This window comes from Kitasatospora sp. NPDC041917 (genome assembly GCF_055589745.1).
Genome location: NZ_JBVJBI010000010.1, coordinates 1 through 55828, shown reverse-complemented (window position 1 = coordinate 55828; position 55828 = coordinate 1). Strand labels below are relative to the sequence as shown.

The following is a 55828-nucleotide window of genomic DNA, read 5'->3' as shown; positions in this document are numbered from 1 at the left end:
ACCGGCAAGGTGACCGAGACGCTGGGCACCCTCGCCCCGAGCGTGGGCAAGGCCGTCCCGGCCGGGGAGACCCCGCTGGCCGGCGTCACCCAGCAGCGTGCCGCCCTCCCGACCGTCCCGGGCCTGGACAAGACCCCGATCGGCGCGCTGACCAGCACCCTGCCGGCCCTCCCCGGCCTGACCGGCTGAAGTCCGGGGCGCGCCCGACCGGCACGCCCCGGCCCACGGCACGGCGACGGGCCGCCCACCCCGGGATCCCCGGGGCGGGCGGCCCGTCGCCGTCCGCCGGGCCGCCGGGCTCACGGCTCCTGGGGGAGCAGCAGCCAGAGGGCCAGGTAGAGGAGGAACTGGGGGCCGGGCAGCAGGCAGGAGAGCAGGAAGATCAGCCGGACGGTCCACGGGGTCAGGCCGAAGCGTTCGGCGATCCCGGCGCAGACGCCGGCGATGACGCGGTTGTGGCGGGGACGGGCGAGGCGCGCGGTCATGGTGTTCTCCGTGTGGTGGCGGCCCGGTCCGGCCGGTCCGGCGGGCTGCTTCCATACTCCGTCGCCGGCGGCCCCCGGTCCTCCGTCCGGCAGGTGATTCTCCGCCCCGAAGGGTCACCGGGTAGGCGGAGCCGGACGTCGGGGTAGTCCTCAGGGTGACCCCGAGGGCCGAGGGCCGGAACGTGTGCCCGGGCCCGTCCGAAGGGGCCCGGCCGGCTCGGTAGGATGCTGCCGATCGCAGTCGGCCGGGGGGCGGACGAAGAGCCCGACTTCGTTGTGGAACAACCTCTCGCGCAAGCGATTTCACGTCCTGATGGGTTCTGTCCCGCATTCTCTCGTGAGGTTGAATTGCGCATTCGGCATCGCAGATTCCTGACCGCGACCGCCGCCGTCACGCTGGCCTCCGGCCTGGCCGCCGTCGAGGGCCCGGCCGTCCTCGCCGCGCCGCAGGCCGTCGCGGTGGTCCCGGGCACCCGGACCCGTCCCTCGCCGGTCACGATCACCTTCGGGGGCCTTCCCGGCACCGTCACGGCGGGTGGCGCGGCGGTGGAGTTCACCGCGACGCTCCGGAACACCGCCGACCACCGGCTGGACGTCCCGTCCTCGTTCTTCGGCCTCGTTGACACCGGCGCCGGCACCGGCGCCGGGCAGGGCCACTTCAGGCTGGAGTACCGGTCGCCCGGCGCCGCCCAGTGGCAGGACGCCAGGGTGAACGCCGGGGGCACCGGCGCCCGCTGGGTGCTCGACCAGCCCGCGGTGCTGTCGCTGGCGGCCGGCGCCGAGGCCGTCTACCGGCTGCGGCTCACCGTCACCGCCGACGCCCCTGCCGGGCGGGTGGCGCCGGGCTTCGACTCCGTGGTCTCGGACCCGGCCCTGCCGCCGGAGCAGCGCACCACCGGTGCGGAGAGCGGCCACCCGGACCTGGTCGTCGCCCCGGCGGCGGCGCCGACCACCGTGCCGACCACGGCGCCGGCCACCCCGGCGGCCACCGTGGAGGTCGGGTTCGAGGGCGTGCCCACCTCGTTCACGGTGGGCGGGGAGGCGAAGCCGTTCACGCTGGTCCTCACCAACCGGAGCGGCAAGGACCTGCGGGTCGTGCCCGCGGCCGTGTTCCAGGGGGCGGCCGAACTCCCTTCGAGCACCGTCAAGTTCGAGTTCCGTGCCGTCGACGGGCAGTGGCGGGAGGCCACCTTGGCCGACAGCCCGGGGCACCCGGCCTGGCTGTGCCTCGGGCTGCGGACCGGGGACCGGAACGCCGACGTCATCGCGCTGGCGAAGGGCGGGAGCCGCACCGTCGAGGTCCGGCTGGCCTTCACCAGGGACGCGCCGATCCTGTTCGAGTCCCTGGTCGCCGTCGCGGACACCCTGCCGGAGCCGGGCGAGAGCGCGGCCGAGGCGGTCGGCGCCGCGGCCGACTTCATCACCGTGTCCGCGACGGGTCCCACCGCCAGGGCCGCTCCGGCGTTCCAGGACCCCGCCCCGGGCCCGGAGGCGCCGGAGCCGTCCGCCGCCCCGGTCGTCCCGGCGGCGGCCCCTCCGATGGCGCCGAGTCCGGCGACGGGCGGCTCGCGGGCGGTGGCCGCCCCGGCCGCCGACACCCGGCTGGCCTCCACCGGTGGCGGCACGGCCGCGGAGCCGATGGCGATCACCGGGGTGACCGCGATCGCCATGGGCGTCGGCACCCTGGTGGTGGCGCGGCGCCGCAACCGGGTGCGGGGCGGTGCCGGTAACCGACCCTGACGTGCCGGAAGGCCCGTCCGCCCCCGCTGTCGTGCGGGGACGGACGGGCCTTCCGGTGTGTACGAGCCGGTGGTGCGGTCAGCCGACCGGGTTCTGCGGCGGCTGCGGCTGCGCGTACGGGTTGTCCGCGACCGGCTGCGGGGGGACGCCCGGCTGGTACGGCGCGCCGCCCTGCGGCGGGGCGGGCGGAGCGGCCTGCGGCGCGACCGGGGGAACCGGGGCGCCGGCCGGCGGCGGGACGGGCGCGCCCGGCTGCTGGGCGTACGGGGCCTGCGGGGCGTTCGGGTTGAACGGGGCCTGCGGGGCGTTGGGGTTGAACGGGGCCTGCGGGGCGTTGGGGTTGAACGGGGCCTGCGGGGCGTTCGGGTTGAACGGCGCGTTCGGGTTGAAGGCCCCCTGCGGCGCGTTGGGGGCGAACGCGGCGGCCGCCTGGGCGGACTGCTGCTGCTTGGCGTTGCCGCGTTCGACGAGCGCCTTCACCGAGGCGACGATCATGCCGACCGGCAGGATGAACACCTTGAAGAAGATGTAGTAGGTGCCGCCCTCGAAGACGAACGCCAGGTAGTAGGCGTACCCGAGGAAGCCGAGGCCGAGGACGACGTTGAGGACGCGCAGGCCGACCTTCAGCCCGCCGGCGGCGGCCCCGAGGGCCACCATGATGACGCCGCTGAGCGCCAGCAGTACGACGTACCAGGAGAAGAGCGGTTCGGCGCTGAAGTCCAGATTGTTCAAAGCGGTTTCCTGGGGAAGGGAAGAAGAAAAACGGCAGGCGCCGTTCGGGGACGAGAGCGCACAGTACTAAAGGCGGCCGACATTCGTCGCCGCCTTTGTGTCACGGTGTCATTGCGCTGTGCCGCAGCGGCAGTCGACGAGGTGGGAAATGACGGATTTTGAGGTGCTGCGGGTCTTTTGCGGGCCCGACGGCGGGCACGGCAACGCGCTCGGCATGGTGCGCGACGGCGCCGCCGTGCCGGGGCGCGCGGACCGGCAGCGGATCGCCCGCGAACTGGGCTTCAGCGAGACGGTGTTCGTCGACGACCCGGAACGCGGGGAGATCGACATCTACACCCCGTCGGTGCGCCTGCCGTTCGCCGGCCACCCGTGCGTGGGCGCGGCCTGGCTGCTCGGGGTGGACCGGCTGGTCACGGCCGCCGGCGAGGTGGCGGTGCGGCGCGCGGACGGGCTGACCCGGATCGCGGCCCGGCCGGAGTGGGCCCCGGGGCGCACGCTGCGGCAGTACGGTTCGGCGGCCGAGGTGGAGGCGCTGGAGGTGCCGCCGCCGGGGGAGTGGGTCTACGCCTGGGCCTGGCAGGACGCGGCGGCCGGCACCGTACGGGCCCGGGCCTTCCCCGGGCGGGGCGACGGGATCGACGAGGACGAGGCGACGGGAGCGGCCGCCCTGTTGCTGGCCGCGAGCCTGGGGCGGGCGCTGACCGTCACCCAGGGCCGGGGTTCGCAGCTGCTGGCCGGACCGTGCCCGGGCGGGCTGGTGGAGGTCGGTGGCCGGGTGGTCCGGGCCCCGGGGCCGGCTCAGCGGGCGGGCGGCGTCGGTTCGGCGTAGGCGCGCCGGCGGGCGGTGGGTGCGACGGCCGTGACCGGGGTGACGGCGGCCACCGGCGGCACGGAGAGCACCGGCATCCGGGGCGCCCGCGGCCGCCGGTCCCGCAGCAGGTGCCGCAGGCCGGGGACGAGCGCGAGGTGGGCGACGGCCACGCCGGCCACGGCGAGCAGGATGTGGTCCACGTTGAGGACGTGCCCGGGCGCCCAGGACGAGAGGAACTCCAGCGCGGTCGCCAGCAGTGCGGAGACGCCGGCGGTGCGCAGGAAGGAGGGCAGCCAGGGGGCCCGGAGCCGGCCGCCGGCCAGTGGCAGCAGGACCCCGAGCGGGGCCAGCAGCAGGAGTTCGCCGACCACCTGCCAGCCGCTGGAGGAGCGGAGCGAGGCGAGCGGCGTCAGGTTGGCGTCGTACACCCAGGCCACCGGCAGTGGTCTCAGCACCAGCCAGAGCGCCAGTGCCAGGTGGCCGGTGAGACCCGCCAGCCCGGCCAACCGGAGGGGACGGTGGACGGCCGCCGCCGGGCTGCTCTCGGTCCCCGCGCCGGAACGCTCCTCGCGTGTCCTGGTGCCATCTCGCTGCACGGGGGGAAGGACGTGGGCCGACGGCACGTCGGTTCCACACCCGGCGTGAACATTCCCAAGCGCGCCCCCCGAGTCCCGTCCGCGCCCTCCTTCCCGGCGGCCTACCGGCAGGGCGAGGTCGTCGGCACCGCGCCGAACACGTTGTCCGGCGGCGGGCTGACCTGCGTCACCGGGGTGGGCGACGGGCTCGGACTCACGGCCGCCTTGGTGCCACGGGTCGGGGTCACGGTCGGAGCCGGTCCCGGCGGGGTGGCCAGGGCCGCCGGTATGTGCGGCGTGGTCGGGCAGGCCGTCCGGCTGGCGGGCGCGCCGGCGTCGACCGGTACGGCGGTCGGCCGGATGCCGCAGCCGGAGACCAGCGCGAGCAGCAGCAGCACGCCGGCGCCGCGGCGCAGGACGGTACGGGGGACGGCGGTGTCGGTGGGGGCGGTCACGTGGTGTCCTTGTCCTCGGCGGCGTCGCCGGCGGGGCCGCCCTCGGCCCCGCCCGCTGACGGCGGAGGCGGCGGGGCCAGCGGCAGGATCAGGGTGAACACCGCGCCGACCTCCCCGTTCGCCGCCGTGATCGTCCCCCCGTGTATCTGCGCGTTGGCCATCGCGATCGACAGCCCGAGGCCGCTGCCCTCCGAGCGCGCCCGCCCGCGGTCCGCCTTGTAGAAGCGGTCGAAGACGTGCGGCAGCACGTCCTCCGGGATGCCCGGACCGCTGTCGGAGACCTCGACCACGACCGACTCCCCGTCCTGCCGGACCCCGACCCGCACCGGCGAGCCGCCGTGCTTCAGCGCGTTGCCGATGAGATTGGCGAAGACCACGTCGAGCCGGCGCGGGTCGACCACGGCCAGGATGCCGCGCGGGGCGTCCAGTTCGACCGCGTCGTACCAGGCCCGCCCGTCGATGCAGGACATGATCAGGTCGGCGATGTCCACCTCGTCGGCGACCAGCCTGGCGGTACCGGCGTCGAAGCGGGTCACCTCCATGAGGTTCTCCACCAGGTCGGACAGCCGCCGGGTCTCGCTGACCACGAGCCGGACGGCCGGCTCGATCATCGGGTCCAGCGACTCGGCCTCGTCCTCCAGGATGTCGGTCACGGCGGTCATCGCGGTCAGCGGGGTGCGCAGCTCGTGCGACATGTCGGCGACGAACCGCCGGCTCTGCGCCTCGCGCGCGCTCAGCTCCTCGACCTGCTCGTGCAGCGACTCCGCGGCCCGGTTGAAGGTCCGTGCCAGGTCGGCGAGTTCGTCCGAGCCCTCGACCTCCAGCCGGGTGTCCAGGTGCCCCTCGCCGAGCCTCCGGGCGGCGTCCCCGAGCCGCTTGACCGGCCGCAGCACGGTCGCCGAGGCGGCCTGGGCGAGCAGCGCCGAGCCGATCAGCGCGAGCAGTGTGGCGATGGCCAGCGACCAGCCCAGCGTGTTGAGGTCGGCCCGCTCGTTCTCCAGCGACTTGAACATGTACGCCGTCGGGCCGTTCGGCACCACCTTGGTGCCGCCGATCACGAACGGCCGGCCCTCCAGGTTCTGCCGCTGCCAGTACAGGTGGTACGGGTACGGGTTGTTCTCGGTGATCTCGCGCGGCTTGGCGACGGTGGACCGCAGCGCCGCCGGGACGTCCGCCAGCGTGAAGTTCGCGGGGTCGGAGGAGGCCGTGCACTCCGGGTGCGCCGCGTCGACCACCACCACGTCGTACGTCAGCCCGGAGCTGGCCACGTTGGACGCCAGCGCGGCCAGTTCCGGGCAGCTCGCGTTCAGCGGCAGCTCGGAGACGTTGCGGGTGAGCGAGACCCGGAAGTCGTTCAGCGCGGTGTCCTGGGCGCGCTTGAGCACCGCGTCGCGGTTCAGCCAGTACGCGATGCCGGAGGCCGAGACGGCGGCGAGCAGCGCGACGGCCGCGAACACCGCGATCAGCCGCACCCGCAGGGAGCGCAGCCGACGCCACCGGCCCGTCGGGAACCGCCGGGCAGTCGTCTGATGGTCAGTCACAAGAGCCTGTCGTGGTACGGGAGTTCAGGGGCGGGTGGGGCTGGTCGGAGGTGTTCGGGGTCAGGCCGGCGGGTCCAGCCGGTAGCCCACCCCGCGGACGGTGCGGATCAGCGTCGGCGCGGACGGCACGTCCTCGACCTTGGCCCGCAGCCGCTGCACGCACGCGTCCACCAGGCGGGAGTCGCCGAGGTAGTCGTGCTCCCAGACCAGCCGCAGCAACTGCTGGCGGGAGAGCGCCTGGCCGGGGCGGCGGCTGAGCTCCAGCAGCAGCCGCAGCTCGGTCGGGGTGAGTTGGAGGTCCTGTCCGTCCTTGGTGACGGTCATCGCCGCGCGGTCGATCACCACGCTGCCGTAGGCAGAGGAGTCCGAGCTCTCCCGCTCGCCGCGCCGCAGCACCGCCCGGATCCGGGCGTCCAGCACGCGTGGCTGCACCGGCTTCACGACGTAGTCGTCCGCGCCGGACTCCAGGCCCACCACCACGTCGATGTCGTCCGAGCGCGCGGTGAGCAGGATGATCGGCAGCTGGTCGGTGCGGCGGATCCGGCGGCACACCTCGAAGCCGTCGATGCCGGGCAGCATCACGTCCAGCACGATCAGGTCGGGCCGCTGCTCCTTGAAGAGCCTCAGGCCGTCCTCGCCGGAGGCGGCGGTGGCCACGCGGTGGCCCTGGCGGGTGAGAGCGAGTTCGAGGCCGGTCCGGATGGCGTCGTCGTCCTCGATCAGAAGGAGGAAAGGCACGGCCCCATTTTGGCCCACCGGCCGCGCCGAATCACCCCCCGGATCACCCACCGTCCCTCCGGGAACCGGAACGGACGCCACCGGCGTCCGGTACGGAGGGAGGCGGTCCGGGATGTTCGGCCCCCTCCTGTGACACCCCTGTGACAGTCGGCGGACAGCGCCATCACAACCGGCGGGCAGGATTTTCCATGTCGCCGCAGGACAGCGGGCCGCAAGGCCGGCTGAAGGGCGGCTACCGGAACCGCTCGTACCGACCCAGGGGGCGCACGATGAACGCCATGCTTCAGACCCGGACCAACCCGGCTGTCCGCACCGCGCGTTCGTCAGCCACGTCCCACCGGACCCGGTACGAGGTCAGGACCGACGAGAACTCCGGTGCCGTGACCGTGCGGGGGTGCGCGCACAGCACCGGTGGAAACCCTGGCGCCCGTCGGGTGAGCGGCGGCGGCAGGACGGGGGAGCTGTACGGGATCGGCCGTCTGGGGAGTTCGGCCGACTCCGCCAGCACCCTCACGCTGCGGGGGATCCTCCCCGTCCGCGTCGAGGGCAAGGACGCCCCGGGGGGTAACCGGGGGACCGGGGGGAACGGTCTGCGGACGGTCGGTTCGGGGGAGCCGACCGGTCGTGAGGCCGCCGGTGCGACGCTGCTGCGGCTGAACCCCGCCGCGGCCCGCACCACCGAGGCGGGACAGGGAGGCGCGCAGGGGGAGCACCCGGCCGTCGCGGAGGACCACATCACGGAGTTCACCGCGTACGTGCGCGAGCGCCGCGCCTCCCTGTACGCCACGGCCTACCACCTGACCGGTGACCGCTACGAGGCCGAGGACCTGCTGCAGAGCGCGCTCTTCAGCACCTACCGGGCCTGGGGCCGGATCACCGACAAGGCCGCGGTCGGCGGGTACCTCCGCCGCACCATGACCAACCTGCACATCTCCGCCTGGCGGCGCCGCAAGGTCAACGAGTACCCGACCGAGGAGCTGCCGGAGACGGCCGGCGACACCGACGCGATGGGCGGCACCGAGCTGCGCACCGTGCTCTGGCAGGCGCTGGCGAAGCTGCCGGAGAACCAGCGCACCATGCTGGTGCTGCGGTACTACGAGGGCAAGACCGACCCGGAGATCGCCGACGTGCTGGGGATCAGCGTCGGCACGGTCAAGAGCAGCATCTGGCGCGCCCTGCGCCGGCTGCGCGAGGACGAGCACCTGAACAAGTCGGGCGACACCGTCCGGGCGTTCGGCGAGCTGGTCGCGTAACGAGGACTCCCGTCGGGGGACGGGAAGCGGACGGTCACGGTCCGGGGGCAGCGGCTCGGGGGAGCACGCCCGTGGGGGAGCCGAGGACCGTTCGGGGAAGGCGAAGGGCCCGGTGCGGGGGAGACGCACCGGGCCTTCGTCATGTCCTGGGTGTCACGGCCCCGCGGCGCGGGGCCGGTCCGGGCCGCGGGATCCGGCCCCGGGGTTCAGGCCGCGGAGAGCTCGGTGGTCCGGGCCGCGGCGCGGATCCGCCGCTCGGCCTCCGGGCCGGCGCACGCGTACGAGCCGAGCGCGACCTGCCGCCCGACGATGGACCGCTCGGCCCGCATCAGCCGCAGGCCCCGGCGCAGCAGCACCGGCAGCGACTTGCGGCCCTCCCGGACGTCCCGGCGCAGCCGGCGCCAGGCCGTGGTGAGCGCGCCGTTGCGCAGGCACAGGGCGTCGCCCAGCAGGCCCTGGTCGGCGCACTCGGCGGTGATCTCGGCGGCGAATATGCCTTCCGCGATGAACGCGCCCGCCCCGCCCAGCTCCAGGCCGCGGGTGCCGATCCGGCCGTTGTCCGGGATCGAGTACACCGGGACGTCCGTGCGCCCGTGCTCGTGCAGGGCGCGGATCGCGGCGACGGCCTGGTCGCGGTGCCAGGCCAGCGGGGAGTCCCAGTCGACGGCGCCGTCCGGCAGCCGCGGCAGGGTCGGGTCGTCCCCGTCCTTGTAGAAGTCGTCGAGCTGGAGCACCGGCAGGCCGCTGCGCTCGGCCAGCGAGGACTTCCCCGACCCGGAGGGCCCGGAGAGCAGGATCACCCGGGCATGCCCGGTCGGTGCGGGGTTCATGGGGGAGTCACTCACGGGACATCAGTCTGACGCATCCCGGCCGGTTGCCGAAACCGGTCGGCTCAGACCTTCTGCCGCGGCTTCGGGCCGGCCAGGGCGGACCGGACCATCGGCAGGCAGCGGCTGTCCACCTGGAGGTACACCGGCTCCCCGCCGCCGGGCGGCCGGTACGCGGTGGCGGCCCAGTCCTGGTCGTGCCAGGTGTCGGGCTCGGGTTCGTGGAAGGTGCCCCCGACGGGCAGGTCGAGCGGGTCGGCGCCGCGCGCGCGGAAGCTCGCGGTGGCGGCTCCGGGGGTGATCCCCAGCGTCCCGTTGACGTAGCCGGGCCGTCGGCCGGGCCGGTCGGAGCGGGCCGAGCAGGGCAGCCGCACCGCCTTCCCGGCGGCCAGCCGGCGGCGGGCCCGGGCCACCCGCCACCGGCGCAGCACGCCGTCCGTGACGAGTGCCATCAGCTCGCCCAGTTCTTCCATCGCGCCCCCTCGGCCGGTTCCGTCCCGACGATCATGGTCCGGACGCGTACGGACGGGAAGCCCCGAAAGTCGGCCCGGGCGGCGACGAAAGTCGCGGGAACGCCGACGGACCCGCGCCAGGGGGGGAGAGGCGCGGGTCCGTCCAATGACCGTCCGGGCCCTGGGGGGGTGAGGGCACTGGGGACGGCCAGCTTGTGGAGTTGTTACGCGGAGCGGGGAGGTCAGATCCCCATCGGGTGCCAGACCGTCTTCGTCTCCAGGAACGAGAGTAGCCGGTCCGTACCGGGCGCATTGGTCCAGTCCTGGGCGAACGGGTCCAGCACCGGACGGACTACCCTCTTCAGGGTATCCGCGGCGGCCGCTTCCAGCGGCTGCGGCGCGCCGGGACCGTCGACGGCGATGGCCCCGGTGAGGTCCAGCGCGTTGACGTCCTGGTGCGAGGCCAGGGTGGGGGCGATGTCCGCCGTCCGGCCCGAGACGATGTTGACCACGCCGCCCGGGACGTCCGAGGTGGCCAGCACCTCGCCCAGCGACAGCGCGGGCAGCGGGGCGTCCGCGGCGGCCGCGACCACGACCGTGTTGCCGGTGGCGATCGCCGGGGCGATCACCGAGACCAGGCCGAGCAGCGAGTGCCCGTACCCGGCCTGCGGGGCGACGATCCCGACCACGCCGGTCGGCTCCGGGGTGGAGAGGTTGAAGAACGGCCCGGCGACCGGGTTGGCGCCGCCCGCGATCTGGGCGACCTTGTCGGTCCAGCCCGCGTACCAGACCCAGCGGTCGATCGCGGCGTCCACCAGTGCGGCGGCCTTCTTCGGGCCGATGCCTTCGGAGACGGCCACCTCGGCGGCGAACTGCTCGCGCCGGCCCTGGAGCATCTCGGCCACCCGGTACAGCACCTGGCCGCGGTTGTACGCGGTGGTGCCGGACCAGCCCTTGACCGCCTTGCGGGCGGCCACGACGGCGTCGCGGGCGTCCTTGCGGGTGCCCAGCGGGACGTTGGCGAGCCACTCGCCCTTTGCGTCGGTCACCTCGTACACCCGCCCGCTCTCGGAGCGCGGGAACTTCCCGCCGACGTACAGCTTGTAGGTCTTGAGGACGTCAAGACGCTGGAAGGTCGTGTCAGACATCTCAGGCCTCGACATTCAGGTAGGGCTCCAGACCGTGGCGGCCACCCTCGCGGCCGTAGCCCGACTCCTTGTATCCGCCGAACGGCGAGGTGGGGTCGAACTTGTTGAAGGTGTTGGCCCAGACCACGCCGGCCCGGAGCCGGTTGGCCATCCAGAGGATGCGCGAGCCCTTCTCCGTCCAGATGCCGGCGGAGAGGCCGAACGGGGTGTTGTTGGCCTTCTCGACCGCCTCGGCGGGGGTGCGGAAGGTCAGCACCGACAGGACCGGGCCGAAGATCTCCTCCTGGGCGATCCGGTGGGCCTGGCTCACGCCGGTGAACAGGGTCGGCTTGAACCAGAAGCCGGTGCCCGGGAGTTCGCACGCCGGAGACCAGCGCTCGGCGCCCTCGGCCTCGCCGGCCTCGGTCAGCGCGGTGATCCGGGCCAGCTGCTCGGCCGAGTTGATGGCGCCGATGTCGGTGTTCTTGTCCAGCGGGTCGCCGACCCGCAGGGTGGCCATCCGGCGCTTCAGGGCGTCCAGCAGCTCGTCCTGGATCGACTCCTGGACCAGCAGGCGCGAACCCGCGCAGCAGACGTGGCCCTGGTTGAAGAAGATGCCGTTGACGATGCCCTCGACCGCCTGGTCGATCGGCGCGTCGTCGAAGACGATGTTCGCGGCCTTGCCGCCCAGCTCCAGCGAGAGCTTCTTGCGGGTGCCGGCCAGCTGCTTGGCGATGGCGCGGCCGACCGGGGTGGAGCCGGTGAACGCGACCTTGTTGACGTCCGGGTGGGAGGTCAGCGCGGCGCCGGTGCGGCCGTCACCGGTGACGATGTTGACGACGCCCTTCGGCAGACCGGCCTGGCGGCAGATCTCGGCGAAGCGCAGCGCGGTCAGCGGGGTGGTCTCGGCCGGCTTCAGGACGACCGTGTTGCCGGTCGCCAGCGCGGGCGCGATCTTCCACGCCAGCATCAGCAGCGGGAAGTTCCACGGGATGACCTGGCCGGCCACGCCCAGCGGCTTCGGGTTCGGGCCGAAGCCGGCGAAGTCCAGCTTGTCCGCCCAGCCCGCGTAGTAGAAGAAGTGGGCGGCGACGAGCGGCAGGTCGACGTCGCGGGTCTCGCGGATCGGCTTGCCGTTGTCGATCGACTCCAGCACGGCCAGCTCGCGGCTGCGCTCCTGGATGATCCGGGCGATCCGGAACAGGTACTTGGCGCGCTCGCTGCCGGGCAGCGCCGACCAGCCGGCGAAGGCCTTGCGGGCGGCGGCGACCGCGCGGTCCACGTCCTCCTCGGTGCCCTGGGCGAACTCGGCGAGCACCTGCTCGGTGGCCGGGTTGACCGTCTTCAGGGCCTCGTTGCCGGAGGAGTCGACGAACTCGCCGCCGATGAAGTGGCCGTAGGAGGTGGCGATGTCGCCCGCGGCGGCGGGGGACTCCGGGGCCGGGGCGTAGGCGAAGAGGCCGCCGGCGGGCTTGGCCACGGGCTCCTCGGTGTTCTTCTTCTTGGCCATGGTGATCAGTCCACCGTCACGTAGTCGGGGCCGGAGTAGCGGCCGGTGGCCAGCTTCTGGCGCTGCATCAGCAGGTCGTTGAGCAGGCTGGAGGCGCCGAAGCGGAACCAGTGCGGGGTCAGCCAGTCGTCGCCGAGGGTCTCGTTGACCATCACCAGGTACTTCATGGCGTCCTTGGTGGTGCGGATGCCGCCGGCGGGCTTGACGCCGACCTGGACGCCGGTGGCCGCGCGGAAGTCGCGGACCGCCTCCAGCATCAGCAGGGTGACCGGCGGGGTCGCGTTGACGGCGACCTTGCCGGTGGAGGTCTTGATGAAGTCGGCGCCGGCCAGCATCGCCAGCCAGGAGACCCGGCGGACGTTGTCGTAGGTCTGGAGCTCGCCGGTCTCGAAGATCACCTTGAGGTGGGCGGAGCTGCCGTCGGGGCGCTCGCACGCCTCCTTGACGGCCGTGATCTCGTGGAAGACGTCGAGGTAGCGGCCGGAGAGGAAGGCGCCGCGGTCGATCACCATGTCGATCTCGTCGGCGCCCGCGGCCACCGCGTCGGCGGTGTCGGCGAGCTTGACCGGGAGGGCGGCGCGGCCGGCCGGGAAGGCGGTGGCCACCGAGGCGACCTGGATGTCGGTGCCCTTCAGGGCGGCCTTCGCGGTGGCGACCATGTCCGGATAGACACAGATGGCGGCGACGCGGGGGGTGTTCGGGTCGGTCGGGTCGGGAGTCCTGCCCTTGGCGCACAGCGCGCGCACCTTGCCGACCGTGTCCGCGCCCTCCAGCGTGGTCAGGTCGATCATCGAGATCGCCAGGTCGATGGCGTACGCCTTCGCCGTGGTCTTGATCGAGCGGGTACCGAGAGCGGCGGCACGCGCCTCCAGGCCGACCTGGTCGACGCCGGGCAGGCCGTGCAGGAATCGGCGGAGCGAGGCCTCGGACGCCGCAACGTCCTGAAGGCCGCTGCCCGCAACGCCGGGGGCATTGGCTGCAACAGTGGACATAGTCACCAGGGCAGCATATCTACGCGCGTAGCAAACCGCTAGGGCGCTCGCCATTCGTGGCCGGACCGAGACCTCGGGGTGAGGGGCATGGGGCAGAATCGACGTCATGACCGATTCCGACGGCAAGCCCCACCAGGGCCCCGCCGCCCCCGACGGGGAGCCCGAGTACGCCGACCGCGTGTACCGCTCTGTCCCCGGTGTGATCTCCGGAGTGCTGCTGCTGGTCGTGGCGGCCTGGCTGATCGGCGACGCGGTGGTGAGCGGGACCGGGAAGACCCCGTACGTCTCGCTCGCGGCGGTGCCGGTGTTCGCCTTCCCGGTGATCGCGTACACGCTGCGCCCGGCCGTGACGGCCGGCCGCGACCGGCTGGTGGTGCGCAACCCGTGGCGGACCGTCGTCGCGCCGTGGGCCTCGGTGGACGCGCTGCGCGCCGGGTACTCGGTCGAGCTGCTCGCCGGCGGGAAGAAGTTCCAGCTCTGGGCCGTGCCGGTGTCGCTGCGGCAGCGCAAGCGGGCCACCCGGGCGCAGAGCCCCAGCGCCGCCGAGCACGCCTCCAGGACTGGCCTGGGGCTGGGCATGGCCAAGCGGACCAACCCGGTCGTCCAGGGCTCGCCCGACCCCACCCGCGCCTGGTCCGACCAGGTCACCGCCGTCCTCCAGGAGACGGCCGAGCGCAACGCCGCCCGACCCTCCGCCACCGGCCCGGTCGAGGTCCGCTGGTGCTGGTGGGTCATCGCCCCCACCCTGGCCGGCCTGATCGCGCTGATCACCGTCATCGCGGTCTGACCCCGCCGACCGCACGAAGGGGCCCGCCGGTCACGACCGGCGGGCCCCTTCACGTGTGCGCGGACGTCAGGCGGTGATGCCGGCGGCCTCGGCGAGGTCGTGCTTGACGGTGGCGAGGAGGGCGGCGGCACGCTCGCGGGCGGGACCGAGGTCGGCCGCGGAGGCGACCGGGAGGACGACCTCCAGGTAGCACTTGAGCTTGGGCTCGGTGCCCGAGGGGCGGACCACGATGCGGGCGGAGCGGACGCCCTCGCCGGCCAGGTAGTAGCGCAGCCCGTCGGTGGGCGGCAGGTCCGCGGAGCCGGCCGACAGGTCGTCGGCGCGGGTGACCCGCAGACCGGCCAGGACGGTCGGCGGCTGCTCGCGCAGCCGGCGCATGGCGTCGGCGATCAGCGTGAGGTCCTTGACCCGGACGGAGAGCTGGTCGGTGGCGTGCAGGCCGTGCTCCAGCGCCAGGTCGTCCAGCAGGTCGGCGAGGGTGCGGCCGGACTTCTTGAGCGTGGCGGCCAGCTCGGCGACCAGCAGGGCGGCGGTGATGCCGTCCTTGTCCCGGACGCCCTGCGGGTCGACGCAGTAGCCGAGCGCCTCCTCGTAGCCGTAGCGCAGGCCCTCGGCGCGGGAGAGCCACTTGAAGCCGGTCAGGGTCTCGGCGTAGCCCAGCCCCGCCGCCTCGGCGATCCGGCCGAGCAGGGTGGCGGAGACGATGGTGGTGGCGAAGGTGCCCTCGGCCTTCTTCGCGACCAGGGCCGAGCCGAGCAGCGCGCCGACCTCGTCGCCGCGCAGCATCCGCCAGCCGGCCGCGCCGGCGCCGCCGCCGGCCGCGTTGCCGTTGGCGGGGACGGCCACCGCGCAGCGGTCGGCGTCCGGGTCGTTGGCGATCACGATGTCCGGGCCGACGGTGGCGGCGGTGCGGAAGGCGAGGTCCATCGCCCCCGGCTCCTCCGGGTTGGGGAAGGCCACGGTCGGGAAGTCCGGGTCGGGCTCGGCCTGCTCGGCGACCACGGTGGGCGCGGGGAAGCCCGCCCGGCGGAACGCGGCGACCAGGGTGTCACGGCCGACGCCGTGCATCGGGGTGTAGACCACCTCCAGGTCGCGCGGGCCGTGCTCGTCGACGATGGAGACGGCCCGGGTCAGGTAGGCCTCGACGACCTCCTCGCCGAGCACCTCCCAGCCCTCCTCGGCGCGCGGGACCTCGTCCAGCGAGCCGATCGCGTCGATCTCGGCGGCGATCCCGGCGTCGGCCGGCGGGACGATCTGCGAGCCGTCGCCCAGGTAGACCTTGTAGCCGTTGTCCTGCGGCGGGTTGTGGCTGGCGGTGACGGTGACGCCGGCGGCCGCGCCCAGGTGGCGGACGGCGAAGGCGAGCACCGGGGTCGGCAGCGGGCGCGGCAGCAGCGCGGCGCGCAGGCCGGCGCCGACCACCACGGCGGCGGTGTCGCGGGCGAAGTCGTAGGACTTGTGGCGGGCGTCGTAGCCGATGACGACCAGGTCGCCCAGGCCCTGCTGCTTGACGTAGGCGACCAGGCCGGCGGCGGCCCGGATCACCACGGCGCGGTTCATCCGCATCGGGCCGGCGCCGAGTTCGCCGCGCAGGCCGGCGGTGCCGAACTGGAGCCGGTCGGAGAACCGCTCGGAGAGGTCCGACCAGGCGAGCTTGGCGTCGGTCTCGGCCTCCGGGCCCTCGGCCAGGGCCAGCAGCGCGGCGAGCTCCTCGCGGGTCTGCGGGTCGGGGTCCTCGGCCAGCCAGGTCCGGGCCCGGGCGAGGAGATCGGGGTTGAGTGCCTGCGTCATGCCAGCTCCATCGGGAAGTGCGTCGGTGTGTCGGCCGGAGGTTCCGCGGTTGATCGGGAGGAGGGTTTCCGCTGTGACCGGAGGGTTCCGCAAGGAAAGGGGTCGCGCATGCGGACGGGGCCCACGGGAGGGCGTGATCAGCGGATCACGCCGCCCGTGGGCCCCGTCGGTCATGATTCTGCGCCTGGTGGGCGTCAGATCCGCTCAAGGACCTTCGCCAGCAGTTCGCCCATGCGCTCGGCGGAGGCCTTGCCGGCCTCCAGCACCTCGGCGTGGTTGAGCGGCTCGCCGGTCATGCCGGCGGCCAGGTTGGTGACCAGGGAGATGCCGAGCACCTCGGCGCCGGCCTCGCGGGCGGCGATGGCCTCCAGGGTGGTGGACATGCCGACCAGCTCGCCGCCGATCACCCGGGCCATGTTGACCTCGGCCGGGGTCTCGTAGTGCGGGCCGCGGAACTGGACGTAGACGGCCTCGTCCAGGGACGGGTCGACCTCGCGGCAGAGCGCGCGCAGGCGCTTGGAGTACAGGTCGGTGAGGTCGACGAAGTTGGCGCCGACGATCGGGGAGTCCGCGGTCAGGTTGATGTGGTCGCTGATCAGGACCGGCTGGCCCGGGGTCCAGCCCTGGCGCAGACCGCCGCAGCCGTTGGTCAGCACGATGATGCCGCAGCCGGCCGCGGCGGCGGTGCGCACGCCGTGGACGACGGTGGCGACGCCGTGGCCCTCGTAGTAGTGGTTGCGGCCGAGGAAGATCAGGGCGCGCTTGTCGCCGATCTTCACCGAGCGGATCGTGCCGGCGTGGCCGGCGACGGCGGGGGCGGGGAAGCCAGGGAGCTCGGTGACCGGGAACTCGGCCACGGTCTCGCCCAGGGCGTCGGCGGCCGGCACCCAGCCGGAGCCCATCACCAGGGCGACGTCGTGCCGCTCGGCACCGGTCAGCTCGCGCAGGCGCTCGGCGGCGGCCTGGGCGGCGGCGTAGGGGTCGGCGGAGACGACCGACTGAGGAGAAGCGTTCACGGGTCCGAGGATAGACGGGAATCGGCTACGCGCGTAGAAATTCCGCCGCGGCATGCCGGATCGTTACCCGGATGACCCGAAAACACAGCTCGGCGGTGGTTCCGGGCCGCCCGGTTCGTCGGTTCCCCCACAGACGGCGCTCCGCACCCTCCGTACCCGCACGCCCGGCGTGCGGCCCGCAGGCGCACGGAGCCCCGGGAATCCCTCAGCAGGGGCGGCGGCGCAGGTCCATCACGTAGTCGTGCGGGGCGCCGGCGCTCTCCGCGGCGTCGGCGATCAGGCCGAGGTAGCGGGCCGCGGGCAGGCCGCCCTCGTAGTCGTTGAGCACGTACGTCCAGACCGGGATGTCCCCGTCCAGGGTCTGCGCGCGCAGCTTGATCTTGCGGTAGATGCCGAGCTGGACGCCCTCCCAGCGGTCCAGGCCCTCCTCGTCCATGGGCGCGACGTCGTACAGCGAGACGAAGACCTGGTCCTTCTCGTCCTCGACCACGGTGGCCAGCGAGCCTTCCCAGCCGAGCTGCTCGCCGCCGAAGGTGAGCCGCCAACCGGCTAGCCACCCCGTGCCGCGCAGCGGGGAGTGCGGGGCTCGGCGGGTCATCTGCCGGGCATCGAGGTTGGTGGCATACGCGGCGTAAAGGGGCATGGGGGCCAGCGTAGCCCGGGCGGCGGGCGGGCCGGGGCTACTGGACGAACGTACGGGAGCCCGGACCCCGGCGTGGCGGCCGTCCCGGCGTGCGGGACAATGGGGAGCGTGACTCGGATCGTGATCATCGGTGGCGGACCCGGCGGCTACGAGGCGGCGCTGGTGGCCGCTCAGCTCGGCGCGGAGGTGACCGTCGTCGACCGCGACGGTCTGGGCGGATCGGCGGTGCTCACGGACTGCGTTCCGTCGAAGACCCTGATCGCGACCGCGGAGGTGATGACCACCTTCGACAGCTCGTACGAGGAGCTGGGCATCCTGGTCGCGGACGACACTCCGCCGGTCGAGCAGGCGGCCCGGGTCATCGGCGTGGACCTGGGCAAGGTCAACCGCCGTGTGAAGCGCCTGGCCATCGCGCAGTCCCACGACATCACCCAGTCCGTCACCCGGGCCGGCGTCACCGTGCTGCGCGGCCGCGGCCGGCTCGGCGCCGGTGGGCAGGCCGCGGACGGCTCCCGCGAGGTGCTGGTGGACGCGCCCGACGGCACCGTGCAGTCGCTGCGCGCCGACGCCGTGCTGATCGCCACCGGCGCCCACCCGCGCGAGCTGCCGGACGCCCAGCCGGACGGCGAGCGGATCCTCACCTGGACCCAGGTGTACGACCTGGAGGAGCTGCCCCGCGAGCTGATCGTGGTCGGCTCCGGCGTGACCGGCGCCGAGTTCGCCGGCGCCTACCAGGCGCTCGGCTCCAAGGTGACCCTGGTCTCCAGCCGCGACCGGGTGCTGCCGGGCGAGGACCCGGACGCCGCCGAGGTGCTGGAGGACGTCTTCCGCCGCCGCGGCATGAACGTGATGGGTCGCTCGCGCGCCGAGAGCGTCAAGCGGATCGGCGACCGGGTCGAGGTCATGCTGGCCGACGGCAAGGTGATCGAGGGCACCCACTGCCTGATGGCGGTCGGCTCGATCCCCAACACCTCCGAGATGGGGCTGGAGGAGGCCGGGGTCAAGCTCAACGACTGGGGCCAGATCCAGGTCGACCGGGTCTCCCGCACCAGCGCCCCCGGCGTGTACGCGGCCGGTGACTGCACCGGCGTCTTCATGCTCGCCTCGGTGGCGGCCATGCAGGGCCGGATCGCGATGTACCACGCGCTCGGCGACGCGGTGCAGCCGCTGAACCTCAAGACCGTGGCCTCCAACGTCTTCACCGACCCGGAGATCGCCACCGTCGGCTACACGGCGGCCGACGTGGAGTGCGGCAAGATGGACGCCGTCGTGGTCAAGCTCCCGCTGCGCGGCAACCCGCGGGCGAAGATGCAGGGCATCCGGGACGGCTTCGTGAAGCTGTTCTGCCGCCCGGGCACCGGCATCGTGGTCGGCGGCGTGGTCGTCGCCCCGCGGGCCAGCGAGCTGATCCACTCGATCTCGCTCGCGGTGGACGCCAATCTGACGGTCGAACAGGTGGCCAGCGCCTTCACCGTCTACCCGTCCGTCTCCGGTTCGACCGCCGAGGCCGCCCGGCAGCTGCACATCCGCAAGCGGGCCGACGGCGAATCCTGAGCGTCCGGCGCACAGTTGAGGGCGGCCGCCGATCGGCGGCCGCCCTTCGCGCGGGCATGGCCGTCACCCGGACGGCGGGCGCGGTTCCGGGGGCATGGGCGGCGCGTATTCTACGGTCACGCGCCGCTCGTGCGTGAGCAATTCCCGCTACTAGCTGCAAACGCCTGAAAGCAGACGGTCACGCAGGTTACCGTCGGTTCTGTGTTTGCAGCAGAACGTCGCCAGTTGATCCTCGAAATGGTGCGCGCCAACGGAGCCGTCTCGCTCCGGGAATTGGCCCGCGTCGTCCAGACCTCCGAAGTGACCGTGCGCCGTGACGTGCGGGCGCTGGAGGCAGAAGGGCTCCTCGACCGCCGGCACGGCGGCGCGGTGCTCCCCGGCGGCTTCAGCCGCGAACCCGGATACCCGCAGAAGACCCACCTGTCCGCGGCGGAGAAGAGCGCCATCGCGGACCTCGCCGCCGGCCTGGTGGAGGAGGGCGACGCGGTGGTGGTCGGCGCCGGCACCACCACCCAGGAGCTGGCCCGCAGACTGGCCCGGGTGCCCGGGCTGACGGTGGTCACCAACTCGCTGCTGGTCGCCCAGGCGCTGGCGCACGCCAACCGGGTCGAAGTGGTGATGACCGGCGGCACCCTGCGCGGCTCCAACTACGCGCTGGTGGGCAGCGGCGCGGAGCAGTCCCTGCAGGGGCTGAGGGTCACCAAGGCCTTCATCTCCGGCAGCGGGCTGACGGCCGAGCGCGGGCTGTCGACGGCGAACATGCTGTCCGCGAGCGTGGACCGGGCCATGGTGCTGGCGGCCGCCGAGGTGATCGTCCTCGCCGACCACACCAAGCTCGGCGCGGCCGGCATGTTCCAGACCGTCGCCACCGACACCATCACCCGGCTGGTCACCGACGAGCAGGCCACCGCGGACGACGCCACCGTCCGCGAACTGGACGCGCTCGCCGACTGCGGGGTGCAGGTCGACCTGGCCCCGCTGGGCGCGGGCCCGAGCGGCGACGCCCCGGTGCACGGCACCGGCAGCGGCCCGGTGCACCAGACCCAGCCCGGCCCGATGGCCCGCCGCGGCGGCCCGCCCCCCGGCGGCGCCCCGCTGCCCGGCCAGCGCCGCCCCGGCGCGCACGGCGGACCGGTCGGCCCGGGCGGCATGCCGACCCGGCTGGCCGAGCTGGGGCTGCCGCGCGGGCGCTGAGCCCGCGGGGAGTCCGCGGGACGCGACCGGCGGACCCCGGAAACGCGACCGGTCCGCACGCCCCCGATGGGCGTACGGACCGGTCCGGGGGACGGTGCCTCCCGCGGCGGCGTCAGTCCTTGATCTCGCAGAGCGCGGCGCCGCTGCTGACGCTCGCGCCCACCTCGGCCTTGAGACCGGAGACGGTGCCCGCCTTGTGGGCGTTCAGCGGCTGCTCCATCTTCATCGCCTCCAGGACCACGATCAGCTCGCCCTCGGCGACGACCTGGCCCTCCTCCACGGCGACCTTGACGATGGTGCCCTGCATCGGCGAGGCCAGGGTGTCGCCGCTGACGGCCGAACCGGCCTTCTTGGCGCCCACCCGGCGCTTGGCCTTGGCGGCACCCGCCGCACCGGCCGCCGGGGCCGTCGCGACGCCCAGCGAGGACGGCAGCGAGACCTCGATCCGCTTGCCGCCGACCTCGACCACCACGGTCTCCCGGGTCTCGGCCTCCTCGCCGTCACCGGCCGCGCCGGCGAACGGCGGGATGGTGTTGTCGAACTCGGTCTCGATCCACCGGGTGAAGACCTTGAACGGCTCGTCGCTGCCGTGCACCTCCGGCGCGAACGCCGGGTCGACGACGGCCGCCCGGTGGAACGGGATGGCGGTGGCCATGCCCTCCACCTTGAACTCGGCCAGCGCGCGGCGGGCCCGCTCCAGGGCCTGCTTGCGGTCGCGGCCGGTGACGACCAGCTTGGCCAGCAGCGAGTCCCAGGCCGGGCCGATGACCGAGCCGGTCTCCACGCCGGAGTCCAGGCGCACGCCCGGGCCGGACGGCGGGGCGAACAGCGTCACGGTGCCGGGCGCGGGCAGGAAGTTGCGGCCCGGGTCCTCGCCGTTGATGCGGAACTCGAAGGAGTGGCCGCGCACCTCGGGGTCGCCGTAGCCGAGCTCCTCGCCGTCGGCGATCCGGAACATCTCGCGGACCAGGTCGAGGCCGGTGACCTCCTCGGTGACCGGGTGCTCCACCTGGAGACGGGTGTTGACCTCCAGGAAGGAGATCGTGCCGTCCAGGGCGACCAGGAACTCGCAGGTCCCGGCGCCCTCGTAGCCGGCCTCCTTCAGGATGGCCTTGGACGCCCGGTACAGCTCGGCGTTCTGCTCGGCGGTCAGGAACGGCGCGGGCGCCTCCTCGACGAGCTTCTGGTGGCGGCGCTGCAGCGAGCAGTCACGGGTGGAGACGACCACCACGTTGCCGTGCTTGTCGGCCAGGCACTGGGTCTCCACGTGCCGCGGGTTGTCCAGGTAGCGCTCGACGAAGCACTCGCCGCGGCCGAAGGCGGCGACGGCCTCGCGCACCGCGGACTCGTACAGCTCGGGGATCTCCTCCAGCGTGCGGGCGACCTTGAGGCCGCGGCCGCCACCGCCGAAGGCCGCCTTGATGGCGACCGGCAGGCCGTGCTCCCGGGCGAAGACGACGACCTCGTCGGCGCCCGAGACCGGGTCCGGCGTGCCGGCCACCAGCGGGGCACCGGCCCGCTGGGCGACGTGCCGGGCGGTCACCTTGTCGCCGAGGTCGCGGATGGCCTGCGGCGGCGGGCCGATCCAGATCAGACCCGCGTCGAGGACGGCCTGGGCGAAGTCGGCGTTCTCCGACAGGAACCCGTAGCCGGGGTGGACGGCGTCGGCGCCGGAGTCGGCGGCCGCCCTGAGGACCTTGGCGATGTCCAGGTAGCTGGTAGCGGGGGTGTCACCGCCCAGCGCGTAAGCCTCGTCGGCCGCGCGGACGTGCAGCGCATCCCGGTCCGGCTCGGCGTAGACGGCGACGCTGGCGATACCGGCGTCCGAGCAGGCCCTGGCGACGCGGACGGCGATTTCCCCGCGGTTGGCGATGAGCACCTTGCGCACTGTGGCTCCCTTCTTGAACCTCGTTGAGTTTATGGATTCCTGGGCAGTACCGGCGAGTAGCCCCGGGTTGTGAACTATCCCACACGCTCGGTGATGGCTTTTCCGGCCCCTTCCGCGGCCCTGCGGACGACGCCGCAGGTCGGCGCCGGTCCCCCCGGATCGGGCGGGGCCACGGCGGGTGACCGGCCGGCGGCGTGGCGGGGAGGTGGCATCGGCCACAGTCTCGCGCGGACCGCTCAAGCGGCGCCTGAGCGGGCGCCTGGCCGTTGCAGCGCCTCGGCCGTCACGTCGGCCGCCACCTCGACCATGTCCGGCCCGTACGCCTCCGGATTGACCACCCGCAGGACGAGCGCGAAGGTGCCGTCCTGCCCGTACCTCCGGGCGAGTTCGCGGTGGTGCGCGACCAGGTGGCGCACCCCGGCCTGGTTGGCGACGCCGGTCTGGCCGGCGACCAGGAACACCGGGCGGCCGCCGTCCGGGGTGGAGATCCGGGCGAGCAGGGCGTGCGCCTGGTCGCGGTCGGCGGTGTAGTCGCGCTCGCCCACCACGATCACGTTGCTGCCGGGACCCGGCCCGGAGGTGACGAGCACGCCGGGCAGGGCCCAGGCCAGGTGCGCGGCCATCCGCTCGTTGCTGACCGGACCGCCCAGGCACAGCTCGGTCTTGGCGCCCAGGCCGCGGTGCGCGGCGTCGTGGGCGACCAGTTCGGGACGCGCCCCGCACTCCTCGACCAGCCCGGCCAGCCACATCAGCGCGTAGGCGTCGCGCCGGGTCACGGTGTGCGCGTGCGAGCCCGTCCCGATGCTGCGCGGCACCACGATCAGGCACTCGCTGCCGCTCGGCAGCCCGAAGAACGCCCGCACCCGTTCGACCTTGCGGCGCCGCCGCAGCACCTGGGCCAGCCAGCCGAGGACAGCGCTGATCGCACTGGCCACCAGGCCGAGCACCACGTTGAGCACGCTGTCGGTCATCTTCCGCGCCCCTCCCCGTTCGGACGCCGGTCAGCTTAGGGCGACAGGGGCGCGGTGCGGCAGGTCAGTCGGCCCACAGATCGGTGATGCGCACGCCCAGGTCGGCGAGCAGCCGGCGCAGCAGCGGCAGGGAGAGGCCGATGACGTTGCCCGGATCGCCGTCGATGCCGTCGATGAACGGCGCCGAGCGGCCGTCCAGGGTGAACGCCCCGGCCACGTGCAGCGGTTCGCCCGAGGCCACGTACGCGGCGACCTCGGCGTCGTCCGGGGTGCCGAAGCGGACGGTGGTGGAGGCGGTGGCCGAGGACTGCCGGCCGGTCGTGGTGTCGATCACGCAGTGGCCGGTGCGCAGCACGCCGGCGCGCCCGCGCATCGACTGCCAGCGGGCCAGCGCCTCGGCGGCGTCGGCGGGCTTGCCGAGGGCCCGGCCGTCCAGTTCCAGGACGGAGTCGCAGCCGATCACCAGCTCGCCGTCGGCGAGTTCGGCGGCGACGGCCTTCGCCTTGGCCTCGGCCAGCACGAGCGCGAGTTCGGCGGGGGTGGCGGCGGTGATCGCGTCCTCGTCGACGCCGCTGACCACCACGCGCGGGTCGAGGCCCGCCTGGCGCAGCAGCCCGAGGCGGGCGGGGGAGGCGGAGGCGAGGACGAGGGCGCGCTGGTCGGTCATGCCCACCAGGGTAGGGGGTGCTCCTATCCGCCGTTCGGGTGAACGGTTCAGGTGAAGGGCTGGGAGAGCATCATCAGCACGGCGCCGACCAGCACCAGGACGGCGATCACCTTGCCGGCCCGCTGCATCCGCTCCTGCATCCGACGGGCCTCGGGCGAGGGCTCGTCACGGGGATCTGACCAGAGCACCCGTCCAGAGTGCGCCGCGCGGGGCGCGGGCGCCTGAGTATCCGTACTCAGGTTCCGGGCGGAGCGGGCGCCCGGGAACACGCGGAGCGGGCGGCCGGCGGGGCCGGTCGCCCGCTCCGCACGGCGGGTGTCAGTGCGCCCAGCCCGAGGTCCGCCAGGCGTTCACGGCGGGGCGGACGGCGGGGCGGTGCAGGCGGGCGCGGTCGTTCCAGGGGGACGCCGGGCCGGCACCGGCCAGGCGCGCCGCCTCGGCGGCGGCCTGCGCGGCGGCGGCCCGGGCCTGGACCACCGCCAGGACGGTGGCCAGCTCCTCGGGGGTCGGCTGCCCGTGCAGTACGTGGATCGGGGACATGGCTGCTTCTCTCCCGACAGGGACGGGGCCTACAGGGGGATGTTGCCGTGCTTCTTCGGCGGCAGCACCTCGCGCTTGCCGCGCAGCGCCCGCAGACCGCGGACGATGTGCCGGCGGGTCTCGCTCGGCGCGATCACCGCGTCCACGTAGCCGCGCTCGGCCGCCAGGTACGGGTTCAGCAGGGTGTCCTCGTACGAGGCGATCAGCTCGGCCCGCTTCTCCTCGACGGTGCCGGCCGCCTCGGCCTCGGCGATCTCCCGGCGGTGCAGGATGTTGACCGCGCCCTGCGCGCCCATCACGGCGATCTGCGCGGTCGGCCAGGCCAGGTTGAGGTCGGCGCCCAGGTGCTTGGAGCCCATGACGTCGTACGCGCCGCCGAAGGCCTTGCGGGTGATCACGGTGATCAGCGGGACGGTGGCCTCGGCGTAGGCGTAGATCAGCTTGGCGCCGCGCCGGATGATGCCGTCCCACTCCTGCTCGGTGCCGGGCAGGAAGCCGGGCACGTCGACGAAGGTCAGCACCGGGACGTTGAACGAGTCGCAGGTGCGGATGAAGCGGGCGGCCTTCTCGCTGGCGTTGATGTCCAGGCACCCGGCCAGGTCCATCGGCTGGCTGCCGACGATGCCGACGGACTGGCCCTCGACCCGGCCGAAGCCGGTGATGATGTTGCCCGCGTACAGCGGCTGGGTCTCCAGGAACTCGCCGTCGTCGACGATGTGCTCGATCACCGTGCGCATGTCGTACGGCTGGTTCGCCGAGTCCGGCACGATGGTGTCGAGTTCGAGGTCCTCCTCGGTGACCGTGAGGTCGGCCTGCTCGGGGTAGGACGGCGGGTCGCTCAGGTTGTTGGAGGGCAGGTACGAGAGCAGGCTCTTGACGTACTCGATCGCCTCCTTCTCGTCGGCGGCCAGGTAGTGCGCGTTGCCCGACTTGGCGTTGTGGGTGCGCGCGCCGCCCAGCTCCTCCATCGCGACGTCCTCGCCGGTGACGGTCTTGATCACGTCCGGGCCGGTGATGAACATGTGCGAGGTCCGGTCGGCCATCACCACGAAGTCGGTGATCGCGGGGGAGTACACCGCGCCGCCCGCGCAGGGGCCCATGATCAGCGAGATCTGCGGGACGACGCCGGAGGCGTGCACGTTGCGCCGGAAGATCTCGCCGTACAGGCCGAGCGAGACCACGCCCTCCTGGATCCGGGCGCCGCCGGAGTCGTTGATGCCGATGACCGGGCAGCCGGTCTTCAGCGCGAAGTCCATCACCTTGACGATCTTCTCGCCGAACACCTCGCCGAGCGAGCCGCCGAAGACGGTGAAGTCCTGGGCGAACACGGCGACCTGGCGGCCGTCCACGGTGCCGTAGCCGGTCACCACGCCGTCGCCGTACGGCCGGTTCTTCTCCTGGCCGAAGTTGGTCGAGCGGTGCCGGGCGAACTCGTCGAACTCCACGAAGGAGTCCTCGTCCAACAGTTCCGCGACCCGCTCGCGGGCGGTCAGCTTGCCCTTGGCGTGCTGCTTCTCCACGGCCTTCGCGGAGCCGGAGTGCACCGCCTCGTCCAGCCTTCGCCGCAGGTCGGCGAGCTTGCCGGCGGTGGTGTGGGGGTCGTACGACGCCTCGGTCATCCGGTGGCTCTCCCTGATCCATGGCCGCGACCTGTTCGAGTGCGCGCGGGGCCGGGTGGTGGGCCCGCGCATGAGGGCAGGGCGGCGCTACGAACTACCGCTGGGTAGCGTAGCCAGCGCGGAGGGCGATGCGGCACGTCCTGGCGTCATGACCATCGACACAGTTCTGTTGACGGGTGTTCTGCGGGACGATGGGGCGGCCTGCGTCCCGGATCGGTCCTAGGGTTTTCCCATGACCGCACCCGAGACCCCCCGCCGCAGCGGACTGCGCGGCTTCGGCCACGCCGGACCGTCGCCCTGGACCGACCTGGACCGTCCGCCGCTGGACGAGGAGGCGCTGCGCCACGACCTGCTCGTCCCGGGCGGCCTGTGGACCTCGCTGGACGTCGTCGCCGAGACCGGCTCCACCAACAGCGACCTCGCCGCCCGGGCCGCGGCGGGCGCCGCCCAGGGCGCGGTGCTGGTGGCCGAGGCACAGAGTGCCGCCCGCGGCCGGCTGGGCCGGCAGTGGACCGCCTCGCCCCGCTCCGGGCTGTTCCTGTCCGTGCTGCTGCGCCCCGAGGGGGTGCCGGTCGAGCGGTACGGCTGGCTGCCGATCCTGGCCGGGGTGGCCGCGGCCAGCACGCTCGGCCGGGTCGCCGGGGTCGAGGTCGGCCTGAAGTGGCCCAACGACCTCCAGACGGAGATCGACGGCGCGGAGCGCAAGCTCGGCGGCATCCTCACCGAGCTGTCGGGCGGCGCGGTGGTGGTCGGCATGGGCCTCAACGTCTCGCTGCGCACGGAGGAACTGCCCGTCCCCGCCGCCGCCTCGCTCGCACTGGCCGGCGCCTCCACCACCGACCGGGGCACCCTGCTGCGCGCCCTGCTGCGCGAGCTGGCCGAGCTGTACCGGGAGTGGACGGCCGCCGCGGGCGACCCGCACGCCAGCGACCTGCTGCGCGCCTACGCGGACCGCTGCACCACGCTCGGCCGCCGGGTGAAGGTGCACCTGCCGGGCGACCGCGAGCTGGTCGGCGAGGCGGTGGCGGTGGACGGCGACGGGCGGCTGGTGGTCCGCACGCCCGACGGCGTACGCCGGGCGGTCGGTGCCGGGGACGTCGTCCACGTGCGCCCCGAGGCCCGCTGAACGGCAGTCTTCACCACCCCTTGACCCGGGCTGATGCCCCGGATCCGACGATTCCGTGCGAACATTCCACCTGGCAGCGGTGTGAGGCGCGCCACTGTCCGCCCGGGTGGCGGACGGCGCGCCCGGACCGGTAGGACACGAGGCGAGTGCGGCGATCGCACGGGGACGGACCGGTGGCAGAGGACGGCAGCAGCGGCGCGACGGCGGGCAGCAACGACCCCACGGTCGCGCTCGAACTGGAACGCCTGATCCTGGACGCGCCGCGCCGCTACACCCCGTACCAGGCCGCGCGCGCCGCCGACGTCCCGATGGAGCTGGCCACCCGGTTCTGGCGCGCCATGGGCTTCCCCGACATCGGCCAGTCCCGCGCGCTCACCGACGGCGACGTGATCGCGCTGCGGCGCCTGGCCGGCCTGGTGGAGTCCGGGCTGCTCAGCGAGTCGATGGCGATCCAGGTGGCCCGTTCCACCGGCCAGACCACGGCCCGGCTGGCCGGCTGGCAGATGGACACCTTCCTGGAGAACCTCACCCAGTCCGTCGAGCCCGGGCTGACCCGGGCCGACGTCGCGTACCCGCTGGTCGAGCTGCTGCTGCCGGAGCTGGAGCAGTTCCTGGTGTACGTCTGGCGGCGCCAGCTGGCGGCCGTCACCGGCCGGGTGGTGCAGGCCGCCGAGGACAACGAGATCACCAGCGGACGGCTCGCCGTCGGCTTCGCCGACCTGGTCGGCTTCACCCGGCTGTCCCGGCGGCTGGAGGAGGAGGAGCTCGGCGAGCTGGTCGAGACCTTCGAGAACACCTGTTCGGACCTGATCGCCGGCCAGGGCGGCCGGGTGATCAAGACGCTCGGCGACGAGATCCTCTACGTCTCCGAGGACCCGGCGACCGCCGCCGAGATCGCGCTGAGCCTGATCGAGGCGCTGGCCGGGGACGACACCATCCCGCCGCTGCGGGTCGGCATGGCCTTCGGCACGGTCACCTCGCGGATGGGCGACGTCTTCGGCACCACCGTCAACCTGGCCAGCCGGCTGACCTCGATCGCCCCCAAGGACGCGGTGCTGATCGACGGCGAGTTCGCCGCCGCGCTGGAGCAGAACGGCAGCGTCGCCCCGGCCGACTCGGAGGGGCCGGGCCTGGCCGAGGCGCTGTCGGCCGCGGTCGGGATGCCCGCCTCCGGGCTGCCGATGCCGGGCCCGGAGGCCGGGGCCCGGTTCCACCTGCAGCCGATGTGGCGGCGGCCGGTGCGGGGGCTCGGACTGGTCGAGCCGTGGCTGCTCACCCGGCGGCTGAAGGCCGAGTAGCGCTCCGCCCGCGGGGAAGGCGAACAGTGGCCCGCCCGCGGGGAAGGCGAACAGTGGCCCGCCCGCGGGGAAGGCGAACAGTGGCCCGCCCGCGGGGAAGGCGAATAGCGCTCCGCCTGCGGGGAAGGCGTGGGGGCGGAGAAGCCGTCCGCGGTGCGGAGGTCCGTGGGCGCGCTCTCCGGCGATGGGTGCGGCTCTCCCGCGGCGGGTACGGCTTTCCGGGTGCCGAACGGTTGAAACCCGTACGGTCGGCTGCGGGTCCGTCCGGGCAAACGGGGCATAAGCGAAGGAAACCGCCATAGTCTTGGTGCAAGCGGCCGGTCGGCGGGGGTCTGGCAGGACCGAGCACAGGGAGCGAGGCGAGCCGGTGAGCAGCGAGGCGATCATGACGGACCGCGACTGCGACTGCGGCCGTCCGCGGAACCCCGACCCGCTGCCCGACCTGAGGCTGCAGTCCGTGGTCGAGCTCGCCCAGGACATGGCCGCCGCGCTCACCCCGCTGGAGGCCGTCCGGGCCGCCGCCACCCGGGCCACCGAGGCGCTCGGCGCCACCATGGCCGCCGTCTCGGTCTGGGACCGGGAGTCCGGCCGGCTGCGGGTCCTGGTCAACCACGGAGAACTCGCCCCGGGCGAGGAGGAACTGCCCGAGGACGAGTCGTACCCGGTCGCCGACTTCCCCGAGATCGTCACGTACCTGGAGGAACGCTGGACCACCGGGCGGCTGCCGCGCGCCTGGCTGCAGACCGCCGAGAACAGCGAGCCGCACGCCGGGCACGCCCACCCGACCGCCGGCGCGTACTGCCAGGAGCGCGCCGCGGCGCTGCGCCGGCGCGGGCGGGCCTGCTGCGTGGTCGCGCCGATCGTGCTGCACGGCCAGGCCTGGGGCGAGCTCTACCTCGCCCGGTCGGCCGGGATGCCCGGGTTCACCGAGGGCGACGCCGACTACGCGACGCTGCTCGCCGCCCAGGTCTCGGCCGGGCTGGCGCAGACCGAGCGCCTCGCCGACCTGCGCAGGCTCGCCTTCTCCGACCCGCTCACCGGCCTGGCCAACCGGCGGGCCGTCGACGCCCGGCTGGAGAGCGCGCTGGAGGCGCACAACCGGGACAACACCGTGGTCTCCCTGGTGGTCTGCGACGTCAACGGACTGAAACGGGTCAACGACCAGCTCGGCCACGAGATGGGCGACCGGCTGCTGGAGCGGTTCGCCCACCAGCTCTCGCTGGCCGCCGCCAAGCTCCCCGGCAGCCTCGCCGCCCGGCTCGGCGGCGACGAGTTCTGCCTGCTGGTGGAGGGGCAGAAGGCCGACGAGGTGGTCGCCGTCGCCGAGGAGCTGTGCGCCCGGGCGCTCGCGCTCTCCGAGGGCGAGGGCGTGGCCTGCGGCGTCGCCTCCACCGGGGACTCGATCGGGCCCGTCACCACCCCCGACCGGCTGTTCCGGCTCGCCGACGCCGCCCAGTACCGGGCCAAGGCGGCCCGGGCCGCCCACCCGGTGGTCGCCGGGCGCAGTCACGGCCCCGGATTCTCGCCCGACCCCACCGTGCTGCTCGCCGACGCCGCCGACCCGCACCACCGGGCGGACGGGCGGCGCGGGCCGAACGGCCGGGCCGGGGCGGGCGACCGGCGGCGGTTCCGCGGCGCCGCCCACAGCGCCGACCCGGGGCAGCTGCTCACCGCCGTGCTCGCCTCCCTCGACCGGGCCGCCGCGGCCCGGGCCGTCCACCCGGCGGACACCCTCGGCAAGCTGGTCGTGGTCGCCGAGGCCGCCGCCCGGTTGCTGGACGCCGTCGGCTGGTGGGTCTCGTACGTTCCGCCGGGCTCCCAGTTCATGCGCACCGCCCAGCACGCCGTCTACCGGATGACCAGCGGCCCCGCCAACGCCCGCGCCGAGACCCAGCGGGCCCGGATCGAGGCCCCCGACGCGGTCTTCGACCTCCGGCACTACCCGATGACCCGCCGCGCCGTGCGCGGCGGCGCCTTCGCCCTGCGGTCGGGTGCGGCCGGCAACGACCCGGCGGAGGAGGCGATGCTCGTCGTCTCCGGCTACCGGGGCATGGTCGCGGCGGGCGGCCAGAACCCGGCCGGCGGCTGGCTGGTGGAGCTCTTCGCCGACGACGCCACCCTGCCGCTGGGCCAGGCCGCCTGCGCCATGCGGGCCCTGGTCTCGGTCGCCCTGGCGGGCCCGGCCTCGCCGCCGGCGGTCTGAGGCGGCACCCCCGGTCGGGGCCCGTCGGCGGACCCGGTGACGGCGCCCCGGGCACCTCGCCGTCGGCACGGCTCCCGCGGTGGGTCCGGCGGGCCGTGCACCCGGCCCGCCCTCGTGCCGCTGCTCCGCGTGCCGGTCGCGGTGGTGGCCGTGTGCTGGTTCAGGCGCCGCGGCCGCCGTCGGCGGCGGGCGGGTTGAGCGCCCGGAGGGCGGCGTCGACCAGGAGGTCGGCGTGCTCGTGGGTGAGCGGGCCGAGCCGGAACTGCCAGCGGTAGTTGAGCGGACCGTAGAAGAGTTCGACGGCCAGGTCGAGGTCGGCGTCGGGGGCGATCTGGCCCGCCTCGCGGGCACGGCGGAGGCGGTCGCGGGTGACCTCCAGCAGCGGGTCCAGCAGGCGGGTGCGGTACTCGGCGTGCAGCGCGGGGTCGTTGAGGATCTCGGCGAGGAGCGCGCGGAAGGTGCGGTCGGCGCCCGGGTCGGCGAGCTCGTCGCTGGTGGGGCGCAGGACGGCGCGGAGGTCGGCGGCGAGGTCGCCGGTGTCGGGGAGGGCGAGGCTGCCCTCGTGCTCGCCGGCGGCGAGGAAGGCGTCGAAGACCACCGCCCCCTTCGAGGGCCACCACCGGTAGATGGTCTGCTTGCCGACGCCGGCGCGGGCGGCGATCGCTTCGATGGTCAGCTTGCCGTAGCCGACCTCGGCGACGAGTTCGGTGGCCGCGGTGAGGACGGCGGCGCGGGCGCGCTCGCTGCGGCGGGCGGGGTCGGGGGCGGTTCTGGAAGCCATGGGAAAAATTCTATGCGCAACAGCGAGACGAACCGTATTGTCTTCTCAAGCAACCGCGAGACGGTCCGTCTCGTCTTCATCGCTGCCCCGGAGGTGCCCGTGAACCGCCCCGCACACATCCTGATGGTCTCCATTCCGGCCCATGGCCACGTCAACCCCAGCCTCGCCGTGATCACCGAGCTGGTCGCCCGCGGCCACCGGGTCAGCTACGTCAACGACCCGTCCTTCCGGGAAACCGTCGAGTCCACCGGCGCCGCCTTCGTCCCGTACCCGACGAAGCTGCCGCTCGCCGACGACCCGGACGGCTGGATGGAGGATCCGGTGGCGATCCAGGAACTGTTCCTGGACGACGCGCTCTCCATGTGGCCCGTCCTCCTGGAGGCCTTCGCCGACGACCGGCCCGACCTGGTGCTCTGCGACATCGCGGGCTTCGCGGCCCGGGCGCTCGGCGAGCGGCTGGGGGTGCCGGTCGTGCAGCTGTCGCCCACCTTCGTCGGCTGGGAGGGCTTCGAGCAGGACCTCGCGGAGGTGTTCGAGGCGATCCGCACCGGTCCGGGCGGCGCCGAGCACTACCGCCGGTTCGCCGACTGGCTGGCCGAGGCCGGTGCGGCGCAGCGCGACGTGGACGCCTTCAAGAACCGCCCGGAGCGGGCGATCGCCCTGGTCCCGCGCGCCCTGCAGCCCAACGCCGACCGGGTCGACGAGCGGCGGATCAGTTTCGTCGGGCCCTGCTTCGGCGACCGCGCCCACCAGGGGCGGTGGGAGCGGCCGGCCGGCGCCGAGAAGGTGCTGCTGGTCTCGCTGGGCTCGGCCTTCACCCACCAGCCCGCCTTCTACCGGGCCTGCGTCCGGGCCTTCGGCGAGCTGCCGGGCTGGCACACCGTGCTCCAGATCGGCAGCCACACCGACCCGGCCGAGCTCGGCGAGGTGCCGGACACCGTCGAGGTGCACCGGTGGGTGCCGCAGCTGTCGGTGCTCTCCCAGGCGGACGCCTTCGTCACCCACGCGGGCATGGGCGGCTCCAGCGAGGGGCTGTTCCACGCCGTGCCGATGATCGCGGTGCCGCAGGCCACCGACCAGTTCGCCAACGCGGACGCCCTGGTGGGGCTCGGCGTCGCCCGTCGGCTGGACACCGAGCAGGCCACCGCGGAGGCGCTGCGCGCAGCCCTGCTGGAGCTGGTCGGCGACCCGGCGGTGGCCGAGCGGCTGCGCGAGCTGTCCGCCGCCGGGCGGGCCGAGGGCGGCACCGCCCGGGCGGTGGACCTGATCGAGGCCGAGCTCGTGAGGTGAACTCGTGAGGTGAAGCGGAGGCGGCCCGGGGGCCGCGGTGTGCGGCGCCGGTCCGGAGGGCGGAGAATCCGGATGGCGAGCACCTGTTGTCATATCTTCATTCACCTGATGTGATGGTGTATATGGATATGCACAGTGCTGTGGCCCCCGACGCTCCGCTGGTCCTGGTCGGCAAGGCCGACGTCAGCGCGGAGGACGTCCTCGCCGTCGCCCGGGGCAACGCCCGGGTCGAGATCGGCCCCGACGCGCTGGCCGAGATGGCGGTCGCCCGCGCGCGGATCGACGCCCTCGCGGCCGAGCCGCGCCCCGTCTACGGCGTGTCGACCGGCTTCGGCGCGCTCGCCGTGCGCCACATCAGCCCCGAGCTGCGCGCCCAGCTGCAGCGGTCGCTGGTGCGCTCGCACGCCGCCGGCATGGGGCCGGCGGTCGAGCGCGAGGTGGTCCGCGCGCTGGTGTTCCTGCGGATGAAGACGCTGGCCTCCGGCCGAACCGGCGTCCGGCCGCTGGTCGCCCGGACCATGGCCGCCCTGCTCAACGCGGGCATCACCCCGGTGGTGCGGGAGTTCGGCTCGCTCGGCTGCTCCGGCGACCTCGCGCCGCTGTCGCACTGCGCACTGGTCCTGATGGGCGAGGGCACCGCCACCGGCCCGGACGGCGTGGAGAAGCCCGCCGCCGAACTGCTCGCCGCCGCCGGGATCGAGCCCGTCGAGCTGCTGGAGAAGGAGGGCCTCGCCCTCATCAACGGCACCGACGGCATGCTCGGCATGCTGGTGATGGCCATCGCCGACCTCCAGCGGCTGTTCACCACCGCCGACATCACCGCCGCGATGAGCCTGGAGGCGCTGCTCGGCACCGAGAAGGTGCTCGCCCCCGAGCTGCACGCCCCGATCCGTCCGCACCCGGGCCAGGCGCTGAGCGCCGCCAACATGCTCGCCGTCCTCAAGGACTCCGGCCTCACCGGCCACCACCAGGACGACGCGCCGCGGGTCCAGGACGCCTACTCGATCCGCTGCGCCCCGCAGGTCGCCGGCGCCGGCCGGGACACCCTGGAGCATGCCCGGCTGGTCGCCTCGCGCGAACTGGCCGCCTCGGTCGACAACCCGGTGGTGCTGCCGGACGGCCGGGTGGAGTCCAACGGCAACTTCCACGGCGCCCCGGTCGCCTACGTGCTGGACTTCCTCGCCATCGCCGCCGCCGACCTCGGCTCGATCTCCGAGCGCCGCACCGACCGGCTGCTCGACAAGGCCCGCTCGCACGGCCTGCCGGCCTTCCTGGCCGACGACCCGGGCGTGGACTCCGGCCTGATGATCGCCCAGTACACCCAGGCGGCGCTGGTCAGCGAGAACAAGCGGCTCGCCGTCCCGGCCTCGGTCGACTCGATCCCCTCCTCCGCGATGCAGGAGGACCACGTGTCGATGGGCTGGTCGGCCGCGCGCAAGCTGCGCCAGGCCGTGGCCAACCTCGGCCGGATCCTCGCCGTCGAACTCACCGCGTCCGCCCGGGCGCTGGAGATCCGTCAGCAGGCCGACGCGTCGGGCCGCGTCGCCCCGGCCACCGCGGCCGCCATGGCCGCCGCCCGGGAGGCGGGCGTCGGCGGCGCCGGCCGCGACCGCTTCCTCTCGCCCGACCTGGAGGCCGCCGCCGAGCTGGTCGCCTCCGGCGAGCTGGTGCGGGCGGTCGAGCGGGTCACCGGCCCGCTGGCCTGAGCCCCGGCCGGCCGGGGTCGTGGCGTCGCCGCGGAGTGACGGGGGCTCAGTCCCAGTCGCTCCGCGGCGAGCGCTCCGCGCGGTCCCGGCGGTTGCGCAGCTCGCCCAGGGCGGCCGCCAGGTTGACCCCGACGATGCCCGCCCAGCAGACCACCAGACCGGCGAAGCCGCCGCTCTCCGGGCTGCCCGCGATCGCCGTCAGCGGGATGCCGAGGACCAGCGAGGTCACCGCGAGCCCGGTGTTGGAGCGCTTGCCCCAGCCCGAACGGCGGGGCTGCCCCCGGTGGGGGGACCGCGGCTCGTAGTCGTCCAACCGCTGGGCCACCGAGCGCTCGACCCGGGCGTCCAGCCGGGCGTCGAGCCGCTTCATGAAGGAGTCGACGAGTGCGTCCTCGTACTCCTTGCCGAGCTCCTTGCGGGCCTGGAGGGTGGCGTCGAGGTCGCGCCGCAGTTCGTCCTGACGAGTGTCCATGGAACCAGGGTGGGGCCGCCGGGGCCCCCGGTCCATCCGTTCGGAGGAGGAATCCGGGCGGGCTCAGGGACAAATCAGGGTTACCCCGACCCGGTTCGGCCGACCGCCCGACCGGTCCGACCGGTCCGACCGGTCCGACCGGTCCGACCGGTCCGACCCGCGGGGCGTCCCACCGGACGTCCCGCCGTACGAGACGTCTTTGCCAGGTGCGGCCCGCTCCTGCACAGTCGTCGTCCGACCCCCTCGCACCCGGAGGTACCGCTGATGACCGCCACCGACGAGACCGGCAGCGTCGGCCCCTCCGCCCGGCTGCTCCAACTGTTCGAGGGGCACCGGCTGACGCCGACCCAGCGCCGGATCGCCCACTCGCTGGTGCGGCACGCCACCGAGGCGCCGTTCCTGTCCAGCGTCGAGGTCGCCGAACTCGCGGGCGTCAGCCAGCCCTCCGTCACCCGCTTCGCGGTCGCGCTCGGGTACGACGGCTACCCGGCGCTGCGCAAGCAGCTGCGCGAACTCGGCGGCGGCGAACAGGCCGCGCCGGAGACCCCGGACGACGCGGTGCGCAACGAGCACCAGCAGGCCGTGCTCGCCGAGATCGCCCACCTGCGCCACCTCGCCGAACTCCTCGCCGACCCGGAGCCGATCACCCGGGCCGCCCGGCTGCTCGCCGCCTCCCGCCCGCTGCCGGTGCTCGGCCTGCGGGCCGCCTCGGCGCAGGCGCGCGGCTTCGCCTACTTCGCGGCCAAGGTGCACCCGGACATCCGGCTGCTGGACGAGGGCGGCAGCATGCTCGCCGACCGGCTGGAACAGGCCCGGGCGGCCGGGGCCAGCGCACTGCTCTGCTTCGCGCTGCCGCGCTACCCGCGGGAGCTGATGGACGCGCTGACGGTGGCCCGCGAGTGCGGGCTGACGGTGCTCACCGTGGCCGACAGCGCCTTCGCGCCGGTCGCCAAGCTGTCCGACCTGATGCTGCCGGCCGCCGTCGGTACCGGGCTGGTCTTCGACACCGCGTGCGCCCCGATGATGCTCGGCCGGGTGCTGCTGCAATCCATGTGCGACGAACTGCCGGGCGCGGAAGCCCGGTTGGAGGCGATCGAGCAGTCGGCGGCGGCGCGTGGCCTCTTCCTGGAATGAGCGTGGAACAAGCACGGCCCGGAACGGCGGCGGGGGAGTAGCCGTCACAAACCCGGGCATCCCCTCCTGCAGGGGGTGCCACCCATGCACGTGATCCACGAGATGAAGTTCGTCGCCCGCCTCTCCTCGGGCGCCGACGAATGGTCCTGCCCCGCCTGCGGACGCCGCGTCACCCTGCGGCGCCTGCCCGAACCCGAACTGACCGTCCTCGACCCGGGCGACGAGTCGGCCGTCCACGTCGGCGTCATCGAACCCGACGCCCGCGCCGTCGCGGCCGCCGAGAAGTACGGCCTCGGCCCCGTCCAGAACATCCCCCGCCCGCCGTCCCCGCCCGCCCCGGACGCCGACGACCGCCGCTGGCTCGCCGAGATCGGCATCGACTGGGACGGCGGCGCGGCGGCCTGACCCGGCCGCGCGGCGCGTACAGCGGAAGGCCGGAGGTGTCCAGCTCGGCGGGCGGCGGCGCGGGCAGCGGGACGGCCTCGCCGTACGTGCCGTGCAGGACGCCGCCGATGATCTCGACCCGCAGGCCGGTGCGCCGCTCGACCTCTTCGGCGGTGCGACGCAGCCTGCCGGAGCGTGCCGGAACAGCTGCCATGGCGTCCTCCGCTGGGCCGATCGGCTGACGCTTCCGGTCGCAGGCTACTGGCGACAGGCGTTCCGGTTCGGGCGTTGATCGGATGGTTTCGGGGTCTGGTCGAAAGCCGACTGTTTAGTTATATTCAATCGAACATAGCTTGAATGAATCCATCCGCAGGGAGGCCGAACTATGGTGCAGCAGGCGAGCGGGCCGCGTGAGGTGCGCGCGGCGCGTGGGACGGGGCTGACGGCGCAGGGATGGCAGCAGGAGGCGGCCCTGCGGATGCTGATGAACAACCTCGACCCCGAGGTGGCCGAGCACCCGTCCAAGCTGGTGGTCTACGGCGGCACGGGCAAGGCCGCGCGGGACTGGCGCTCCTTCGACGCCATGGTGAGGACGCTGGAGGGCCTGAAGCAGGACGAGACCATGCTGGTCCAGTCCGGGCGGCCGGTCGGCGTGATGCAGACCCACGAGTGGGCGCCGCGCGTGCTCATCGCCAACTCCAACCTGGTCGGCGACTGGGCCAACTGGGAGGAGTTCCGCCGGCTGGAGAGCCTCGGGCTCACCATGTACGGGCAGATGACCGCCGGCTCGTGGATCTACATCGGCACCCAGGGCATCCTCCAGGGCACCTACGAGACCTTCGCCGCCGTCGCCAACAAGCGGTACAACGGTTCGCTGGAGGGCACCATCACCCTCACCGCCGGCCTCGGCGGGATGGGCGGCGCCCAGCCGCTGGCCGTCACCATGAACGGCGGCGTGGCGATCTGCATCGACTGCGACCCGTCCCGGATCTCCCGCCGGATCGAGCACCGCTACCTGGACGTCGAGGCCAAGAACCTCGCGCACGCGCTGGAGCTGGCCACCGCGGCCCGCGACAAGAAGCAGCCGCTCTCCATTGGCCTGCTGGGCAACGCCGCCGAGCTCTTCCCGCAGCTGCTCGCGATGGACGCGCCGATCGACATCGTCACCGACCAGACCAGCGCCCACGACCCGCTGAGCTACCTGCCGATCGGCGTCGCCTTCGACGACATGGCCACCTACGCGGCCGAGAAGCCCGCGGAGTTCACCACCCGCTCGCGCGAGTCGATGGCCAAGCACGTCGAGGCCATGGTCGGCTTCCTGGACCGCGGCGCCGAGGTCTTCGACTACGGCAACTCGATCCGCGGCGAGGCCCAGCTGGCCGGCTACGACCGCGCCTTCGCCTTCCCCGGCTTCGTCCCCGCGTACATCCGCCCGCTGTTCTGCGAGGGCAAGGGCCCGTTCCGCTGGGCGGCCCTGTCCGGCGACCCGCAGGACATCGCCAAGACCGACAAGGCCGTGCTCGACCTCTTCCCGGAGAACGAGTCGCTGCACCGCTGGATCAAGATGGCCCAGGAGAAGGTGCACTTCCAGGGCCTGCCCGCGCGCATCTGCTGGCTCGGCTACGGCGAGCGCGACAAGGCCGGCGAGCGTTTCAACGACATGGTCGCCTCCGGCGAGCTGTCCGCGCCGATCGTCATCGGCCGCGACCACCTGGACTGCGGCTCGGTCGCCTCCCCGTACCGGGAGACCGAGGCGATGCTGGACGGCTCGGACGCGATCGCCGACTGGCCGCTGCTCAACGCCATGGTCAACGTGGCCTCCGGCGCCTCCTGGGTCTCCATCCACCACGGCGGCGGCGTCGGCATCGGCCGCTCGATCCACGCCGGTCAGGTCACCGTGGCCGACGGCACGCCGCTGGCCGGCGAGAAGATCCGCCGGGTGCTCACCAACGACCCGGGCATGGGCGTCATCCGGCACGTCGACGCCGGCTACGACCGGGCGGTCGAGGTCGCCGACGAGCGCGGCGTGCGCGTCCCCATGGGTGAGCTGTGACGGTTCCGTCGTTCGAAGAGATGTGGGCGGAGCTGCTCCCCGTGGGCCGCTCCGCCTCCTCCGGCGGCTACCGCCGCTTCGCCTGGAACTCCGCCGACGCCGAGTGCCGCGCCTGGTTCGAGCAGCAGGCCCGCAGCCGCGGCCTGACGTACGAGCTGGACCGCAACGGCAACCAGTGGGCCTGGCTGGGCGACCCGAACGGGCAGGGGGCGGTCGTCACCGGCTCCCACCTGGACTCCGTCCCGGACGGTGGGGCCTTCGACGGCCCGCTCGGGGTGGTCTCCTCCTTCGCCGCGCTGGACGAACTGCGCGTCAGGGGAACGGAGTTCACCAGGCCCCTGGCGATCGTCAACTTCGGCGACGAGGAGGGCGCCCGCTTCGGGGTGGCCTGCATCGGCTCCCGGCTGACCGCCGGGGTGCTGTCCCGCGAGGCCGCGTACGAGCTGCGCGACGCCGACGGCCTGCGGCTGCCCGACGCGATGGAGAAGGCCGGCTACGACCCGACCGCGATCGGCGCGGACGACGACCGGCTGGCCCGGATCGGCGCCTTCGTCGAGCTCCACGTCGAGCAGGGCCGCTGCCTCGCCGAGGGGCAGCCGGTCGGCGTGGCGGGCGCGATCTGGCCGCACGGCCGCTGGCGGTTCGACTTCCACGGCGAGGCCAACCACGCCGGCACCACCCGGATCGAGGACCGCCGCGACCCGATGCTGACCTACGCCAACACCGTGCTCGCCGCCCGCAAGAAGGCCAAGCTGGCGGGCGCGCTGGCCACCTTCGGGAAGGTCGCGGTGGAGCCCAACGGCACCAACGCGATCGCCTCACTGGTGCGCGGCTGGCTGGACTCCCGGGCCGCCGACGAGCGCACCCTGACCGAGCTGGTCGCCGAGATCGAGCGGGCCGCCGCCGAGCGCGGCGAGCGCGACGGCGTCCGGGTCGAGCTGACCCGCGAGTCCTACACCCCGGTGGTGGACTTCGACGGGCCGCTGCGCGACCGGCTGGCCAAGCTGCTGGACGCCCCGGTGCTGCCCACCGGCGCGGGACACGACGCCGGCATCCTGGCCTCCGCGATCCCGACCGCCATGCTGTTCGTGCGCAACCCCACCGGCGTCTCGCACTCCCCGGCCGAGCACGCCGAGCAGGCCGACTGCCTGGCCGGGGTCGCCGCCCTCGCCGACGTACTGGAGGACCTGGCGTGCCAGTGAACGAGCACGTGCGCTACTGGGCGCAGTACGCCTGGCTGCCGCACGACAACGGGCCGGTGGTCGAGCCGGACGTGCTGATCACCACCGGCCCCGGCGGCACGATCGCCGCCGTCACCCCGGACAGCGGCCCCTGCCCGCCCGACGCCGTCCGGCTCGACGGGCTGCTGCTGCCCGGTCAGGCGAACGCCCACTCGCACGCCTTCCACCGGGCGCTGCGCGGGCACGTCCAGGTCGGCTCCGGCACCTTCTGGACCTGGCGCGACACCATGTACCGGTTCGCCGGCGCGCTGGACCCGGACCGCTACCTGGAGCTCGCGACCGCCGTCTACGCCGAGATGGCGCTGGCCGGCATCACGGCCGTCGGCGAGTTCCACTACCTGCACCACGCGCCCGGCGGCGCCCGCTACACCGACCCGAACGCGATGGGCGAGGCGCTGATCGAGGCCGCCGCCCGGGCCAGCATCCGGATCACCCTGCTGGACACCTGCTACCTCTCCTCCGGCTTCGGCGCCGAGCCGACCAAGCCGCAGCTGCGGTTCAGCGACGGCGACGCGGAGGCCTGGGCGGTCCGGGCGGACGCGCTCAAGCCGCGCGAGCACGCCCGGATCGGCGCCGCCGTCCACTCGGTGCGGGCCGTCCCGGCCGAGCAGCTGGGCACCGTCGCGCACTGGGCGTCGGTGCACGGGGCGCCGCTGCACGTCCACCTCTCCGAGCAGACCGCCGAGAACGACGCCTGCCTGGCCGCGCACGGCGTCACCCCGACGAGGCTGCTCGCCGACCACGGCGCGCTCGGCCCGCGCACCTCGGCCGTGCACGCCACCCACCTGACCGACGAGGACGTCCGGCTGCTCACCGACTCCTCCACCACGGTCTGCATGTGCCCCACCACCGAGCGGGACCTCGCGGACGGCATCGGCCCGGCCCGCCGGCTGGCCTCGGCGGGCTCCCCGATCACCCTGGGCAGCGACAGCCACGCGGTGATCGACCCGTTCGAGGAGGCCCGCGCGCTGGAGCTGGACGAGCGGCTGCGCACCCGCACCCGCGGCCACTGGACGGCGAACGCGCTGCTGCGGGCCGGGACCGAGGACGGCCACGCCTCGCTCGGCTGGCCGGAGGCCGGACGGATCGAGGCCGGGGCGCTCGCCGACTTCACGGTGATCGCGCTGGACACCGTCCGCACGGCGGGACCGCCGCCCCGGCTCGGCGCCGAGATCGCGGTCTTCGCGGCCTCGGCGGCGGACGTGCGGCACGTCGTGGTCGGCGGCCGGCACGTCGTCCGGGACGGCGTGCACCGGCTGGTGGCCGACGTGCCGGGCGCGCTGCGCTCCGCGATCGGCGCGCTGGACTGCTGACCCGTTCCCTGAACCCCCTTCGGAAGGCCTTGTCGTGACCACCAGGAACCCCAGGACCACCTTGATCACGGGCATCGGCAGCCTGGTCACCAACGACCCCGGGCAGGGCACCGGGCCGCTCGGCCTGCTGACCGACGCGGCCGTGGTGGTCGACGGCGGCGCCGTCGCCTGGGTCGGCCCGGCGGCCGACGCCCCGGCGGCGGACGAGCGCTTCGACGCCGGGGGCCGGGCCCTGCTGCCCGGCTTCGTCGACTCGCACGCCCACCTGGTGTTCGCGGGCGACCGCACCGCCGAGTTCAACGCCCGGATGTCCGGGCAGCCGTACACGGCGGGCGGCATCCGGACCACGGTGGCGGCCACCCGGGCGGCGAGCGACGCCGAACTGGACGCCAACCTGGCCCGGTTCGTCCGGGAGGCGGTGCGCCAGGGCACCACCACCATCGAGTGCAAGTCCGGCTACGGGCTGACGGTCGAGGACGAGGCGCGCGCCCTGCGGATCGCCGCCGCGCACACTCCGGAGACCACCTACCTGGGCGCCCACGTGGTCGCCCCCGAGTACGCCGGGGACCCGGCCGGGTACGTCGACCTGGTCACCGGCGAGATGCTGGACGCCTGCGCCCCGCACGCCCGTTGGGTGGACGTGTTCTGCGAGAAGGGCGCCTTCGACGGGGAGCAGGCCCGGGCGATCCTGACGGCCGGCATCGAGCGCGGCCTCACCCCCCGGGTGCACGCCAACCAGCTCTCGTACGGGCCCGGCGTGCAACTGGCCGTCGAACTGGGGGCCGCCTCGGCGGACCACTGCACCCATCTGACGGACGAGGACGTGGCGGCGCTGGCGGGCTCGGCGACGGTGGCGACCCTGCTGCCGGGGGCGGAGTTCTCCACCCGGGCCGAGTACCCGAGCGGGCGCCGGCTGCTGGACGCGGGCGCGGTGGTGGCGCTGTCCACCGACTGCAACCCGGGCTCCAGCTTCACCAGTTCGATGGCGTTCTGCATCGCGGTCGCGGTGCGGGAGATGGGGATGACCCCGGCCGAGGCGGTCTGGGCGGCCACCGCGGGCGGCGCCCGGGCGCTGCGGCGCACGGACGTCGGCGTGGTCGCGCCCGGGGCCCGGGCGGACCTGCTGCTGCTGGACGCGCCCTCGCACGTCCACCTGGCCTACCGGCCGGGAGTGCCGCTGACGGCGGCGGTCTGGCGGGCGGGTGTCCGCGAGCTCTGAGGACACGTCCGTGGAAGGCCCGCCCCCGGTCCTGCGACCGGGGGCGGGCCTTCGCTCATGCCAGGCCCAACGAGCGTCGCAGGAAGTGCAGTTCGTGGGTCAGCAGGTGCTCGACCACCGCCTCGTCGGTGGGCCGGTGGCCGGTGGCGCGCAGCGGGAGGACCTCGTGCGGGCGGCCGGCGGCGAGCAGGGCGGCGGACAGCCGCAGGGTGTGGGCCGGGTACACGTTGTCGTCGGCGAGGCCCTGGATCAGCAGCAGCGGGCGGTCGAGCTTCGGTGCCTCGGCGATCAGCGAGCCGCGGTCGTAGTGCTCGGGGTGCTCGTCGGGGTGGCCGAGGAAGCGCTCCTGCCAGTGGGTGTCGTAGAACCGCCAGTCGGTGGGCGCGGCTCCGGCGGAGGCGGCGTGGAAGACGTCCGGGCGGCGCAGTACGGCGAGCGCGGCGAGGTAGCCGCCGTAGGACCAGCCGCGGATGGCGACCCGGTCGAGGTCGAGCAGCCCGGGCCGCAGCCGGTCGGCCGCCCGCAGGCCCTCGACCTGGTCGTCGAGGGCGGGTCCCGCCTTGTCGCCGTGGATCGCCTTGTCCCAGCGCGGCCCGCGCCCGGGGGTGCCGCGGCCGTCCACCACGAGGACCGCGAAGCCCTGGTCGGCGAACCACTGGGAGACCTGGTCCCACCAGAGGCCGCCGGTGGTGGCCTTCTGCACGGCGGGTCCGCCGTACGGGTCGAGCAGGACGGGCAGCGGGCCGTCCCCGGGGCGGTGGCCGGCGGGCAGGAAGAGCGTGGCGCGCAGCTCGCGCGGGCCGAGCCGGAGCGGTTCGGGTGCGGCGGCGCGGACCGGCGGATCGGCGCGGGAGGCGAGCGGCAGCGCCGGGCGGCCCTCGCGCAGGACGGTGGAGCGGCCACCGGGGTGGCCGGGGGAACGGGTGGTGAGGACCAGCGTGCCGCCGCGCCGCACCCCGGTGTGCAGGCCGGGGCCGCTGCTGAGCCGTCGTGGTCCGGTGTCCGGTCCGTACGTCCAGAGGTGGGTCTCGGTGGGTTCGTCGGAGGCGGTGAACAGGATCTGCTCGCCGTCCGTCCCGAGCACCGCGCGCAGCTGGAGCCCGGGCGGGGTGACCGGCTTGCCGTCGACGGTCAGGTGCCGGGTGTCGTCCAGGTCGGCGGTGTCCACCAGGGCGCCGCCCCCGGTGCGGGCCGGCAGGCCGGGGAGCAGCTCGATCCAGTGCGCGTCCTGCCGCTCGGCGAGCACCCGGGTGGCGCCGTCCGGCCCGATCGCCAGGGTGCGGACGGTGCGCTGGTCGCGGCTCTGCACGGCGGCGTACGGGCCGTGGCCGTCCCAGCCGGCGGCGGTGAGGTACTCGAAGGCGGCGCGGTCCCAGCGGACCCCGGTGTCCGTGCCGTCGAGGCCGAGCAGCCGCAGCGAGACCTCGGCGTTGGCGGTGCCGGCCAGCGGGTAGCGGACGGTGCGCGGCGGGCGGTGCGGGTCGGCGGGGTCGGCCAGGAAGAGGCGGGCGAGCGGGCGGTTGTCGACCCGGGCGACCAGCAGTGCGGTGCCGTCGGGGGACCACCAGTGGCCGCGGTCGCGAAACATCTCCTCGGCGGCGACGTACTCGGCGAGCCCGTAGGAGACGTCCTCGGCCTCGGGTTCGGCGAGCGGACGGTCGTCCGTGCCGTCGACGCCGACCACCCGCAGGGCGCCAGCGGCGACGTAGGCGATGCGGCGGCCGGTCGGGTCGAGCCGGGGGTCCTGCGGCGGGCCGGGGACGGGGACGGCGCGGACGGTGCCGCGGGCGGTGTCGGCCAGCCACAGGGCGCCGTCCAGCGCGAAGGCGGCGAGCGCGCCGGCGGCGTCGGTGCTGTACCCGGCGATGCCCTCGGCGGCGCCCAGCACGGCCGGGTCCGCGATCAGCCGTTCCTCGCCGGTGGCGGTGTCCAGTGCCCAGAGGCAGGCGAGCGGGTCGGTGCCGGACCGGCCGCGCAGGAAGAGCACGGTGGTGCCGTCCGGCGAGGGCTCCGGCTGGACGGGGGCGCCCAGGGTGAACCGCCGGGTGCGGGCCAGCTGACGGGGTAAGGAGGGGGTCGTCATGCGGGGCACCATAGGCACGGCCGCCGGGCCCGTGTCGAGCGCGAAACGCCCGGCGGCGGCCTCGGCGGCCTCGGCGGCCTCGGCGGCCTAGGAGACCCGGGGCGGCCCGGGTGGCCCGGGTGGCCGGGGCGGAGGACGGGCGGGCCGGGAAAAGACGGCCGGGGCCGCCGCGGATCTCAGGAATCCACGGCGGCCCCGGAGTCGTGAGCCGTAGGCCGGTCCGTCAGCGCACGTCGCCCATGAGGGCCTGGACGCGCTTGCGGTAGCCGAAGACGGCGAGCCCGGCGAGGACGGCGAGCGACGCCTGCATCGCGATGATCCCGTTGCCGTCGAGGTTGACGCCGGCCAGCGAGAGCAGGCTGGTGGTGCAGTCACCGGCGGTGACGGCGAGGAACCAGACGCCCATCATCTGGGAGGCGTACTTCTGCGGCGCCATCTTGGTGGTGACCGAGAGGCCGACCGGGGAGAGGCAGAGCTCACCGATGGTCTGGATCAGGTAGATCGAGACGAGCCACATCGGGGAGACCATGGTGCCGCCGTCCGCCATGTTCATCGGGATGATGAAGATGAAGAACGAGGCGCCGACCAGGACCAGGCCCATCGAGAACTTCACGATGGTGTTCGGCTCCTTGTTGCGGCGGGAGAGCCACAGCCACAGCCAGGCGAACACCGGCGCGAGCGCCATCACGAACAGCGGGTTGAGCGACTGGTACCAGGTGGCCGAGAAACCGAGGCCGAACAGGCTGTCGGCGGTCTTCTTGTCGGCGAACAGGGAGAGGGTCGACCCGCCCTGGTCGTAGATCATCCAGAAGATGGCGGCCGCGGCGAAGAACCAGATGTAGGCGGACATCTTGGACTGCTCGCCGGCGCTGAGGTCCTTGTCGCGCTTGATCCGGACCAGCACGGCGATCGGGATGAGCAGACCGGCGAGGGTGAGCGGGACGAGGGCCCAGTTCAGGGTGTAGACGCCCAGCCCGACGATCACGGCGTAGAAGACGGCGGTGGCGGCGACGGCGATGCCGGCCTTCACCAGCAGGCTGTTGCGCTCCGCGGGCTTGAGCGGGTTGGGGACCTTGCTGCTCTTGGGGCTCAGGTGGCGGCTGCCCAGCAGGAACTGCACCAGGCCGAAGGCCATGCCGACCGCGGCGATACCGAAGCCCAGGTGCCAGCTGTACTCCTTGCCGATCGTTCCGATGATGAACGGGGCGACGAAGGCACCGAGGTTGATGCTCATGTAGAAGACGGTGAAGCCACCGTCGCGGCGCGGGTCCTCGGGGCCGTTGTAGAGCTGGCCGACCATCGTGGAGATGTTGGCCTTCAGCAGCCCGGAGCCGAGCGCGACGAGGAGCAGGCCGAGGAAGAACGCCGCCTGGCCCGGGACGGCCAGCGCGATGTGGCCGAACATGATCACGAAACCGGCGATGGCGACGGTCTTGCGGGCGCCCCAGACCCGGTCACCGAACCAGCCGCCGGGGTAGGCCATGAGGTAGACCATCGAGACGTAGACGGAGTAGATCGCCGTCGCCGTCGTCGCCGTCATGGCGAGGCCGCCGCCCTGGCTGCCCACGGCGGCGTCGGCGCCACCGGAGACCAGGTAGTAGATGAGCAGGGCGCGCATGCCGTAGTAGGAGAAGCGCTCCCACATCTCGGTCATGAACAGGGTGGCAAGACCTCGGGGGTGCCCGAGGAAGGTCTTGCCGCCGGGAGAGGCCGACGTCATGTCGGCGTCCAGGGTCTTCGACGCCATGAGTAGTGGTTCCTTGCCTGACAGCGTCCGCCTCTAGGGGGGTGGCGGCGGACGTGGACGAAACCACTCTACGTGGCGACATTTGGCTTTATCAGATGACAAAAGCCTTGAATCAGGTATGGGAATGGCAAAGTCGGCGCCAGATCTTCCCGATCTATCGATGGTAGATGGGCGCGTCTTCCTTCGGTTTCAAGATCCAAACGGAGATTCTTCACCGAACGGCCGGTCCGCTGCGGCCCGTTGGGTGCGATCAGGGTCTTGTATAACGATCACACTCTGTGAACTACCTCACAGGGCGTCCGGCGTTACCCCGGCGGACTACCATCACCACATGACCTGTGTGCTGCTCGCCGAGGACGATCCGGCGATCTCCGAACCGCTCGCCCGGGCCCTGCGACGCGAGGGCTATGAGGTGCTCGTCCGCGAGGACGGTCCGACCGCACTGGCCGCGGGCCTCACCGAGGAGGTCGACCTCGTCGTCCTGGACCTCGGCCTGCCCGAGATGGACGGCCTGGAGGTCTGCCGCCGCCTGCGTGCCGACGGCAAGAGCTGCCCCGTCCTGGTGCTCACCGCCCGCGCGGACGAGGTGGACACCGTGGTCGGCCTGGACGCCGGCGCCGACGACTACGTCACCAAGCCCTTCCGCCTGGCCGAACTGCTCGCCCGCGTGCGGGCCCTGCTCCGGCGCGGCAACGTCGACCAGCTCACCACCGGCGCGCACGGCGTGAAGATCGACATCGAGTCCCACCGCGCCTGGCTCGGCGACGAGGAACTCACCCTCTCTGCCAAGGAGTTCGAGCTGCTGCGGGTCCTGGTCCGGGACGCCGGCCGGGTGGTCACCCGCGAGGAGATCATGCGGCAGGTCTGGGACACCACCTGGTGGACCTCCACCAAGACCCTGGACATGCACATCTCCTGGCTCCGCAAGAAGCTCGGCGACGACGCGGCCAACCCCCGCTACATCGCCACCGTGCGCGGAGTCGGGTTCCGGTTCGAGAAGAATTAGTCCCTGACGGAGAACGGGCCCTCGGCCCGCGGCAGTGGAACACCCCGGGGAGCGGCAGCGTGAAACGCAGGATGATCAACTCGCTGCTGGGCGTCGTCCTGGTGGTCGTCGTGGTGTTCTGCGTACCGCTCGCCCTGGTCGAGAAGCGGACCATCGTCAACTCGGCCCAGGACCGGGTGGACGCGGCCGCCGTCCGGGTGCTCGCCCTGGTCGAGAGCCGGCTCGCCGCGGGGGAGCCGGTCACCGGGCGGGCCTTCGAGAGCCAGATCACCGAGGGCAGCTACGTCGAGGTGCAGGTGCCCGGCCAGCCGGTGGTCTCCGCGGGCGAGCGCCCCGCCGGGAACCACCTGCTGAAGGCCGTCGAGCGCGGCAACAGCGGCGAGACCGTCACCGTCGAACAGTCCCGCGAGGACGTCGACCACGAGATCGCCAACAACCTGCTGCTGCTCGGCGTGGTCGCCCTGCTCGCCGTCCAGGCCGCGGTGGCCCTCGCCGTCTGGCAGGCCAAGCGGCTCGCCCGGCCGCTCACCGACCTCGCCGAGACCGCCGAGCGGCTCGGCTCCGGCGACCCGCGCCCGCGCGACCGCCGCTACGGGGTGCCCGAGCTCGACCGGGTCGCCGAGGTGCTGGACACCAGCGCCGAGCGGATCGCCCGGATGCTCACCGCCGAGCGCCGGCTCGCCGCCGACGCCTCGCACCAGCTGCGCACCCCGCTCACCGCGCTCTCCATGCGGCTGGAGGAGATCACCGCCCTCGCCGAGGAGCCGGAGACGGTCAAGGAGGAGGCGACCATCGCCCTCCAGCAGGTCGAGCGGCTCACCGACGTGGTCCAGCGGCTGCTCACCACCCAGCGCGACCCGCGCAGCCCCACCGCCGTCGCCTTCGACCTGGACGAGGTGATCAAGCAGCAGGTGGAGGAGTGGGGCCCGACGCTGCGGGAGCAGGGCCGGGTGCTCTCCCTGGAGGGGCTGCACGGGGTCACCGCGGTCGGCACCCCGGGGACGGTCGCCCAGGTGCTGGCCACCCTGATCGAGAACTCGCTGATGCACGGCGCCGGGACGATCACCCTGCGGGTCCGGCCGTCCGGCACCTCGGCGGTGGTCGAGGTCCAGGACGAGGGCGCGGGCGTGCCGGCGGACCTCGGCAACCGGGTGTTCGAACGCGCGGTCAGCGGGCGCAACTCCACCGGCATCGGTCTGGCCGTCGCCCGCGACCTCGCGGAGGCGGACGGCGGGCGGCTCGAACTGCTCTCGCTGAAGCCGGCGGTGTTCGCGCTCTTCCTCGGACGCAGCCACCAGGACTGAACGGGCCCGGGGCCCGTCTAGTCGAACTGCGCGTCGCGGACCACGTCGAGGTCGGTGAAGGTGGGCGGCGCGTCGCAGAGCGCCACCATCTCGCGGAAGATCCGGTCGGTCTCGGGCAGGGCGGAGTTCTCCATCGCCGCCGCGTAGGAGGGGAACTCCACGATCTGCACCACGTGCGCGGTGTCGGAACGGTCGGTGCCGATCACCGCGTGGGAAGCGGTCCGCCTGCCCCGGGTCGCCTCGACCCAGGTGTCCAGCAGCCGGTTGAGGTCGTCGAGCCTGTCGGTCCTGCAGTCGATGATCTGGACGAACGTCATGGCGAGCCTCCTGGACCCCCTCGGCCACGATCGTCCGCCGGCCGTGCTCGCCCTCGGTAACCACTGTCCTCCGGCCGCGGCGGACACGGCAAGCCCGGCGGACACGGCAAGCCCCGGCGGCCGCGTTCGGGCTGCCGGGGCTGCGGGGAGCGAAGGGGGTGCGAGGGGCGCAGGAGCCCGGGGCCTACTCGGCCTTGGCGAGGCGGATCCGCTCGGTGGCCAGCATCAGCTCGGCCTGTGCGGCCAGCTCCTGGCCGCTGGTGGCGTCCACCGCCTGCTGGGCGGGCAGTCCGACGGGCTCCGGCACGGCCTTGAACACCCAGGTGCGGTACGAGACGAAGCGGAACACGGTGGCCACGGCGAGGCCGATCACCTTGGCGCCGATCTGCTCGTAGTGCGAGCGCAGGTCGAGCACGTACACCGAGAAGCCGAGGACGCCGGTCTCGATCAGCATGCCGATGCCGCTGTAGACCAGGAAGAGCGTGATCTCGCGCCTGCGGGAGGCGGCGTCGCGGTCCCGGTAGAGCCAGTAGCGGTAGCCCAGGTAGTTGGTCGCGATCGCGATCACCGTCGCGACGATGTTCGACCGGACCGAGGCCAGGCCCATGCCGTTGATGCAGACCCAGAAGACGGCGAAGTTGACCACCACGCCGCTCAGGCCGACGATGCCGAACTTCACGACTTCGCCCGTGATCCCACGCATCTTCTGTGCGAGCGGGGGGTTCGAAGCTGCGGTCGTCGCCATACCGGACTGCCTCCATGTGCCTGCGGGACGAAAGGGCCTGCCGCGACGGCGCGGCCACCCCTTGAGCCCTGCGTGCACGCACATGATCGGACCGCGCAGACCAGGACCTGGCCGTCCAGGCTACCCGCTTCCATCGAACGGCTCAGCCCCCAGGGCGACAGGTTGACATCTACGCGCGTCCGACCCGACGGCCCCACCGGCGGCTCCACCGCCCCCGACCGGCCCGGATATCCTGGGCCGCGTGACTTCCCCGGGCAATGTGAATTTTCCAGTGGTGGGCATGATCGGTGGCGGGCAGCTGGCCCGCATGGCACACCAGGCGGGCATCCCGCTCGGGGTCAGGTTCAAACTCCTCGCCGACACGCCCCAGGACTCCGCCGCACAGGTGGTGTCCGACGTCGTCCTCGGCGACTACCGCGACCTCGACACCCTGCGCGCCTTCGCCGCCGGCTGCGACGTGATCACCTTCGACCACGAGCACGTCCCCACCGAGCACCTGCGGGCCCTGGAGGCCGACGGCATCGCCGTCCGCCCCGGCCCGGACGCGCTGGTCAACGCCCAGGACAAGGGCGTGATGCGGGCCAAGCTGGACTCCATCGACGTGCCCTGCCCCCGGCACCGGATCGTCGCCGACCCGGCCGACGTCACCGCCTTCGCCGAGGAGGGCTCCGGTTACCCGGTCGTCCTCAAGACCGTCCGCGGCGGCTACGACGGCAAGGGCGTCTGGGTCGTCGACGACGAGGAGCAGGCGCACGCCCCGTTCCTGGCCGGGGTCGCGGTGCTGGCCGAGGAGAAGGTCGACTTCGTCCGCGAGCTGGCCGCCAACGTGGTCCGCTCGCCCAGCGGGCAGGCCGTCGCCTACCCGGTGGTCGAGAGCGTCCAGGAGAACGGCGTCTGCGCCGAGGTCACCGCCCCCGCGCCGGACCTCGACCCGGCCCTGTCCGACGAGGCCCAGCAGCTCGCCCTGCGGATCGCCGGCGACCTCGGCATCGTCGGCCACCTCGCCGTCGAGCTGTTCCAGACCCGGGACGGCCGCATCCTCGTCAACGAGCTGGCCATGCGCCCGCACAACTCCGGGCACTGGACCCAGGACGGCGCCGTCACCTCGCAGTTCGAGAACCACCTGCGGGCCGTCCTCGACCTCCCGCTCGGCGACCCCCGCCCGCGCGCCAAGTGGACCGTCATGGTCAACGTCCTCGGCGGCGACTACCCGGACATGTACCGCCCCTTCCTGCACTGCATGGCCCGCGACCCCGGGCTGCGGATCCACATGTACGGGAAGGACGTGAAGCCCGGCCGCAAGGTCGGCCACGTCAACGTCTTCGGGGACGACCTCGAAGACGTCCGCGAGCGCGCCCGCCACGCGGCCGCCTACCTGCGAGGAACGATCACCGAATGAGCCCCGCTTCGACCGCCCCCCTCGTCGGCATCGTGATGGGCTCGGACTCCGACTGGCCGGTCATGGAGGCCGCCGCCCAGGCGCTCGACGAGTTCGAGATCCCCTACGAGGTGGACGTCGTCTCCGCCCACCGGATGCCCCGCGAGATGGTCGCGTACGGCGAGAACGCCCACCTGCGCGGCCTGAAGGCGATCATCGCCGGCGCCGGCGGCGCGGCCCACCTGCCGGGCATGCTCGCCTCCGTCACCCCGCTGCCGGTCATCGGCGTGCCGGTGCCGCTGCGCTACCTGGACGGCATGGACAGCCTGCTGTCGATCGTCCAGATGCCGGCCGGCGTGCCGGTGGCGACCGTCTCGGTGGCCGGCGCGCGCAACGCCGGCCTGCTCGCGGTGCGGATGCTCGCCGCCTTCGACACCGAACTCACCGAGAAGATGACCGAGTTCCAGGCCGAGCTGAACAACCAGGCCACCGAGAAGGGCCAGAAGCTGCGCGCCAAGGTGGCCGGTTCCTCCTCCTTCGGCTTCGGCAAGTAATCCCCCTGGTGGGGGTGGGGTAGAACAACCCGTATGACTTCTCGGACGGACTCCCCCACCCCGCTGGACCGCGCCCGCGCCCTGCTGCGCACCGCCCCCGTGGTGGACGGCCACAACGACCTCCCCTGGGCGATGCGCGAGCAGGCCGGATACGACCTCGGCGCGCTCGACCTCGCCGCCGACCAGAGCGACCGCCTGCACACCGACCTCGCCCGCCTCGCGGAGGGCGGGGTCGGCGCGCAGTTCTGGTCCGTCTACGTCCCCTCCTCGCTGGCCGGCGACCACGCCGTGAGCGCCACCCTGGAACAGATCGACTTCGTCCACGCCCTGGTCGAGCGCTACCCGGACCGGCTGCGCCTGGCCCGTACCGCCGCGGACATCGAGGCCGCCCGCGCCGAGGGCCGGATCGCCTCCCTGATGGGTGCCGAGGGCGGCCACTCCATCGACTGCTCGCTGGCCACCCTGCGCGCCCTGTACGAGCTGGGCGTGCGCTACCTGACGCTCACCCACAACGACAACGTGCCGTGGGCGGACTCCGCGACCGACAAGCCGGTGGCCGGCGGGCTGACCCGGTTCGGCGAGGAGGTCGTCCGGGAGATGAACCGGCTCGGCATGCTGGTCGACCTCTCGCACGTCTCCGCCGACACCATGCGCGACGCCCTGCGGGTGACCGAGGCACCGGTCGTCTTCTCGCACTCCTCCTCGCGCGCGGTCTGCGACCACCCGCGCAACATCCCGGACGACGTGCTCGCCCAGCTGCCCGCCAACGGCGGCGTGGCGATGGCGACCTTCGTGCCCAAGTTCATCCTGCCCGCCGCCATCGACTGGACCAGGGCCGCCGACGAGAACATGCGCGCCCACGGCTTCCACCCGCTGGACACCACCCCGCCGGCCATGGAGCGCCAGCGCGCCTTCGAGGCCGCCAACCCGCGCCCGATCGCCACCCCGGCCACCGTCGCCGACCACCTCGACCACATGCGCGAGGTGGCCGGCATCGACCACATCGGCATCGGCGGCGACTTCGACGGCACCGCCTTCCTGCCGGACGGCCTGGACTCGGTGGCCGGCTACCCCAACCTGGTCGCCGAACTCCTCGGCCGCCACTGGTCGGAGGCCGACCTGGCCAAGCTCACCTGGCACAACGCCGTGCGCGTCCTGCGCGACGCCGAATCGGCGGCCGCCGGGCTGCGCGCGGGCCGCCGCCCGTCCATCGCCACCATCGCGCAGCTGGACGGCTCTGCGGCCTAGAGTCGCGGAATCTCGATGGCCGGGCACCTGTCCATCACCATGGCGAGCCCGGCCGCCCGGGTCCGCCCGTAGGCGGCCTCGTCGACGACACCCAGCTGGAACCAGACCGCCCTCGCCCCGGCGGCCACCGCCTGGTCGGCCACCTCCCCGGCCAGGGCGCTGTTCACGAACACGTCCACCACGTCGACCGGGAACGGCACCTCGGCGAGCGAGGCGTAGCCCTGCTCGCCGAGGACCGGCTCGGCCTTCGGGTGCACGGGCACGATCCGCTTGCCGTACTCCTGGAGCACCCTGGCCACCCCGTACGCGGCGCGGGCGGTGTTGGTGGACAGGCCCACCACCGCCCAGGTGTCGCCGGTGCGGGTGAGGATCTCGCGGACCGCCGCTTCGTCGCCGTAGCTCGTCATGCCGGTGGGAACGCCGGGCGGCCGTACGGGATTCCTGGGCTCACAGGTCGAAGGCCCGGAGGCTGACCCGGGCGGTTTCGGCGTCCTCGTAGGCGACCTCCAGCCGGACGACCGCGGCCTGCCCGCTCGGGTGGGCGCCGGCCGCCTGGTCGTCGTTGCTGAACCGCAGCCCGGAGGAGGGGGAGGTTTCCTGCCGCACCCGGGGGAAGGCCTCCGTCAGCCGGGCGGGGAGGTCGGCCCGGGGCATCCGGAACTCGGCGGAGTAGCCCTGCTCCTGCCAGGTGTTGTCGTCCGTGCACGAGGCCCCGGCGGCCTGCGTGGGCAGCTTCCCGCCCGCGAAGGCCATCACTGTGGAGCAGCCGACCGTCGTCGGGCTTCCGGCGTCCCGGTGGGTCATCGCGTACCCGACGTAGACCACCGGCGTGACCACGACGGCCGCCGCCGTGGCGCCGATCAGACACTTGAACCGCTTGCGCATGGGACCCCCCGGTCGAGCAGTGCGTGCGGCGATCCTCGCACACGATCTGAACGTGTTCAAATGGTTCGGTCGGCAGACGACGAAAGCGCCCGCCCCCGGAGTCCGGGGACGGGCGCTTCGAGCGGCGCGGGCGGAGGCCTCAGCTCGGGCGGCCCAGGGCGCGGTAGGTCCAGCCGGCGGCCCGCCAGGCCTCGGCGTCCAGGACGTTGCGGCCGTCGAGGAGGCGGCGCTCGGCGACCACGGCGCCGAGCGCGGACGGGTCCAGCTCGCGGAACTCGGACCACTCGGTGAGGTGGAGGACCACGTGGGCGCCCTCCGCGGCCTCCAGGGCGGAGTGGGCGTAGGTGAGGGACGGGAACATCTTGCGGGCGTTGTCCACGGCCTTCGGGTCGTAGACGGTGACCTGGGCGCCCTGGAGCTGGATCTGGGCGGCCACGTTGAGGGCGGGGGAGTCCCGGATGTCGTCCGAGTTGGGCTTGAAGGCGGCGCCGAGGACGGCGACCCGGCGGCCCAGGAAGCCGCCGCCGCACTGCTCGCGGGCCAGCTCGACCATCCGGGAGCGGCGCCGCATGTTGATCGAGTCGACCTCGCGCAGGAAGGTCAGCGCCTGGTCGGCGCCGAGCTCGCCGGCCCGGGCCATGAACGCCCGGATGTCCTTGGGCAGGCAGCCGCCGCCGAAACCGAGGCCGGAGTTGAGGAACTTGCCGCCGATCCGCTCGTCGTAGGCGAGCGCCTTGCTGAGCTGGGTGACGTCCGCGCCGGCCGCCTCGCAGACCTCGGCCATCGCGTTGATGAAGGAGATCTTGGTGGCCAGGAAGGAGTTGGCGGCCGCCTTGACCAGTTCGGCGGTCGCGTAGTCGGTGACCATGAACGGCACCCCGGCCGCGATCGGCTCCGCGTACACCTCGCGCAGCACCCGCTCGGCCCGCTCGCTCTGGGCGCCGACCACGATCCGGTCCGGCCGCAGGGTGTCCTGCACGGCGAACCCCTCGCGCAGGAACTCCGGGTTCCAGGCGAGTTCGGCGCCCTCGCCGACCGGTGCCAGCGCGGCCAGCCGCTCGGCCAGCCGGGCCGCCGAGCCGACCGGGACGGTGGACTTGCCGACCACCAGGGCGGGACGGGTCAGGTGCGGCGCGAGCTCGTCGATCGCCGTGTCGACGTACGACATGTCGGCGGCGAACTCGCCCTTGCGCTGCGGGGTGTTGACGCAGATGAAGTGCACGTCGCCGAACTCGGCGGCCTCCTGGGCGGAGGTGGTGAAGCGCAGCCGTCCGGTCGAACCCTCGTGCCCGGCCACGTGCTTGAGCAGCAGTTCGGACAGGCCCGGCTCGTACATCGGGACGCGACCCGCGGTCAGCATGGCGATCTTGTCGGGGTCGATGTCCAGACCCAGCACCTCGAAGCCGAACTCGGCCATCGCGGCGGCGTGCGTGGCGCCGAGGTAGCCGGTGCCGATCACGGAGATGCGGAGGGTCACGGGTTCTCCTTGGATGCGGACGCGACCAGTACGGATGCCCTGATGCTATCCGCCCGCCGAGGGCGCACCGGGATCACCCGCACGCCCGAAGGGCCGCCCTGAACGCTAGGCAGCCACAGGTCGGCGCCCTAGGATCTCTACTGAACGGTAGTTAACCGCGGATTCGACTCGCACCGGGCGTCGATCGGACCTCGATCGGGCACCGGTCACTGAACGACGAGGCAGGCATCATGGCGGGCAGCGCAGGGGCGGCTGACTTCGATCTCTTCCGGATCTCCGAGGAGCACGGGATGCTCCGTGAGGCGGTGCGTTCGCTGGCCGAGGCGAAGATCGCTCCGTTCGCGGCGGAGGTGGACGAGTTGGGGCGGTTCCCGCAGGAGGCGCTGGAGGCGTTGCGGGGCAATGACCTGCATGCGGTGCACGTGCCGGAGGAGTTCGGTGGTGCGGGGGCGGATGCGCTGGCGACGGTGATCGTGATCGAGGAGGTGGCGCGGGTGTGTGCGTCGTCGTCCCTGATTCCGGCGGTGAACAAGCTGGGGTCGCTGCCGGTGCAGTTGTCGGGTTCGCCGGAGTTGAAGGCGAAGTACCTGGGGGCGCTGGCGCGGGGCGAGGGGATGTTCTCGTACTGTCTGTCGGAGCCGGAGGCGGGTTCGGACGCGGCGGGGATGCGGACCCGGGCGGTGCGCGACGGGGATTTCTGGGTGCTGAACGGGGTGAAGCGCTGGATCACCAACGCGGGGGTGTCGGAGTTCTACACGGTGATGGCCGTGACGGATCCGGAGAAGCGCTCGAAGGGGATCTCGGCGTTCGTGGTGGAGAAGGGCGACGAGGGGGTGTCGTTCGGTGCGCCGGAGAAGAAGTTGGGGATCAAGGGTTCGCCGACGCGTGAGGTGTACTTCGACAATGTGCGGATTCCCGCGGACCGGATGATCGGTGCGGAGGGGACGGGTTTCGCG

General features: G+C 73.5%; 51 protein-coding genes and 2 pseudogenes (1 of these 53 cut by a window edge). 24 read left to right on the top strand and 29 right to left on the bottom strand.

Translation table 11 applies throughout. From position 1 onward, the window contains the following. A protein-coding gene (locus ACZ6EM_RS14705; protein ID WP_359911518.1) for an ATP-binding protein crosses the window boundary here: on the top strand, nucleotides 1–189 show its 3' portion. 183 nt of this gene lie to the left of the window's left edge; 189 of the gene's 372 nt are visible here — the last part of the coding sequence; the start codon falls outside the window, past its left edge; its stop codon occupies nucleotides 187–189. A 110-nt stretch (nucleotides 190–299) separates the two neighbouring features. Here the strand turns inward: ACZ6EM_RS14705 and ACZ6EM_RS14700 are convergent, their stop codons facing one another. Next, nucleotides 300–485 (bottom strand): PspC domain-containing protein, encoded by a 186-nt coding sequence (locus ACZ6EM_RS14700; protein ID WP_387693235.1) that lies wholly within the window; start codon nucleotides 483–485, stop codon nucleotides 300–302. Nucleotides 486–833: 348 nt separating this feature from the next. Here ACZ6EM_RS14700 and ACZ6EM_RS14695 point away from each other — a divergent pair, with 348 nt between their 5' ends. Beyond that, a complete protein-coding gene (locus ACZ6EM_RS14695; RefSeq protein WP_465772505.1) occupies nucleotides 834–2225 on the top strand; it encodes a hypothetical protein in 1392 nt (463 codons plus the stop codon). Nucleotides 2226–2303: 78 nt separating this feature from the next. On the opposite strand, the gene ACZ6EM_RS14690 is transcribed toward ACZ6EM_RS14695, so the two are convergent. Next, the gene (locus ACZ6EM_RS14690; protein ID WP_465772504.1) at nucleotides 2304–2957 is read right to left on the bottom strand and encodes a hypothetical protein; all 654 of its coding nucleotides are present in this window, start codon (nucleotides 2955–2957) and stop codon (nucleotides 2304–2306) included. Between the two features lie 148 nt (nucleotides 2958–3105). Between ACZ6EM_RS14690 and ACZ6EM_RS14685 the strand changes: the two genes are divergently transcribed. After that, nucleotides 3106–3786, top strand: coding sequence for a PhzF family phenazine biosynthesis protein (locus ACZ6EM_RS14685; protein ID WP_465772503.1), 681 nt, complete (start codon nucleotides 3106–3108; stop codon nucleotides 3784–3786). On the opposite strand, the gene ACZ6EM_RS14680 is transcribed toward ACZ6EM_RS14685, so the two are convergent. The 4 genes from ACZ6EM_RS14680 to ACZ6EM_RS14665 all read right to left on the bottom strand — a co-directional run bounded on the left by ACZ6EM_RS14680 (nucleotide 3756) and on the right by ACZ6EM_RS14665 (nucleotide 7077). Beyond that, a complete protein-coding gene (locus ACZ6EM_RS14680; RefSeq protein ID WP_465772502.1) occupies nucleotides 3756–4364 on the bottom strand; it encodes a VanZ family protein in 609 nt (202 codons plus the stop codon). The two genes, ACZ6EM_RS14685 and ACZ6EM_RS14680, sit on opposite strands and share 31 nt — an antisense overlap. 101 nt (nucleotides 4365–4465) lie before the next feature. Continuing rightward, nucleotides 4466–4798: a hypothetical protein gene (locus tag ACZ6EM_RS14675; protein WP_401050029.1), complete on the bottom strand. Its 333-nt coding sequence runs from the start codon at nucleotides 4796–4798 to the stop codon at nucleotides 4466–4468. Beyond that, on the bottom strand, nucleotides 4795–6339 hold the full coding sequence (locus tag ACZ6EM_RS14670) for an ATP-binding protein (RefSeq protein WP_401050030.1): 1545 nt from the start codon (nucleotides 6337–6339) through the stop codon (nucleotides 4795–4797). Before ACZ6EM_RS14670 ends, ACZ6EM_RS14675 begins: the two co-directional genes overlap by 4 nt. A gap of 60 nt (nucleotides 6340–6399) precedes the next feature. Beyond that, nucleotides 6400–7077 (bottom strand): response regulator transcription factor, encoded by a 678-nt coding sequence (locus tag ACZ6EM_RS14665; RefSeq protein ID WP_030257458.1) that lies wholly within the window; start codon nucleotides 7075–7077, stop codon nucleotides 6400–6402. A 380-nt stretch (nucleotides 7078–7457) separates the two neighbouring features. Here ACZ6EM_RS14665 and ACZ6EM_RS14660 point away from each other — a divergent pair, with 380 nt between their 5' ends. Next, nucleotides 7458–8330 (top strand): SigE family RNA polymerase sigma factor, encoded by an 873-nt coding sequence (locus ACZ6EM_RS14660; RefSeq protein WP_452178819.1) that lies wholly within the window; start codon nucleotides 7458–7460, stop codon nucleotides 8328–8330. Nucleotides 8331–8536: 206 nt separating this feature from the next. Here the strand turns inward: ACZ6EM_RS14660 and ACZ6EM_RS14655 are convergent, their stop codons facing one another. From ACZ6EM_RS14655 to deoC, 5 genes are all read right to left on the bottom strand, one after another. Next, nucleotides 8537–9175, bottom strand: coding sequence for an ATP-binding protein (locus tag ACZ6EM_RS14655; protein ID WP_359906046.1), 639 nt, complete (start codon nucleotides 9173–9175; stop codon nucleotides 8537–8539). A 47-nt stretch (nucleotides 9176–9222) separates the two neighbouring features. Further along, the gene (locus ACZ6EM_RS14650) at nucleotides 9223–9630 is read right to left on the bottom strand and encodes a hypothetical protein (RefSeq protein ID WP_452178808.1); all 408 of its coding nucleotides are present in this window, start codon (nucleotides 9628–9630) and stop codon (nucleotides 9223–9225) included. 221 nt (nucleotides 9631–9851) lie between these two features. Then, nucleotides 9852–10757, bottom strand: a complete 906-nt coding sequence (locus ACZ6EM_RS14645; protein ID WP_387736332.1) for an aldehyde dehydrogenase family protein — start codon at nucleotides 10755–10757, stop codon at nucleotides 9852–9854. A 1-nt stretch (nucleotide 10758) separates the two neighbouring features. Further along, nucleotides 10759–12246, bottom strand: coding sequence for an aldehyde dehydrogenase family protein (locus tag ACZ6EM_RS14640; protein WP_452178809.1), 1488 nt, complete (start codon nucleotides 12244–12246; stop codon nucleotides 10759–10761). A gap of 5 nt (nucleotides 12247–12251) precedes the next feature. After that, complete coding sequence (deoC, locus tag ACZ6EM_RS14635; RefSeq protein ID WP_401047404.1) at nucleotides 12252–13238, bottom strand: deoxyribose-phosphate aldolase; 987 nt, start codon at nucleotides 13236–13238, stop codon at nucleotides 12252–12254. Between the two features lie 106 nt (nucleotides 13239–13344). On the opposite strand from deoC, the gene ACZ6EM_RS14630 reads away from it, so the two are divergent. After that, a complete protein-coding gene (locus tag ACZ6EM_RS14630; RefSeq protein ID WP_359906059.1) occupies nucleotides 13345–14025 on the top strand; it encodes a PH domain-containing protein in 681 nt (226 codons plus the stop codon). A gap of 66 nt (nucleotides 14026–14091) precedes the next feature. On the opposite strand, the gene ACZ6EM_RS14625 is transcribed toward ACZ6EM_RS14630, so the two are convergent. The 3 genes from ACZ6EM_RS14625 to ACZ6EM_RS14615 all read right to left on the bottom strand — a co-directional run bounded on the left by ACZ6EM_RS14625 (nucleotide 14092) and on the right by ACZ6EM_RS14615 (nucleotide 17475). Continuing rightward, entirely contained in the window at nucleotides 14092–15816 is a 1725-nt protein-coding gene (locus ACZ6EM_RS14625; protein ID WP_401047401.1) for a phospho-sugar mutase, read from the bottom strand. A 194-nt stretch (nucleotides 15817–16010) separates the two neighbouring features. After that, nucleotides 16011–16832 (bottom strand): purine-nucleoside phosphorylase, encoded by an 822-nt coding sequence (locus tag ACZ6EM_RS14620; protein ID WP_359906064.1) that lies wholly within the window; start codon nucleotides 16830–16832, stop codon nucleotides 16011–16013. Nucleotides 16833–17037: 205 nt separating this feature from the next. Further along, nucleotides 17038–17475: a gamma-glutamylcyclotransferase family protein gene (locus ACZ6EM_RS14615; protein ID WP_224284955.1), complete on the bottom strand. Its 438-nt coding sequence runs from the start codon at nucleotides 17473–17475 to the stop codon at nucleotides 17038–17040. Nucleotides 17476–17574: 99 nt separating this feature from the next. Here ACZ6EM_RS14615 and ACZ6EM_RS14610 point away from each other — a divergent pair, with 99 nt between their 5' ends. Both ACZ6EM_RS14610 and ACZ6EM_RS14605 read left to right on the top strand, forming a co-directional pair. After that, complete coding sequence (locus ACZ6EM_RS14610; RefSeq protein ID WP_401047397.1) at nucleotides 17575–19029, top strand: NAD(P)H-quinone dehydrogenase; 1455 nt, start codon at nucleotides 17575–17577, stop codon at nucleotides 19027–19029. Between the two features lie 237 nt (nucleotides 19030–19266). Continuing rightward, the gene (locus ACZ6EM_RS14605) at nucleotides 19267–20223 is read left to right on the top strand and encodes a DeoR/GlpR family DNA-binding transcription regulator (protein ID WP_452178820.1); all 957 of its coding nucleotides are present in this window, start codon (nucleotides 19267–19269) and stop codon (nucleotides 20221–20223) included. Nucleotides 20224–20335: 112 nt separating this feature from the next. Here ACZ6EM_RS14605 and ACZ6EM_RS14600 read toward each other — a convergent pair whose 3' ends face one another. The 6 genes from ACZ6EM_RS14600 to ACZ6EM_RS14575 form a co-directional block, all read right to left on the bottom strand. Continuing rightward, a complete protein-coding gene (locus ACZ6EM_RS14600; RefSeq protein ID WP_401045309.1) occupies nucleotides 20336–22111 on the bottom strand; it encodes an acetyl/propionyl/methylcrotonyl-CoA carboxylase subunit alpha in 1776 nt (591 codons plus the stop codon). Nucleotides 22112–22347: 236 nt separating this feature from the next. Further along, entirely contained in the window at nucleotides 22348–23082 is a 735-nt protein-coding gene (locus ACZ6EM_RS14595; RefSeq protein ID WP_359906076.1) for a hypothetical protein, read from the bottom strand. 64 nt (nucleotides 23083–23146) lie between these two features. Next, nucleotides 23147–23749: a nucleoside triphosphate pyrophosphatase gene (locus ACZ6EM_RS14590; protein ID WP_401045305.1), complete on the bottom strand. Its 603-nt coding sequence runs from the start codon at nucleotides 23747–23749 to the stop codon at nucleotides 23147–23149. A 47-nt stretch (nucleotides 23750–23796) separates the two neighbouring features. Beyond that, the gene (gene mmpB, locus ACZ6EM_RS14585) at nucleotides 23797–23937 is read right to left on the bottom strand and encodes a morphogenic membrane protein MmpB (RefSeq protein WP_380542892.1); all 141 of its coding nucleotides are present in this window, start codon (nucleotides 23935–23937) and stop codon (nucleotides 23797–23799) included. A gap of 130 nt (nucleotides 23938–24067) precedes the next feature. Next, nucleotides 24068–24289 (bottom strand): acyl-CoA carboxylase epsilon subunit, encoded by a 222-nt coding sequence (locus ACZ6EM_RS14580; RefSeq protein WP_401045301.1) that lies wholly within the window; start codon nucleotides 24287–24289, stop codon nucleotides 24068–24070. Nucleotides 24290–24318: 29 nt separating this feature from the next. Beyond that, nucleotides 24319–25908: an acyl-CoA carboxylase subunit beta gene (locus ACZ6EM_RS14575; protein ID WP_359906088.1), complete on the bottom strand. Its 1590-nt coding sequence runs from the start codon at nucleotides 25906–25908 to the stop codon at nucleotides 24319–24321. Nucleotides 25909–26140: 232 nt separating this feature from the next. On the opposite strand from ACZ6EM_RS14575, the gene ACZ6EM_RS14570 reads away from it, so the two are divergent. The 3 genes and pseudogenes from ACZ6EM_RS14570 to ACZ6EM_RS14560 form a co-directional block, all read left to right on the top strand. Further along, the gene (locus ACZ6EM_RS14570) at nucleotides 26141–27034 is read left to right on the top strand and encodes a biotin--[acetyl-CoA-carboxylase] ligase (RefSeq protein ID WP_465772501.1); all 894 of its coding nucleotides are present in this window, start codon (nucleotides 26141–26143) and stop codon (nucleotides 27032–27034) included. A 173-nt stretch (nucleotides 27035–27207) separates the two neighbouring features. Then, nucleotides 27208–28332 (top strand): adenylate/guanylate cyclase domain-containing protein, encoded by a 1125-nt coding sequence (locus ACZ6EM_RS14565; protein ID WP_401045297.1) that lies wholly within the window; start codon nucleotides 27208–27210, stop codon nucleotides 28330–28332. Nucleotides 28333–28810: 478 nt separating this feature from the next. After that, nucleotides 28811–29968: pseudogene (locus ACZ6EM_RS14560) on the top strand (GGDEF domain-containing protein); the annotation flags it as partial. A gap of 727 nt (nucleotides 29969–30695) precedes the next feature. Here ACZ6EM_RS14560 and ACZ6EM_RS14555 read toward each other — a convergent pair. After that, the gene (locus ACZ6EM_RS14555) at nucleotides 30696–31316 is read right to left on the bottom strand and encodes a TetR/AcrR family transcriptional regulator (protein WP_401045295.1); all 621 of its coding nucleotides are present in this window, start codon (nucleotides 31314–31316) and stop codon (nucleotides 30696–30698) included. Between the two features lie 123 nt (nucleotides 31317–31439). On the opposite strand from ACZ6EM_RS14555, the gene ACZ6EM_RS14550 reads away from it, so the two are divergent. Beyond that, nucleotides 31440–32606, top strand: a complete 1167-nt coding sequence (locus ACZ6EM_RS14550; protein WP_401045311.1) for a macrolide family glycosyltransferase — start codon at nucleotides 31440–31442, stop codon at nucleotides 32604–32606. 128 nt (nucleotides 32607–32734) lie between these two features. Next, complete coding sequence (gene hutH, locus ACZ6EM_RS14545) at nucleotides 32735–34312, top strand: histidine ammonia-lyase (protein WP_401045292.1); 1578 nt, start codon at nucleotides 32735–32737, stop codon at nucleotides 34310–34312. Between the two features lie 46 nt (nucleotides 34313–34358). Here hutH and ACZ6EM_RS14540 read toward each other — a convergent pair whose 3' ends face one another. Further along, nucleotides 34359–34784 carry a hypothetical protein gene (locus ACZ6EM_RS14540; RefSeq protein WP_452178813.1) on the bottom strand — a complete coding sequence of 142 codons (426 nt, stop codon included), beginning with the start codon at nucleotides 34782–34784 and terminating at the stop codon, nucleotides 34359–34361. Nucleotides 34785–35048: 264 nt separating this feature from the next. On the opposite strand from ACZ6EM_RS14540, the gene ACZ6EM_RS14535 reads away from it, so the two are divergent. The 6 genes from ACZ6EM_RS14535 (at nucleotide 35049) to hutI (ending at nucleotide 42128) form a co-directional block, all read left to right on the top strand. Continuing rightward, entirely contained in the window at nucleotides 35049–35918 is an 870-nt protein-coding gene (locus ACZ6EM_RS14535) for a MurR/RpiR family transcriptional regulator (RefSeq protein WP_224278798.1), read from the top strand. 84 nt (nucleotides 35919–36002) lie between these two features. Continuing rightward, a complete protein-coding gene (locus tag ACZ6EM_RS14530; protein WP_359906104.1) occupies nucleotides 36003–36323 on the top strand; it encodes a hypothetical protein in 321 nt (106 codons plus the stop codon). A gap of 364 nt (nucleotides 36324–36687) precedes the next feature. After that, nucleotides 36688–38355 (top strand): urocanate hydratase, encoded by a 1668-nt coding sequence (hutU, locus tag ACZ6EM_RS14525; protein ID WP_359906110.1) that lies wholly within the window; start codon nucleotides 36688–36690, stop codon nucleotides 38353–38355. Nucleotides 38356–38375: 20 nt separating this feature from the next. Further along, complete coding sequence (locus ACZ6EM_RS14520) at nucleotides 38376–39557, top strand: allantoate amidohydrolase (RefSeq protein ID WP_452178821.1); 1182 nt, start codon at nucleotides 38376–38378, stop codon at nucleotides 39555–39557. After that, the gene (locus tag ACZ6EM_RS14515; RefSeq protein ID WP_465772500.1) at nucleotides 39548–40909 is read left to right on the top strand and encodes a formimidoylglutamate deiminase; all 1362 of its coding nucleotides are present in this window, start codon (nucleotides 39548–39550) and stop codon (nucleotides 40907–40909) included. The genes ACZ6EM_RS14520 and ACZ6EM_RS14515 overlap by 10 nt, the downstream gene beginning before the upstream one ends. Before the next feature lie 34 nt (nucleotides 40910–40943). Continuing rightward, entirely contained in the window at nucleotides 40944–42128 is a 1185-nt protein-coding gene (gene hutI, locus ACZ6EM_RS14510) for an imidazolonepropionase (protein WP_465772499.1), read from the top strand. Between the two features lie 55 nt (nucleotides 42129–42183). On the opposite strand, the gene ACZ6EM_RS14505 is transcribed toward hutI, so the two are convergent. Both ACZ6EM_RS14505 and ACZ6EM_RS14500 read right to left on the bottom strand, forming a co-directional pair. Continuing rightward, nucleotides 42184–44211, bottom strand: a complete 2028-nt coding sequence (locus ACZ6EM_RS14505; protein WP_465772498.1) for a S9 family peptidase — start codon at nucleotides 44209–44211, stop codon at nucleotides 42184–42186. 223 nt (nucleotides 44212–44434) lie between these two features. Beyond that, entirely contained in the window at nucleotides 44435–45958 is a 1524-nt protein-coding gene (locus ACZ6EM_RS14500; protein ID WP_359906132.1) for a peptide MFS transporter, read from the bottom strand. 331 nt (nucleotides 45959–46289) lie between these two features. On the opposite strand from ACZ6EM_RS14500, the gene ACZ6EM_RS14495 reads away from it, so the two are divergent. Both ACZ6EM_RS14495 and ACZ6EM_RS14490 read left to right on the top strand, forming a co-directional pair. Beyond that, complete coding sequence (locus tag ACZ6EM_RS14495; RefSeq protein WP_030058577.1) at nucleotides 46290–46964, top strand: response regulator transcription factor; 675 nt, start codon at nucleotides 46290–46292, stop codon at nucleotides 46962–46964. Nucleotides 46965–47023: 59 nt separating this feature from the next. After that, nucleotides 47024–48268, top strand: a complete 1245-nt coding sequence (locus tag ACZ6EM_RS14490; protein WP_359906135.1) for an ATP-binding protein — start codon at nucleotides 47024–47026, stop codon at nucleotides 48266–48268. Nucleotides 48269–48288: 20 nt separating this feature from the next. Here ACZ6EM_RS14490 and ACZ6EM_RS14485 read toward each other — a convergent pair. Continuing rightward, nucleotides 48289–48585, bottom strand: a pseudogene (locus ACZ6EM_RS14485) (ester cyclase); the annotation flags it as partial. Nucleotides 48586–48769: 184 nt separating this feature from the next. Then, a complete protein-coding gene (locus ACZ6EM_RS14480; RefSeq protein WP_359906138.1) occupies nucleotides 48770–49288 on the bottom strand; it encodes a GtrA family protein in 519 nt (172 codons plus the stop codon). A 301-nt stretch (nucleotides 49289–49589) separates the two neighbouring features. Here ACZ6EM_RS14480 and ACZ6EM_RS14475 point away from each other — a divergent pair, with 301 nt between their 5' ends. From ACZ6EM_RS14475 to ACZ6EM_RS14465, 3 genes are read left to right on the top strand one after another with little or no spacing between them, the layout of a single operon-like run. Then, nucleotides 49590–50729: a 5-(carboxyamino)imidazole ribonucleotide synthase gene (locus ACZ6EM_RS14475; RefSeq protein WP_401054540.1), complete on the top strand. Its 1140-nt coding sequence runs from the start codon at nucleotides 49590–49592 to the stop codon at nucleotides 50727–50729. Further along, on the top strand, nucleotides 50726–51262 hold the full coding sequence (purE, locus tag ACZ6EM_RS14470; protein ID WP_401054541.1) for a 5-(carboxyamino)imidazole ribonucleotide mutase: 537 nt from the start codon (nucleotides 50726–50728) through the stop codon (nucleotides 51260–51262). The genes ACZ6EM_RS14475 and purE overlap by 4 nt, the downstream gene beginning before the upstream one ends. Before the next feature lie 33 nt (nucleotides 51263–51295). Further along, nucleotides 51296–52510, top strand: coding sequence for a dipeptidase (locus ACZ6EM_RS14465; protein WP_452178816.1), 1215 nt, complete (start codon nucleotides 51296–51298; stop codon nucleotides 52508–52510). Here ACZ6EM_RS14465 and ACZ6EM_RS14460 read toward each other — a convergent pair. From ACZ6EM_RS14460 to ACZ6EM_RS14450, 3 genes are all read right to left on the bottom strand, one after another. Beyond that, a complete protein-coding gene (locus ACZ6EM_RS14460) occupies nucleotides 52507–52917 on the bottom strand; it encodes a CoA-binding protein (RefSeq protein ID WP_401055812.1) in 411 nt (136 codons plus the stop codon). The two genes, ACZ6EM_RS14465 and ACZ6EM_RS14460, sit on opposite strands and share 4 nt — an antisense overlap. Nucleotides 52918–52957: 40 nt before the next feature. Continuing rightward, nucleotides 52958–53395: a hypothetical protein gene (locus tag ACZ6EM_RS14455; protein WP_465772497.1), complete on the bottom strand. Its 438-nt coding sequence runs from the start codon at nucleotides 53393–53395 to the stop codon at nucleotides 52958–52960. Between the two features lie 139 nt (nucleotides 53396–53534). Next, complete coding sequence (locus ACZ6EM_RS14450) at nucleotides 53535–54872, bottom strand: UDP-glucose dehydrogenase family protein (RefSeq protein ID WP_359906155.1); 1338 nt, start codon at nucleotides 54870–54872, stop codon at nucleotides 53535–53537. A gap of 230 nt (nucleotides 54873–55102) precedes the next feature. Between ACZ6EM_RS14450 and ACZ6EM_RS14445 the strand changes: the two genes are divergently transcribed. Beyond that, a partial coding sequence (locus tag ACZ6EM_RS14445; protein ID WP_465772496.1) for an acyl-CoA dehydrogenase family protein occupies nucleotides 55103–55828 on the top strand: 726 nt, incomplete at its 3' end.

Coding starts and splice junctions, on each gene's coding strand:
- ACZ6EM_RS14700 (WP_387693235.1), bottom strand. CDS start 485: ATGACCGCGCGCCTCGCCCGTCCCCGCCACAACCGCGTCATCGCCGGC.
- ACZ6EM_RS14685 (WP_465772503.1), top strand. CDS start 3,106: ATGACGGATTTTGAGGTGCTGCGGGTCTTTTGCGGGCCCGACGGCGGG.
- ACZ6EM_RS14650 (WP_452178808.1), bottom strand. CDS start 9,630: ATGGAAGAACTGGGCGAGCTGATGGCACTCGTCACGGACGGCGTGCTG.
- ACZ6EM_RS14645 (WP_387736332.1), bottom strand. CDS start 10,757: ATGTCTGACACGACCTTCCAGCGTCTTGACGTCCTCAAGACCTACAAG.
- ACZ6EM_RS14640 (WP_452178809.1), bottom strand. CDS start 12,246: ATGGCCAAGAAGAAGAACACCGAGGAGCCCGTGGCCAAGCCCGCCGGC.
- deoC (WP_401047404.1), bottom strand. CDS start 13,238: ATGTCCACTGTTGCAGCCAATGCCCCCGGCGTTGCGGGCAGCGGCCTT.
- ACZ6EM_RS14630 (WP_359906059.1), top strand. CDS start 13,345: ATGACCGATTCCGACGGCAAGCCCCACCAGGGCCCCGCCGCCCCCGAC.
- ACZ6EM_RS14625 (WP_401047401.1), bottom strand. CDS start 15,816: ATGACGCAGGCACTCAACCCCGATCTCCTCGCCCGGGCCCGGACCTGG.
- ACZ6EM_RS14615 (WP_224284955.1), bottom strand. CDS start 17,475: ATGCCCCTTTACGCCGCGTATGCCACCAACCTCGATGCCCGGCAGATG.
- ACZ6EM_RS14610 (WP_401047397.1), top strand. CDS start 17,575: ATGGGGAGCGTGACTCGGATCGTGATCATCGGTGGCGGACCCGGCGGC.
- ACZ6EM_RS14605 (WP_452178820.1), top strand. CDS start 19,267: ATGGTGCGCGCCAACGGAGCCGTCTCGCTCCGGGAATTGGCCCGCGTC.
- ACZ6EM_RS14595 (WP_359906076.1), bottom strand. CDS start 23,082: ATGACCGACAGCGTGCTCAACGTGGTGCTCGGCCTGGTGGCCAGTGCG.
- ACZ6EM_RS14590 (WP_401045305.1), bottom strand. CDS start 23,749: ATGACCGACCAGCGCGCCCTCGTCCTCGCCTCCGCCTCCCCCGCCCGC.
- ACZ6EM_RS14580 (WP_401045301.1), bottom strand. CDS start 24,289: ATGTCCCCGATCCACGTACTGCACGGGCAGCCGACCCCCGAGGAGCTG.
- ACZ6EM_RS14575 (WP_359906088.1), bottom strand. CDS start 25,908: ATGACCGAGGCGTCGTACGACCCCCACACCACCGCCGGCAAGCTCGCC.
- ACZ6EM_RS14570 (WP_465772501.1), top strand. CDS start 26,141: ATGACCGCACCCGAGACCCCCCGCCGCAGCGGACTGCGCGGCTTCGGC.
- ACZ6EM_RS14555 (WP_401045295.1), bottom strand. CDS start 31,316: ATGGCTTCCAGAACCGCCCCCGACCCCGCCCGCCGCAGCGAGCGCGCC.
- ACZ6EM_RS14550 (WP_401045311.1), top strand. CDS start 31,440: ATGGTCTCCATTCCGGCCCATGGCCACGTCAACCCCAGCCTCGCCGTG.
- hutH (WP_401045292.1), top strand. CDS start 32,735: ATGCACAGTGCTGTGGCCCCCGACGCTCCGCTGGTCCTGGTCGGCAAG.
- ACZ6EM_RS14540 (WP_452178813.1), bottom strand. CDS start 34,784: ATGGACACTCGTCAGGACGAACTGCGGCGCGACCTCGACGCCACCCTC.
- ACZ6EM_RS14535 (WP_224278798.1), top strand. CDS start 35,049: ATGACCGCCACCGACGAGACCGGCAGCGTCGGCCCCTCCGCCCGGCTG.
- ACZ6EM_RS14530 (WP_359906104.1), top strand. CDS start 36,003: ATGCACGTGATCCACGAGATGAAGTTCGTCGCCCGCCTCTCCTCGGGC.
- hutU (WP_359906110.1), top strand. CDS start 36,688: ATGGTGCAGCAGGCGAGCGGGCCGCGTGAGGTGCGCGCGGCGCGTGGG.
- ACZ6EM_RS14520 (WP_452178821.1), top strand. CDS start 38,376: ATGTGGGCGGAGCTGCTCCCCGTGGGCCGCTCCGCCTCCTCCGGCGGC.
- ACZ6EM_RS14505 (WP_465772498.1), bottom strand. CDS start 44,211: ATGACGACCCCCTCCTTACCCCGTCAGCTGGCCCGCACCCGGCGGTTC.
- ACZ6EM_RS14500 (WP_359906132.1), bottom strand. CDS start 45,958: ATGGCGTCGAAGACCCTGGACGCCGACATGACGTCGGCCTCTCCCGGC.
- ACZ6EM_RS14495 (WP_030058577.1), top strand. CDS start 46,290: ATGACCTGTGTGCTGCTCGCCGAGGACGATCCGGCGATCTCCGAACCG.
- ACZ6EM_RS14480 (WP_359906138.1), bottom strand. CDS start 49,288: ATGCGTGGGATCACGGGCGAAGTCGTGAAGTTCGGCATCGTCGGCCTG.
- purE (WP_401054541.1), top strand. CDS start 50,726: ATGAGCCCCGCTTCGACCGCCCCCCTCGTCGGCATCGTGATGGGCTCG.
- ACZ6EM_RS14465 (WP_452178816.1), top strand. CDS start 51,296: ATGACTTCTCGGACGGACTCCCCCACCCCGCTGGACCGCGCCCGCGCC.
- ACZ6EM_RS14460 (WP_401055812.1), bottom strand. CDS start 52,917: ATGACGAGCTACGGCGACGAAGCGGCGGTCCGCGAGATCCTCACCCGC.
- ACZ6EM_RS14455 (WP_465772497.1), bottom strand. CDS start 53,395: ATGCGCAAGCGGTTCAAGTGTCTGATCGGCGCCACGGCGGCGGCCGTC.